Consider the following 56102-nt stretch of genomic DNA (forward strand, 5'->3'; position numbering starts at 1 on the left):
TCCTGCAGCGCCTTGAGCCGGCCGAATCTCTCCGTCACCACGGCCTTCGGCAGCTCGGGCATTTCGAATGCGGGCGTCCCCGGCCGCGGCGAGTACTGGAACGTGTACGCGCTCGAGAAGCGCGACTGCTCGACCACCCGGAGCGTGTCCTCGAAGTCCTCGTCCGTCTCGCCCGGGAAGCCGACGATGATGTCCGTCGTGATGGCCGCATCGGGCATCGCTGCGCGCACCTTGTCGAGGATGTCCAGGAACTTGGCTGACCGGTAGGAGCGGCGCATCGCTCGCAGCACCGCGTCGGAGCCCGACTGCAGCGGCATGTGCAGGCTCGGCATGACGTTCGGCGTCTCCGCCATCGCCTCGATGACGTCGTCGGTGAAGGCCGCGGGGTGTGGCGAGGTGAACCGCACTCTCTCGAGGCCCTCGATCTCCCCGCATGCGCGCAGCAGCTTTGCGAAGGCACCGCGGTCGCCGAACTCGATGCCGTAGGAGTTCACGTTCTGGCCTAACAAGGTGATCTCCACCACGCCCTGGGAGACCAGCGCCTGCACCTCGGCGAGCACGTCGCCGGGACGGCGGTCGCGCTCCTTGCCACGAAGGCTCGGCACGATGCAGAACGTGCACGTGTTGTTGCACCCGACCGAGATGGACACCCAGGCGGACGAGACGGAGTCGCGGCGGCTGGGAAGGGTCGAGGGGAAGACCTGAAGCGACTCCTCGATCTCGACCTGTGCCTCGGCGTTGTGACGGGCACGCTTCAGCATCGCCGGCAGCACGTCCAGGTTGTGGGTGCCGAACACGACGTCGACCCACGGCGCCTTCTCGACGATGGTGCCACGGTCCTTCTGTGCCAGACAGCCGCCCACCGCGATCTGCATGCCGGGACGTTCGGTCTTGGCGTGGGCGAGCTGCCCGAGGTTGCCGTAGAGCTTGTTCGCGGCGTTCTCGCGTACCGCACAGGTGTTGATCACGACCACGTCGGCGACGTCGTCGCCCTGGGGCGCGGCGGTGTAGCCCGCGCTCTCGAGCAGCCCGGCCATGTGCTCGGAGTCGTGGATGTTCATCTGACACCCAAGGGTGCGGACGACATACGTGGGGGCGAGCGTGGTGTGAGACATTCCTACCCTGCGACGGCGTCCGCACGAAGCTCGCGGATCACCGTCACCTTGATCTCTCCAGCGAAGCTGAAGTCTCGGCTGATGTGCTCCGCTATTGTACGCGCCAGGTCTCGAGTGCCGTCGTCGTCCACCGAGTCGGGCTCCACGACCACGCGCACCTCGCGGCCCGCGGCCATGGCCAGGACCTTGACTACGCCTTCGTGCTGGGCGACGAGTCGCTCGAGCCCCTCCATGCGGTCGACGTAGCCGTCCACGTCCTCGCGCCGCGCGCCCGGGCGGGACGCCGACACGGCATCCGCCACCTGCACAATGATGCCCTCCAGAGTGGTCTGTGGGACCTCGTCGTGGTGTGCCGCGATCGCGTTCACCACCATCTCGGACTCGCCGTGTTCGGCGGCGAACGCCGCGCCGATGGCCGCGTGTGTGCCCTCGCGCTCATGGGTGAAGGCCTTGCCGATGTCGTGCAGGAACGCCGCGCGACGAGCCAACTCGACGTCGGCGCCCAGCGATGTCGCGATGTCTGCGGCGATCTGACCTGACTCGACGAGGTGGGCGAGCACGTTCTGCCCGTACGAGCTGCGCATCCTGAGCCGCCCGAGCACCGCGATCATCTCTTGCGGGACACCCCGCACTCCAGCGGCGTCTATCGCGTCCAGGCCAGCGTCCAGGTGGCGCTGCTCGGTATCGGCGACCGCCCGCGCGTATGCGGCTTCGACTCGCTGGGGCTGAATCCGGCCGTCCTCCACGAGGTCGCGCAGCGTCACCTCGGCGATCTCGCGCCGCTCGACGTCGAAGGACGAGAGCTGGACGGCGTTCACGCCCTCCTCCACCATGACGTTCACGCCGGTGAGGGACTCGAAGGCGCGAATGTTGCGGCCCTCGCGGCCGATGATGCGGCCCTTCATCTCTTCGCTGGGCAGGTCAATCCAGGTGGTTGACGTGTCGGAGGCCGTGCGGGCCGCCTGGCGCTGCATCGCGAGGACGAGGATCTCCCTGGCCCGGCGCTCCGCCGACTCCTTCGTGGTGCGCTCGATGCGCCGGAGCTCATCGCTCGCGGCCTGCTTGGCCGCGGCCACCTGGGCCGCGACCAGCTCGTCGCGGGCTTCCTGGGCCGTCATGCCGGCCAACTCGGCCAGGCGCTGGTCTCGCAGGAGGCCGATCTCGGCGCGCTCGGCGTGCAGACGCTTCTCGTCGCGAGCGATGACCGCCGCGCGCTCCTCCAATGACCGTGCGTACTTCTGCGTGGCCCGGTGATCGGACGACAGGTCCTTCTCGCGCTGCGCCACGCGTTCCTCGCGCCGTTGCGCCTCACTCAGGAGGTCGCGGGCCTCTTCACGTATCGACTGAGTCTCTTCGCTGGTGGAACGGCGGATCTCGGCTGCCTCGCGCCGGGCGAAGTGCACGACGAGCACCGACGCGAGCAGGAGGAGGAGCGTCGCCACTGTGGCAATGACCTGAGCCATGCGGCCTCCTTCCTGACGAACGACATGCTACGTGTCCGAGTTATCGGCATCTTCGAACTCGCGCACGAGCGCGAATGCATCCGATGGAGCGTAACCCTTGCGGCCCAGCATGCCGACAACGCGGCGCACACGTTTGTCGCGGTCGACGCCCGCCAGTTGGTTCCAGCGCTTGACGGCCAGCGTGCGAGCCGCGTCTTGCTCGTCGTCGTCGGTGATCTGCTCCAGCGCAGAGTCGATGTCATCCTGACCGAAGCCCTTGCGGCGCAACTCACCGAGAATGGCGCGCCGCGACTTGCCCCGCTCCCGATGGCGAGTGCGCACGATCGCGGCCGACAGTGACGCGTCGTCGAGCAGGCCTACCTCCCGGTAGCGCTCGATAACCTCGTCGGCGATATCTGGCGCGACCTCGCGCGACACCATGCCCTCCCGCAGTTGCGCAGCCGAGCGCGGCGAGTGGTTGAGCAGCCGCAGCGCGATCTCTCGCGCGCGCTCGGCCGGGTCCTCCGCAGCCGGGGTGGACCCGGAGGTTCCTCGGGCGCTGGCAGACATCAGAAGGTGGCGCGCTCCTTCTTGGCGGCCTTGGCCGGAGCCTGCGGCTCGTCCTCGACAGCGACGGCGGGAGTCTGGTCGCCCTCTTCGGCGGCAACCTTGCCCACGCCCAACTTGGTCAGGATCTTCTTCTCGATCTCGGTGGCGAGCTCGGGGTTGTCCTTGAGGAAGTTGCGCGAGTTCTCCTTGCCCTGTCCGAGCTGGTCACCCTCGTACGTGTACCAGGCGCCCGACTTCTTGACGAAGCCGTGCTCCACACCGAGGTCGATGATGCCGCCCTCCTTGGAGATGCCGTGGCCGTAGAGGATGTCGAACTCCGCCTGCTTGAACGGAGGCGCCATCTTGTTCTTGACGACCTTGACGCGCGTGCGGTTACCGACAGGCTCCGTGCCCTCCTTGAGCGTCTCAATGCGACGGACGTCGAGGCGCACGGAGGCATAGAACTTGAGCGCCTTGCCGCCGGTGGTCGTCTCGGGCGAACCGAAGAACACACCGATCTTCTCGCGCAGCTGGTTGATGAAGATCGCGGTAGTTCCGGTCTGGGCGATGGCGCCGGTGATCTTGCGTAGCGCCTGCGACATCAGGCGTGCCTGCAGGCCTACGTGGCTGTCACCCATCTCGCCCTCGATCTCTGCCTTGGGCACGAGTGCCGCGACGGAGTCGATCACCAGGACGTCGACGCTGCCGGACCGGATCAGGATGTCTGCGATCTCGAGCGCCTGCTCACCGGTGTCGGGCTGCGAGATGATGAGGTTGTCGACATCGACGCCGAGCTTCTTGGCGTAGGCCGGGTCGAGGGCGTGCTCCGCGTCGATGAACGCCGCAGTGCCGCCCTGCTTCTGCATGTTCGCCACTGCGTGCAGCGCCACCGTGGTCTTTCCCGAGGACTCGGGGCCGTAGATCTCCACCACGCGTCCACGCGGGAGACCGCCAATGCCGAGCGCGATGTCGAGCGCCACCGATCCGGTCGGGATCGCCGGGACAGCCACCACCTGGCGGTCGCCCATGCGCATGGCTGAGCCCTTGCCGTACTGCCGATCGATCTGTCCGAGTGCCGCCTCGAGTGCCTTCGAGCGGTCCGCCGCCTGTGCCATGTCGGTATCCCATCGTCATCGGCATTGCTGCCGTGTCTGTCACTTCCACGAACGACGCTACGACGCGCCTCTGACATCGGCGCGACGAGCGTTCCCCCACCTGTGGAGGGACCACGTCACGCTGCGTCCTGTGCACCAGGGTAATCGAACGCATGTTCGAACGCAGGAGGCGCTCTCCGGCGTGTCGGGATCAGCGGGCGATGAAGGATCACCGCCGAGGCGGAATCATCCGTTCGCGAGCCCCGCCGTCGCGCCGTTCGAGCGGGACGTCCATCTGGTCGCACAACGCGTGCCACACATCGCGCGGGGGGACGCCGTCGGCGAGAGCCTCGGTCGAGGTGCGGGAGGAGAAGGAGTCGAGCGCCAGGTCGCGTGCCAGGCTGCGGGAGTAGTCGACTCCGAAGACGTCGTCCAGAAGACCCCAGAACTCGCTGTGTCGCACGGTCCGCGTGTCACGCAGTCCGTCGCGCTATCGCGCGCGGACTTCGCCCAGCAGCTCCGGCACGGTGTCGGGGATGGACGGCATCACGTGGACGCGGCCGAAGTCCTCGGCTGTCTCGAACCGACCGGATACCTCGCGCAGGATCGCGGACATGGGGACGTCGAGGGCCTCGCAGATCGACGCGAGCAACTCGGACGACGCCTCCTTCTGACCACGCTCAACCTCGGATAGATATCCGAGGGAGACGCGGGCACCGGACGAGATGTCGCGCAGCGTCTTGCCCTGCGTCAGGCGTGCGTCCCGCAGGACGTCGCCGATCTCGTTGCGCAGCACAGGCATGCGTTCCCTCCCGATGGTGACACTTCCCTTGTTCATGCCAGTCCCAACGCACATTACCGCACGGATGTTCCCCTCGTCGACGCCTGATTCTCGCCGTGGCGAGTCAGGTCCTCGCCACCGCGTCCGTGAGGACCTCCCGAGCGAGAGCCAGAGCGCCATCCACACTGCCGCGCGAGACGTCGCCGCGGTCCCCGTCGAGATGGAGCAGCCGCGCCGCGACCTCACCCTGGAGGTCGACCGCGACCCAGACGGTGCCCGGCGGCTTCCCCCCGTGAGGCTCGGGGCCCGCCACCCCCGTGGTGGCGATGCCCATGTCCGCTCCCATCGCTCGCCTCACGCCGGATGCCATCGCCTGCGCGACCTCGCGCGATACCGGCCCGGGGCCGTCGAGCAACGCTTGGCTCACCCCGAGCACGTCGTGCTTGGCCTCGACGACATACGACACCACTCCCCCGCGCAGCGACTCGGATGCGCCCGGCACCTCCACGAGCTCCGCACAGAGAGATCCACCCGTGAGCGACTCCGCGGTCGCGACGGTGACCCCCACCGCGCGCGCCAAGATCAGCACCGCGTCGGCGTCAGCTCTGGACATCGCGGCCCGGAGGATCGTCAAGTGCCGCGGTGTGCGGGTCAGCGTGGGCGGTCGTTCCATCGCCGCGGACCACGCGGAGGATGCGGATGGTGTAGTCAGCGCCGGTGACGACCGCGACGGCGACTGCCGCCAGGAGACTCCACCACGCCACCGCGTCGATCCACGCGGCCGGGTGGGGCACAAGGTACGCCGTGAGTGCCAGCAGCTGGAGCACCGTCTTGAGCTTGCCGCCCTGAGACGCGGGGATCACCACGTCGCGTGCGACCGCGAGCCGGCCGAGCGTCACGCCGATCTCACGAACCGCGAGCACGGCGAGCGGCCACCACGGAATCCCGTCGACCACCACCACGGCCGCCAGGGTGAACAGCACCAGCGCCTTGTCAGCGATCGGGTCCGCAAGCTTGCCGAACGGGCTGACCACCTCCCAGCGGCGTGCGAGGTAGCCGTCCCAGTAGTCGGTCGCAGCAGCGAACACGAACACGACCAGTGCCCAGGCGCGCATCGTGGTGTCCTCGCCGCCACCCGCGAACAGCAGCCACAGCACCACCGGCACCGCGACGAGTCGCGCGCCGGTGAGAAGGTTGGGGACGGTTGCGCTCACGCCCTCACCCTAGCCCGGGCACCCGCCTTGCTCCGCGATAATGGGCTCCATGCCCTCCCACTCGCGACGCTCGCCTTCCGCACTTCCCGCGCTCGCGATCTCGATCATCGCCGGAGTGATCCTGGTAGTCGCGGGCCTGGTGGCCACCGGAGCGCTGACATCCCCGTCTGGCGGCACGCCGGAGGCGAGCGCCGAGGCATCCGAGGCGCCGAGCGCCGCCCCCGCGGCCACCGCATCGGCCCTGCCCTCGCCCACACCCGCCGCACCCGAGCCGCCGCCCACCGTCGAGTTCACGCTGGTGACGGGCGGAGACATCCTCACTCACGGGCCCGTCCTCACCTCCGCGCGTGCGGCAGGAGACGGCGACTACGACTTCGCCCCCCTGATGCAAAACGTCCGCCCGTACGTCGAGGGCGCCGACCTTGCCTTGTGTCATCTCGAGGTGCCGGTCGCGCCACCCGGCTCCGAGCCGTCGGGCTACCCGGTCTTCGGAGCCCCAGCGGAGCTGATCCCCGCCTTGGCGGACGAGGGATGGGACGGGTGCTCGACGGCCTCGAACCACTCGATGGACCGCCGCTACGCCGGACTGGAGACCACTCTCGATGCTCTCGACGAGGCGCGGCTCGGCCATGCAGGGATGGCGCGCACGGAGGAGGAGGCGGCCAGCACCCAGATGTACTCCGTGCGAGTCGAGGACCGCCGCATCACCGTCGCCAACATCTCCTTCACGTACGGGCTCAACGGCCTGCCCAAGCCCGACGGGATGCCATGGGCCGTCGACACCTTCGACGCCGATGCTCAGGACGTGTCCCCGATCATCGCCGCGGCGCAGGCGGCGAGGGATGAGGGCGCCGACATCGTGATCGCCTCGACTCACTGCTGCGTCGAGTACCAGACCGAGCCCAATGCCGCTCAGCGGGACATCGCCCAGCAGATCGCCGAGTCAGGCGTCGTGGACCTGTATGTGGGACACCACGCGCACGTGCCCCAGCCGATCGAGAGGCTCGAGGGTGGCGTCGCCGACGACGGCATGTGGGCGTACTTCGGCCACGGGAACTACCTGTCGAACCAGGACACGCAGTGCTGCAGCGCCGATACCAACTCGGGCTATCTGGGCGTCACCACCTTCACCGTGGCGCCCGACGGCGACGTCGACGTCACGGCCGAGTGGGTGGCGACCACCGTCGATCGCACGAATCGCCACACGATGCACGTGCTGAAGGACATCGCCGATGCGGGCGCGGGCGACCTCAGCGCAGCCGAGGCCCAGGCGCGGCACAGTCGCGTCGCCGATGCGGCGGGAGACGAGGCGGCCGAGCGCACCGCTCCCCCGGAAGCCCTGGCTGACGCGGCGTTCCGGATCACGCGCTGGTGGGAGCCGAGCTCCTAAGCGCCGGCGAACGTCAGAACGCGCGGTCGTCGATCTCGAGCGGGCTGTCGTTCTCCTGCGGCCGCGGGTCGATCAGGCTCGTCGTGAAGTGCGGCACGGTCTCGTGCAACGCGCCGGCCGGCTGCGCGACGCCGAACAGCCATCCCTGGCCGTAGCGCCACCCGCAGCGGGCCAGGAACTCGGCCTGGGCCTCGGTCTCGATACCCTCGGCGATCGTCGCGAGGCCGAGCTCACGCGCGAGCGCGCCGAGCGCCCGCGAGACCCGCGCACCTGCCGGATCCTCCGGGATGCCCGCCACGAAGGACATGTCGAGCTTGACCCCGGACACGGGCAGGTCGCGCAAATACGACAGCGGCGAGACTCCGGTCCCAAAGTCATCGAGCAGGATGGGGACTCCCGCGTTGCGCAGCTCGGTCAACTCGTGACGGATGCGCGTGTTAGGCGCCACCAGCGACGCCTCGGTGAGCTCGACGACCATGCGCTGGGGGCTCAGGTGATAGCGCCCGATCGCGCTCAGCACCCGGTCCGCGAACTCCGAGTCGCCCAGTTGATCTGCGGAGACGTTGAGAGACACCCACATCGATGGGGACGGGCCGTTCGCGAGGAACTGCGCGGCCTGATCGACGAGCGCCATGCCGAGCGTCACCGACAGGTTCTTGTCCTCGATGAGCGGCAGGAAGCTCCCGGGGAGCAGCAGCCCGCGGGTCGGGTGCTGCCACCGCACGAGCGCCTCGTAGCCCACGACGGTGCGCGTCGACAGCTCGAGGATGGGCTGATAGTGCAGCACCAGCTGGCCCTCCTCGATCGCGGTGGCGAGCTCGGACGCGAGAGCGGAGTGAGTCTCCGAGGCGGTGCGCATCGAGGGCTCGTACACCTCGGTGCGGGACTTGCCGCTCGACTTGGCGCGATACATCGCAGCGTCGGCAGCGCTCATGAGGCTCGGCGCGCCTGCCTCTGTGGTGTCCTCGTCTGCCATCGCGATGCCGACGGAGGCGTGAAGGGTGATCTGGTGTCTCTTGACCTGGACCGGGCGCTTGAGCCCCTGGTGGATGGCCGCCGCGATCTCGAACAGCGCCTTCGAGCAGTCGCCGTCCTGCACCACGATGACGAACTCGTCGCCGCCGATCCGCGCCACCGTGCCGCGCCCGGCCGTGGCGGTGCGCAGCACGCCCGCGACATGGACCAGCGCGTTGTCGCCGATGGCGTGTCCGAACCGGTCGTTCAGGCCCTTGAATCCGTCCAGGTCGACGGCGATCACGCCCACCCGGGTCAGCGCATCGGGCTGCTCAAGGACCTGCTGGAGCACGTCCTGCAGGAGCGTGCGGTTCGCGAGCCCGGTCAGCGGGTCGTGCATGGCCCGGTGCGCCATGAGCTCGGAGTGCATGCGATCGTCGGTGCTGTCCCGCACCTGCACGACGTAGTGGTCGGGGGCACCGCCTGCGTAGCGGACGAGCCCCACGTCGAGCACGGCCCACACGACGTTGCCGTCGGCGCGCACGTACCGCTTCTCGCACGTGAACTGGCTCTGATGGCCGTCGTACAGGCGCTGCAGCTGGTCGCGCTCGGCGTTGATGTCGTGAGGGTGACTGAGTGCGGAGAAAGGTGTGCCGCGCAGGGCAGCGACCGTCGATCCCATCATCTCCGCGAAGGAGCGGTTGACCTCCATGAGTCGCCATTCGAGGTCGACCAGTGCCATGCCCACCGGGGCGTTCTCCATCGCCTTGCGGAACTGGGCGTCGGACCTGTTGAGCGCCTCGGCCGCCTCGCGCAGCCCGGAGGTGTCCATCATCGTGACCACCGTCACGGGCCCGTCGTCCAGGCCATCGGGAACCACCCGCGCCCGCACCTGGACCCAGCGCACGTCCTCAGCTCCGCGCCTGCCGGGCACACCCACGATGCGGGGCTTCACGTCGGTGCGGCCGATCCCGAAGGCCTCGCGCATGAGGATCGGGTGCATCTGCTCGTCGAAGGCGCGCAGGTTGAGGCGGGCGATCGGCAGCCCGACGGCGTCGCTGCGCGTCACGCCCAGCACGTTCGCGGCGACGTCGGAGATCAGCGCGATCTCGTCCGCTTGGGTGATGATGATCACCCCGTCGCGCGCCGATGACAGCACGGCATCGAACTGGCTGCGGAGGCGACGCTCTCGCTCCAGCGCCGTGTCACGGGCGGAGCGAGCCTTGTGGGATCGCCAGAAGAAGTAGAAGGTGAGACCGGCGAGCGCGAGCAGCAGAGCCGTGACCGTGACAGCCACGGTTGGCCTCTCGAACTGCTCTACGGCCCAGCCCATTCGTCTCCTTCAGCTTCGTCATCGACCGCCGGAGACCCCACGCTAGCGGGTGTCTGCCCTCGGAGAATAGCGAGAGTCGATGCCAATGCCTCAGGAGTGACCAACACCTCACGAGCCTTCGAGCCCTGCGAAGGACCCACCACCTCGCGGGTCTCCAACAGGTCCATGAGCCGGCCTGCCTTGGCGAAGCCCATCTTGAGCTTGCGCTGGAGCATCGAGGTCGAGCCGAGCTGGGTGGTGATGACGAGCTCGGCCGCCGCGAGCAGGTCGTTCAGGTCATCGCCGATGTCCTCGTCGACGACAGCCCCGGTGCCCTGCGGCTTGGTGACGTCCTCGCGGTACTCGGGGTTGGCCTGGTTCTTGACGTGGTCCACGGCGGCGTGGATCTCGGACTCGCTCACCCATGCGCCCTGCACCCGCATGGCCTTGGACTCACCCATGGGCACGAACAGCGCGTCCCCCTGGCCGATCAGCTTCTCCGCGCCGGGCATGTCGAGCACCACGCGCGAATCCGCGAGCGACGATGTCGCGAAGGCGAGCCGGCTCGGCACGTTGGCCTTGATGGTGCCGGTGATGATGTCCACCGACGGTCGCTGCGTGGCGAGCACCAGGTGGATGCCGGCCGCGCGGGCGAGCTGCGTGATGCGCTGGATCGAATCGTCCACGTCGCGGGGCGCGACCATCATCAGGTCTGCGAGCTCGTCGACGATCACCAGCAGGTATGGGTAGGTGTGGATCTTGCGTTCCGAGCCGGGCAGCGGCTTGACCTTGCCAGCGCGCACGGCCTTGTTGAAATCGTCGATGTGCTTGTATCCGAACAGCGCGAGGTCGTCGTACCGCATGTCCATCTCCTTCACCACCCACTCGAGGGCCTGCGCGGCCTTCTTGGGGTCGGTGATGATGGGCGTGATGAGGTGCGGGATGCCCTCGTACATGGTGAGCTCGACGCGCTTGGGGTCGACGAGCACCATGCGCACCTCCTGAGGGGTGGCGCGCATCAGGATCGAGGTGATCATCGCGTTGACGAACGACGACTTTCCGGCACCCGTCGCACCTGCGACCAGCAGGTGCGGCATCTTCGCGAGGTTGGCGAGGACGAATCCGCCCTCGACGTCCTTGCCGATGCCGATCGCCATGGGGTGGTCGTTCTTGATGGCGGCCTGCGAGCGCAGCACGTCGCCGAGCGAAACCGTCTCACGGTCCACGTTGGGAATCTCGATGCCGATCGCGGACTTTCCAGGGATAGGCGACAGAATGCGGATGTCGGGGCTCGCCACCGCGTAGGCGATGTTCTTGCTCAGTTGCGTGATCTTCTCGACCTTCACACCCTGGCCGAGCTCCACCTCGTAGCGCGTGACGGTGGGCCCGCGGGTGAAGCCGGTGACGTGCGCGTCCACGGCGAAGTCGGTGAGCACCTTGGTGAGCGACTCGACCACGCGGTCGTTGGCCGCCGAGCGGGTCTTGTGAGGCGCGCCCTTCACGAGCACGTCGAGGTCGGGCAGCACGTAGGGAGAGGAGTTCTCCAACTGACCTTGCTCGCCCTGAGGGACGATGCGGGTGGTGCGGGGGGCCTCCCGCTCGCCGGCCGGCGCGGGTTCCGCGGGCTCGTCGTCCGGCATGTAGGGCGACACAGGTCCGTCATGGACGCGAGTGGTCGCCACCGGGTCGAGCACCTCGGTCGGATCGGCACGCTGCGCGCCGGGGTCGAGCAGCTCGTCGAACTCGGTGCGCTCGACGCTCGCGGCGGCGGCGAACGCCTCGTCCGCCTCGTACGCGTCGATCCGCTGCTGATCCGTGAGCGACTGCTCCTTGCCGCGGCCGAGCCTGCGCAGCTTGCTCTTGGCCGACGAACGGCCGCCCGACGGCTCGCGGCCGCTCGCCGGCTTCAGCGTGCCGTGCTCGGGCAGGTCCATGTCGTCGTCGTCATCGGTGCGGTCCCGGCCTATGACGCGGCGCGCGCCTTGTCGGACCAGAGCCACGACCTCCCGCAGCGGGATGCCCAGGATGATGAGGATCGCCAGCAGCCCCAGCAGCACGAGCACGGTGCTAGCCAGCGGAGCGGTGAACGCGGCGGCCAGCGGCGTGCCGATGAGGAATCCGAGGATCCCACCAGCGGCCTGCACCGGCTCGAGCCCCTCGCTCGGGCTCGGCCGTCCTTCGGCGATGTGAATGAGCCCATCGATCATCAGCACCAGCATCAGCGCACCGAGGCCGATGCGGTGGTTGGCTGCCTCCTCCTGTGGCGCGCGCATCAGGCGTAACGCAAGAGCCACCAGCACGATCGGGATGGCGACGGCAAGGATGCCGAAGGTGCCGGCGATCACCCAGTGGATGGCCGTGCCGGCCCACGAGGACAGTCCCCACCACTCGCGCGCCGCGATGAGGATCGCGGCGATGATCAGCACGATCGCGAGCCCGTCACGGCGCACGTCGGGACTCACCTCACGGGCGCCGTGCCCGATGCGGCGCACTCCCCCGCCGACGGCGTGAGAGGTGCCGCGACCGATGGCGGCCAGGCCACGCAGCAGCGCGGGCGGGCGCTTCTTCTGAGGCGTCTTCGCGCGCGACGCCGGGGACTTGGGGCGCGTGCTCGTAGAGCGTGACTGAGCCATGCTTCCAGACGTTACCCGCGCATCGGCCCCAAGGGACGCTGCCACCCCGGATCGGCGACCGATCTGCGCCGATCCTGGCGGGGCCTCGGGCCGCGCTCGCGCGGGACCGCGCGAGCGCTTGCCCGTCAGGACTCGATGACGATGGGAATGATCATGGGGCGGCGGCGCAGCTTGTTGCCCACGTAGCGTCCGAGGACCCGGCGCATCACCTGCTGGAGCTGGCGCTGGTCCGTGGAGCCGGTGCGAGCGGCCTCCTCGAGCGCCTGCTTGATGCTCGGCAGGACGGCATCGAACACGTCGTCGCCCTCGGCGATACCGCGAGCGTGAACCTCGGGGCCGGACACAACCTTGCCGTTCGATGAGTCGATGACCGCAAACACGGACACGAACCCCTCCTCCGACAGGATGCGGCGGTCCTTCAGCTCCGCATCGGTGATCTCGCCCACCGACGAGCCGTCGACGTAGACGTTGTGCGTCTCGACCGCTCCGACCACGCGCGCCTGCCCGTCCCTCAGGTCCACGACCACGCCGTTCTCCGCGAACATCACGTTCTTCTCGGGGACGCCGGTCTTCATGGCCAGCTTGCCGTTGGCGAGCAGGTGGCGCACCTCGCCATGGACGGGCATGACGTTCTTGGGGCGCACGATGTTGTAGCAGTACAGCAGCTCACCGGAGCTGGCGTGGCCGGACACGTGCACGCGGGCACTGCCCTGGTGCACGACGGTCGCGCCCAGGCGCATCAGGCCATTGATGACGCGATAGACGGCGTTCTCGTTGCCGGGGATCAGCGACGAGGCGAGGATCACCAGGTCTCCGGGACCCACGCGGAGCTTGTGGTCGAGGCTCGCGATGCGGCTCAGCGCGGCCATCGGCTCGCCCTGCGAGCCCGTGCACATGTACACGACCTTCTCGGGCGGCATGTCATCCGCCTTCTTGGCATCGACCAGGATGTTCGCGGGGACGGTGAGGTAGCCCAGCTCGGCGGCGATGGTCATGTTGCGCACCATGGAGCGACCCACGAAGGCCACCCGCCGACCGTGAGCGTGCGCGGCGTTGATGACCTGCTGTACGCGGTGCACGTGGCTCGAGAAACTGGCGACTACCACGCGGCCCTCGGCGTTCGCGAACATCTGGTCGAGAACTGGAGTGATCTCGACCTCCGAGGTGGTGAAGCCTGGTGCCTCGGCGTTGGTGGAGTCCGTCATGAACAGGTCCACGCCGCGCTCGCCGAACTTCGCGAATCCCCGCAGGTCCGTGATGCGGCCGTCGAGGGGCAGCTGGTCCATCTTGAAGTCGCCGGTGTGCAGCACGGTGCCGCCATCGGTGGTGATGAACACCGCGAGCGCGTCAGGAATCGAGTGGTTGACTGCCACGAACTCGAGCCCGAACTTGCCGAGCTGCTCGGACTGCCCCTCCTTGACCGCAAGCGTGATGGGGTTGATGCGGTGCTCCTTGAGCTTGGCCTCGATGAAGGCCAGCGTGAGCTGCGAGCCGATGATCGGGATGTCCTGGCGCAGGCGCAACAGGTACGGGACCGCACCGATGTGGTCCTCGTGGCCGTGGGTGAGGACGATCGCCTCGATGTCGTCCACGCGATCCGCGATGTAGCCGAAGTCGGGCAGGATCAGGTCGACGCCCGGCTGGTTCTCCTCCGGGAACAGCACGCCGCAGTCGACGATAAGCAGGCGGCCCTCAATCTCGAACACGGTCATGTTGCGGCCCACCTCCCCCAGTCCTCCGAGGGGCACCACACGCAGGGTGCCGTCCTGAAGCGGCTTCGGCAAGGTCAGTTCGGGGTGAAAATTCACGGGTCTCCTAGTGGGTCAGTGGCACGCCGACGGCGCGCAGTCGCGTGACGAACTCGCCGTACTCGGCGTCGTCGAAAGCGACATGGGGAAGGCGCATGTGGCGTGAGCTCGTCACGCCGAGCGCCTGCATCGCAGCCTTCGCGGTGACGGCGCCAAGGCCGCCTCCCATGAGAAGCTCGATGATGGGCAGTTGAGCGGCGAGCTCCGCGTCGGCAGTCGCGGCGTCGCCCACCTCATGGGCAGCGACCATCCGCGCGATCGATTCGCCGATGACGTGGCTCGCCACGGACACGACGCCGACGGCGCCTGCCCGGAGGAAGTCGAGAGTGAGGGGGTCGTCGCCGGAATACCAGGCGAGGCCCGTGCGCTCGATGCGTTCGCGGGCCTGGGTGACGTCCCCGGTGGCGTCCTTGACCGCCACGACGTTGTCGCGGCGGGCGATGGCGTCGAGAGCGTCGTCGCCGATCGGCATCGCGGTGCGACCCGGGATGTCATAGAGCATGATCGGCAGGCCAGTCGCTGAGGCGATGGCCTCGAAGTGAGCGAGCACGCCCAGCTGACTGGGCTTGGAGTAGTAGGGAGTGAGCGCAAGCACGCCGTCGGCGCCGCACTCCTCGGCCTGCTCGGCCATCATCACAGCGTGCGCGGTGTCGTTGGATCCTGCACCGGCGACGATGAACGCGCGCTCACCAACAGCCTCGACGAGCGCCTTCGTGAGCTCGAGCTTCTCGGGCGCGTGCGTGGTGGGAGCCTCGCCCGTCGTCCCCGACACCACCAGACCGTCGGATCCGTGGTCGAGAAGGTAGTTCGCCACGTCGATCGCGCCTGCGATGTCCAGGGTACCGTCTTGGTTCATGGGAGTGACCATGGCGGTCAGCACGGTCCCCATCGGGCGCGGTTGGGTCATGCGCCTAACCTACCGCGACCGGGCGCTCCGACAGTCTGAAGCAGGCCGTGCGGGCCTAGCGCTCGCCGCGGGTGGCGACGGTGAGGAGGACGGCGCAGTCGGTGATCGCCGTGAGGCCATGGCGTTCCAACGGGATCACCAGGTAGTCGCCCGCCCTCATCGTCAGCTCGGTGTTCCCCACCGTGAAGACGACCTCGCCGCGCAAAATCTGAAGCGTCGCCTCGCCCGGGCTGTCGTGCTCGTTCAGGCGGTTCCCGGCGGCGATGGCGATCAGCGTCTGGCGCAGGTCGTGCTCATGATCACCCATCAGCGTGATCGCGTGACGTCCTGCTGGTTGCTCGTGCGCGAGACTCAGGTGCTCGTCGACGAGACTTTCGAGATTGACGGTATCCACTGTGACTCCTTGGCTGAGGACTCCTCACTCAAGCACAACTCGGCCTCCGCGTCGCGCGCATGCCGGCCGGCCTCCCGCCCGTGGGCGGAAGCGGCGTAGGGTGATGCCGTGGCTGCGATACCGACCCCATATGAGGACCTGCTGCGCGACGTGCTCACCACGGGTACCCGCAAGGCCGACCGGACAGGCACCGGCACATTGTCGGTCTTCGGGCGCCAGCTGCGGTACGACCTCAGCAAGGGCTTCCCGCTCGTGACGACCAAGCGCGTGCACATGCGCTCCGTGGTCGGAGAGCTGCTCTGGTTCCTGCGAGGCGACACCAACGTGCGCTGGCTGCAGGAGCGTGGCATCTCCATCTGGGACGAGTGGGCGGATGAGAACGGCGAGTTGGGACCGGTGTACGGGTATCAGTGGCGCTCGTGGCCCGCCCCGGACGGCTCCCACGTGGACCAGATCGCGGCCGTCGTCGAGTCCATTCGCACGAACCCCGACTCGCGCCGCCACATCGTGAGTGCGTGGAATCCGGCCCTCATTGAGGACATGGCGCTGCCGCCGTGTCACGCCCTGTTCCAGTTCTACGTCGAAGACGGAAGGCTGAGTTGTCAGCTGTACCAGCGCAGCGCGGACCTCTTTCTCGGCGTGCCGTTCAACATCGCCTCGTACGCCCTGCTCACGCACATGATCGCGGCGCAGACGGACCTCGACGTGGGTGACTTCGTGTGGACCGGCGGCGACTGCCATATCTACTCCAACCACCTCGAGCAGGTGCGCACGCAGCTCTCGCGCGAACCGTATCCCTACCCCACGCTGCAGCTGTCCGCCAAGGCCTCGCTGACGGACTACGACATCGACGACATCGGCCTCGAGAACTACCAGCACCACCCGGGCATCAAGGCCCCGGTGGCCGTCTGAGGCGGGGTCTCGCACGATGCTGAAGGCCATCTGGGCGCAGGCGCGCGACCCGCACGGCCGGCCGGTGATCGGCTCACATGGCGACATGCCTTGGCACCTGCCGGAGGATCTGCGTCGGTTCAAGGACCTCACGTCCGGTGCGGCCGTGGTGATGGGCCGCCGTACCTGGGAGTCGTTTCCCGACAAGGCACGGCCTCTGCCTGGCCGTACCAACGTGGTCATCACCTCAGCCCCCAGCGTCGAGGGCGCCGATGCGGTGGCGGGCTCACTGGCCGCGGCGCTGGATGCCGCGTCAAGGTTGGCGCCCAGGACCGACACGTGGGTGATCGGCGGCGGACGGGTGTACGCGGAAGCCATGCCGATCATCGACCAGCTCGAGATCACGGAGATCGACCTTGAGGTCGCGGGCGACACGTTCGCGCCGGTTGTCGATGCCGCAGCGTGGACGGTCATCGCCGAAGGGCCCTGGCAGGAATCCCGCACCGAACTCCGCTACCGGTTCCTCACCTACGCACGCCGCTGACGCCGCGCCCCGGCAGTCACTCAGTGCCGAAGGCGCGGCCAGGTTCGGCACTGGAGGACTGCGAGCGCGCTCGGGGCTGGGGTGCGGTGGCAGGATGACTGCATGGCCTTTTCCGTGCCGCACCGGATCGAGACCGAGCGGCTGGTGCTGCGCCGGTACGTCGAGTCTGACGCGCAGCAGCTCGCGACGGTGATCACCCGCAACCTCGGCCACCTGCGCACCTACATGGAGTGGGCTGAGTTCGAGCCGCAGACCGTCCAGCAGCGGGAGCAACTGATTGCAGAGTTCGCGCGACAGTTCGACGAAGGCGAGGCGTTCACGCTGGGCATGTTCACCCGCGACGGCACGCTCGTGGGAGGCACGGGGTATCACGTGCGCACCGATCCCGACCGCCTGGCGCTCGGCTACTGGATCGACAGTGAGCACGAGGGCCGCGGCCTCGTGACGGAGGCTTGCGCTGCGCTCACCCGCGTGGCACTCGAGGTCGCTGGCGCGGAGATCGTCGACATATCGTGCGCGCCGAGCAACGTCCGCAGTGCCGCCGTGCCTGCGCGCCTGATGTTCGAGCGCCAAGAACGTCCCGGACAGCAGTGCTACGACAGCGGGGTCAAGCACGACTCGATCACGTGGTTCGCGACTCGGGCCACGCTCGCGACCGAGCCGCTGGCCTCGACTCCGCGCCCACGGGCCTTCGACAGCGACGGCGAGGTGGTGCCATGGCCGACCTAGACGCCTCCCCCGCTACGGGATCGTTGACGCCATGACGTCGCAGGAGCGATCCCCTCTGCGACGTGCACCCGCGCGCATCGAGACCCCGCGCCTGACCCTGCGCTCGTTCCGCGAGGACGACGCCCGCGCGCTCACGGCTCTCGTGACCGCCAGCATCGATCACCTCACTCCTTGGCAGCCGTGGGCCACGGACGAGCCCGTGTCCGTCGTTCAGCGGCGCAGCGCATTGTCGGCTCTTGCCGCTCAGTTCGACGCCGGGGAGGCCGCACACTACGCGGTGGTGCGGCGCGACGACGGCCGGCTGCTCGGCAGCGTCGCGCTCGTGCCCGGCAAGTCCGACGACCGCATCGAGATCGGCTACTGGGTCGGCTCGTCGCACGTACGCCGCGGCTACGCGAGCGAGGCCGCCGGTGCGCTCACCCAGGCCGCGCTGGGACCGATGGGCCTGACCCGCGTCGAGCTGTGGGCGGACGCGGACAACGACGCCTCCAACGCGGTGGCCCGCCGCATGGGCTTCACCTTCGTGGGCTCAGAGCCCTCGTATCGGCACCAGGCACACGCGCCGCTGATGCACGTGTGGGTCGCCGAGCAAGACCTGCTCGACGAGGAGGTGCTGCTCCCCACACAGCTATGGATGTTCGACGCGGACGGCGCCGAGCTGCCAACTCCTGGGCTACCCGGCCCCGAGTAGTGCCCTCGCCGGCACGGCGTCGCATGGCGCACCAGCGGTGCCACGCGCGTGAGCGGTGGCCCCGTGCGGCTCTGACAGGATTGCCGCATGCCCCGCGCCACCAGGTTTCGCCTGGATCCCGCCCGCCAGCAGGCGATCTCGGTCTCGCTCGCCACGGGCGCCTACGCGATCAGCTTCGGAGCGCTGTCGGTGGCCGCCGGGCTCGACATCTGGCAGACGATGGCGCTCAGCCTGCTGGTGTTTTCCGGTGGCTCCCAGTTCGCGTTCGTCGGCGTCATCGGCGCGGGAGGTACGGCAGCAGCAGCGGTCGCCACCAGCACCTTCCTGGGGCTACGCAACGGCTTCTACGGGGTCGGCCTCGCGCCGGTGCTGCGGCCGATCAAGGGGTGGCGGCGTGTGGCGGCGTCCCAGGTCACGATCGACGAGTCGACGGCCGTCGCCCTCGCGCAGCCCGCGGACGATGTGGGAGCCCGCCGCGCCGGGTTCTGGTGGACCGGCATCGGCGTCTTCATCGCATGGAACCTCATCACCATCGTGGGGGCGGCGCTTGGCGCCCGCATCGGCGATCCCGCCCAATGGGGCCTCGACGCCGCCGCGGCCGCCGCCTTTCTGGGCCTGCTGTGGCCGCGCCTGGCGACGCGCTTCGCTCAAGGCGTCGCCGCCGCATCGGCCGTCCTTGCGCTGGCGCTCACGCCCCTCCTGCCCTCGGGACTGCCGATCCTCGCCGCCGCGCTGATCGCGGTGATCGCAGGATGGCGCGCCCCGCGCTCGGAGGTGCCCGAGTGACCCCGTACGTGCTGATGTGGATCGCGATCGTCGCGGCCGGAGCCCTCGCCTGGGCGACCAAGTACGCGGGCCACGTGGTGCCCGAGGCCTGGCTCGAGAACCCGCGAGTGCACCGGATCGCCGCGTTCGTGACGGTGGCGCTCCTCGCCGCGCTGTTCGGCGTCCAGGCGTTCACCACCGGTTCCACGCTCGTGCTGGACGCCCGGGTGGCGGCCGTCGTCGTCGCGGCAGTGCTGCTGTGGCGGCGCGCGCCGTTCATCGTCGTGGTGTTCGCGGCCGCTGCGGTCGCCGCGGCGCTGCGGCTCGCCGGCTGGGCCTAGCCCTGGACCCTGCGAGCGCCTACAGCAGCTCGAAGGCGGCGAACGCTGTCAGGAAGCCCGACGACGTGATCAGCCCCGTCGCCCAGTGGTCGGTCGCCACCGCCTCCGGGATCATCGAGTTGACGACCATGCCCAGGAGGGCCCCGGCAGCCAGTGCAAGGGTGACGCCACGGACATCGCCCGACGCCCCCGACATGAGCTCGGCACCGACCACGGCAGCGATCACGGCGGCGAGGACGATGCCCGCCCACATCACGAACACTGCTCGCGCCGTCCGTCCCGTGTTCTTGAGAGGCACCGTGCCGGAGAGCCCTCCCGTCACGTTGCTCAGGCCGATCACCACCACCGCCGCCGTCGGGAACGCCCCGGCCCCGGCCGTGATCCCGATGATGAGCGCTTGAGGGACATTGTCGAGCACCGCCCCGACAGCGTGGGCTACTCCGCCTTCAGACGAGCCGCCTCGCTTTGCCGTGGGATTGCGAGATTCGGGTTCATGCTCAGGCTTGTTCTTCTTAACGGCCCGCAGCAGGGCCGCGTCTGCGGCCACATAGAGGACGGTACCGGCCGCGAACCCCCCGACGACCGGCCAGATCCCTCCCACATCGTTGGAGTGGCGCACCAACTCGTAGGCCAACGTAGCGAGAAGCGCCCCCGCTCCCCATGCCACCACGGACGCGACGACGCGCGTGCTCAGCCGCCACCTCCAGGCGATCGCCGCCCCGAGGAGCAGCGGACTCACGCCGAGGAGCGCGGCCAGCACTTCGGTCGCTATTGCCATGCCTCCACGGTAGGGGCAGATCTCCGCTCCTGCTGGCTCTCCCGTCGGTGCAGACCGGGCCCGCGACCTGACGCGAGCCGCGTAGCCTTGAGACCATGCCCACTGCCGACGTCTCCGCCCGCCCCGCCGTTCCAGGTGACGAGGAGGCCATCGCCGCGATCCAGCTCGCCGCGTGGCGCGACCGGATCGGTGCCGAGGCGGTCGATGCGCTGCCCCGGGACGAGGTGCTCGCAGGATGGGGCGCGGCGATCGAGTCGCCGCCGTCGCGAGAGCACCGCGTGTTCGTCGCCACCGACGGCCCCCATGTGGTCGGGTTCGCGGCGCTCGCCCAGGGTGGCGAGGTGATCGCGCTGGAGGTCGCGCCTGAGCACCGTCGCCACGGCCACGGCTCGCGGCTGCTGGCCGCGTGTGTCGACACGCTGCGCATCAAGGGCGGCACGAGCGTACGGGCCTGGGCCATGGAGGGCGACGATGCGCGCGAGGCCTTCCTCACCGGCGCTGGCCTGGGCGAGGGCGGAGTACGGCGCGGCATGGAAGGTCCCACTGGCGAGATGGCCGAGCGAATGTTCCGCGCGGACCTGGAGCAGTAGCGCCCGGCGGTCAGGCCCCTGGCCGTCACCTGCCGGTCGTCACAGGCCGTTCGCGCGCCGCTGATCCCTGCGTTCGGCACGGTACAGGTCCGCGGCGTAGCGCAGCGCCTTGCGGGCTGCAGCGCGATCCCGGTTCGCCTCGTAGGCATGGCCAACGTGGAACCACGCCGACCAATCCTCCGGCCGCTCCTCGACATCGCGCCGTGCAGTCTCGTACACCGCCTCCGCTGCCTCCTCGGTGAGCCGGCCGTTGGCGCTGCGCTCACCCGCGTGCACCGGAAGCCGGCCCTCGCGATCGAGCTGGTTGGCCATGCGCTGCACCGTAATTCCGAGCCGCCACTCCTGATAGAGCCACCACGCGCCCACGAGCGGGAGCACCAGCAGGGCAGCGCCGAGCCCGCGCGCCGCAAGCTCGTCGGCGCGGATGAAGGCGAAGGCGAAGTCCGCGACGAACGCGAAGTACAGCGCGACGATGACCGTGATGGCCACGGCCGCGAGGAACCCAGGGTTCCGGAAGAGGCCCATCTACAGTCCCATGTACCGGTCGAGTCCCACCGTGAGCCCGGGGTGCGCAGTGACCTCGCGAATCCCCAGCAGGACGCCAGGCATGAAGGAACTGCGGTCAAAGCTGTCGGTGCGGATCGTGAAGGCCTCTCCGGCATTGCCGAACAGCACCTCCTCGTGGGCAACCATGCCGCGCAGGCGGACGGCGTGCACGTGGACGCCGTCGATGTCGGCGCCGCGCGCGCCCTGCGGGTCATGGGTCGTGGCATCGGGGCTGGGCGCGATCCCGGCTTCCGCGCGCGCCGCAGCGATGCCCCGTGCGGTGTGGATCGCGGTGCCCGAGGGCGCGTCCACCTTGTCGGGGTGGTGAAGTTCGACGACCTCGGCGGATTCGAAGTACGGAGCCGCGACGGCGGCGAAGCGCATCGCCAGCACCGCGCCGATGGCGAAGTTCGGGGCGATGAGGACACCGAGGTCGGGGCGCTCCTTGAGGTGCTCCTCGACCCGCGCTAGCGCGTCGCTGGTCCAGCCGGTGGTGCCCACCACAGCATGCACACCGGCGTCGATGAGGGCATGCACGTTGGCCTCGGCGGCGTCCGGCACGGTGAAGTCGACGGCAATCTCCGCCTTCGCGTGAGCGACCTCAGCGATGTCGTCGTCGGTGTCGAGGGCCGCGACGAGCTCCAAGCCCTCGGCGGCCTCCACCGCCCGCACCACGTGAGAACCCATGCGCCCCGAGGCACCCAGCACTGCGACGTTGATCATGGCTCTACTCTAAGGCCGCCCCCGCCCCCAACTTCCAATGGCCGGTGTGACGGGAGTGAACCGTGAGGCGCCGACTTGCGAGTTCCGGATCTCATGCGACGCACGGGTCACATCGACCATTGGGAATCCCGGTGGCGGTGAGGTGGAGAGCGGCCAATGCGGGCGCTGGCTCAGGCGGCTGGGCCCACGCGCACCCGGCTGCGCGGGCGCGCAGCGAGGTCGGTGGCAAGGCCCATCACCTGGTCGGCAGTGACCGCGCGGACCTCGTCGAGAGCCTCGCCGATGCTCCACAGTTCGCCGAACACCAGCTCCGACTTGCCGAGCCGCGACATGCGCGAGTACGAGTCCTCGAGCCGCAGCACCGTGGTCCCCGCGATCTGACCCTTGGCCTTCACCAGCTCCTCCGCCGTGACGCCCTCCGTCATGCGCTCGAGCTCGGCGCCCAGCAGGCGTTCGACCTCGTCCGCCGCCTTGGGGTTGCACGCGGCATACATACCCCAGATCCCCGTCTCCGCGTTGGGAGCTCCGAACGAGTAGACGGCGTACGTGAGGCCGCGCTTCTCGCGAATCTCCTGGAACAGACGAGAGGACATGCCACCGCCGAGGATCGCGTTGAACACGCTGAGGGTGCTCCGCCGCTCGTCCGTGGCGCGGTACCCCCGTGAGCCGAGGAGCACGTGGGACTGCTCGAGATCGCGGGTCACGGTGACCTCGGGCACGAGCCCAGCGTCGAGCGGCGCCAGCGCGTCCCGCCTGCCGGCTGGGACCACGTCGCCCGTGACGTCCCAGCCGCCCTGGACGAGCGCATCGGTCACCAGGGCGCACACGGTCTCGTGATGGACGTTGCCCGCGGCGGTGACGATGAGCCCCTCGGGCACGTAATGCTGGCGATAGTGCTCCCACACTGCATCTCGCGTCACGGACCTGATGAGGTCCGGCGTGCCACCGATGGGCCGGCCGAGCGGGTGACCGGACAGCACGGCCTCGGTGAAGCGCTCGTGCGCGACGTCGCCCGGGTCGTCCTCGGCCATCGCGAGCTCTTCGAGGATGACGCCACGCTCCATCTCGAAGTCAGCCTCGTCGAGCCGTGCGGACGTGACCATGTCGAGGATCAGATCGATCGCGAGCGGCAGGTCCGTGTCGATGGTGCGGGCGTAGTAGCAGGTGTACTCCTTGCCCGTCATGGCGTTCGACTCGCCGCCCACTCGGTCGAAGGCCTCGGCGATGTCGAGTGCGCTGCGCCTGGCCGTGCCCTTGAACAGCAGGTGCTCGAGGAAGTGGGTGGATCCAGCGTGCTCGGGAGTCTCATCGCGAGATCCGACGCCGATCCAGGCGCCCATAGTCGCCGATCGCATGCCGGGGATGTGCTCGGTCAGGACGCGCACACCACCGGGTAGCACGCTGCGCTGGATGACGGCTCCGGCGTCCTGCTCGACGGTGAGGTGGGCTCCGAGGGATGAGGTGGGGACAAGAGGAAGTGCGTGAGGCATGGGAGCGAGCCTAACGCGCAGCCTGGGCGAACGCGCTCACCGGCTCTCCCCCGCATCGGCCGCCCTGCCTAAGCATCCGCAGCGGCCGATGCGTGGGGAAGGTCGCTCTCGCCCGTCGCCACTCATCCGGCGCAGTTGGCTACGCGGCGAGCAGGGACGGACCTGGCGCAAACGCCACGAAGGCGGCCCCGGCATCAGCCGGGACCGCCCTCGTGAGGTTCAGTGAGGTAGCGACTTAGTTGTCGTCGCCGCCCTCGTCGTTGGAGTCACCCTCGGAGCCGTCTTCGACGACGCCCAGCGACAGCTTGCCGCGCGGGTCGACCTCGGCGATCTGGACCTGAATCTTCTGGCCGATGGACAGCACGTCCTCGACGTTCTCGACACGGTTGCCACCCACAAGCTTGCGGATCTGCGAGATGTGCAGCAGTCCGTCCTTGCCCGGGGAGAGCGAGATGAACGCGCCGAACGCGACCGTCTTGACGACGGTGCCGACGAACCGCTCGCCGACCTCGGGCACGTGCGGGTTCGCGATCGCGTTGATCGCAGACCGCGCGGCCTCGGCCGACGGGCCGTCGACGGCGCCGATGAACACGGTGCCGTCGTCTTCGATGCTGATGTCCGCACCGGTGTCGTCCTGGATCTGGTTGATCATCTTGCCCTTCGGGCCGATGACCTCGCCGATCTTGTCAACGGGCACGCGCACCGTGATGATGCGGGGTGCGTACTCGCTCATCTCATCGGGCTCGGAGATCGCGGAGTTCATCACGCCGAGGATGTGCAGACGCGCATCCTTGGCCTGGCTCAGCGCGCCCACCAGCACCGACGTGGGAATACCGTCGAGCTTGGTGTCGAGCTGAATCGCCGTGATGAACTCGGACGTGCCGGCGACCTTGAAGTCCATGTCGCCAAAGGCGTCCTCGGCACCGAGGATGTCGGTGAGCGCCGCGTAGCGGGTCTCGCCGTCGACCGTGTCGGACACGAGGCCCATTGCGATGCCCGCGACCGGAGCCTTCAGCGGCACACCGGCGTTGAGCATGGCGAGCGTCGAGGCGCACACCGAACCCATCGAGGTGGAACCGTTGGAACCCAGGGCCTCGGAGACCTGACGGATCGCGTAGGGGAACTCCTCGCGGCTCGGGAGCACCGGCACGAGGGCACGCTCGGCGAGCGCACCGTGGCCGATCTCGCGACGCTTGGGTGAACCCACACGACCGGTCTCGCCCGTCGAGAACGGCGGGAAGTTGTAGTGGTGCATGTAGCGCTTCTTCGTCTCCGGGTTAAAGGAGTCGATCTGCTGCTCGAGCTTGAGCATGTTCAGCGTGGTGATACCCATGATCTGGGTCTCGCCGCGCTCGAAGATCGCCGAGCCGTGCACACGCGGGATGGGGCCGACCTCGGCGGACAGCGGACGGATGTCCGCGAGTCCACGACCGTCGATGCGAACGCCGTCCTTAAGGATGCGCTGGCGAATGGTCTGCTTGGTCACCGCGCGAATGGCAGCGGAGACCTCCTTCTCGCGGCCCTCGAACTGACCGGCGAAGTGATCAAGGGTGTTGGCCTTGATCTCGTCGAGGCGGTTCTCGCGGTCGTGCTTGTCAGCAATCTGCAGAGCAGACGTGAGGTCGCCGGAGACGTGCGGCTCGACTGCCGAGTAGACGTCGTCCTGGTAGTCGAGGAACCGCGGGAACTCCTGCGTCTCCTTGGCTGCCTTGCCGGCGAGCTCCATCTGAGCCTCGCACAGCAGCTTGAGGAACGGCTTGGCGGCCTCAAGGCCCTGCGCCACGACCTCTTCGGTGGGAGCCTGAGCGCCCTCGGAGATGAGGTTGAAGGAATCGGGGGTGGCCTCGGCCTCGACCATCATGATCGCGACGTCGTCACCGACGATGCGACCGGCAACGACCATGTCGAACACCGCGCGCTCCTTCTCGGAGTGCCGCGGGAACGCGATCCACTGGCCGTCGACGAGCGCGATGCGCACGCCGCCGATGGGGCCTGAGAACGGCAGGCCTGACAGCTGGGTGGCCATCGACGCCGCGTTGATCGCGAGCGTGTCGTAGCTGTCGTCGGGGTTGATCGCCAGGACGTCGATGACGACCTGAACCTCGTTGCGCAGACCCGACACGAAGGTGGGGCGCAGCGGCCGGTCGATCAGACGGCACGTGAGGATCGCGTCGGTCGAGGGACGGCCCTCGCGACGGAAGAACGAGCCGGGAATCTTGCCGGCTGCATACGAGCGCTCCTCGACGTCCACCGTCAGGGGGAAGAAGTCGAAGCCTTCGCGGGGGTGCTTGCCGGCCGTCGTGGCCGCCAGCAGCATCGTGTCGCCATCGAGGTAGGCGGCGGTGGAACCCGCAGCCTGCTTGGCCAGACGGCCAGTCTCGAAGCGGACGGTGCGGGTGCCGAACGAACCATTATCAATGGTCGCCTCGGCGAATTGGATCTCGGGACCTTCCATAGGGAAGTCGCTCCATTCTGTGGGAGCAGGCCAGGCGAACTCAAAGGGGCAACGATTGCCTCACTGATCGTCAGTCGACATGCTCAGACTCATTGCCGCGTAAGGCATACGCGGGGATTCTGCTCATCTCCACCGAGGATCAGCGTTCAGCCGGCCTGCCAGGTGTATGAAATTGGGCACCGCCACTGCTGGCGGGCCACGTCCATGCTATCAGCCGATGCGCCTGTCGCAGTGAGGTGCGGCGCCAGGGCAAGAGAAAGGCCCGGCCGCTCGACTCTCGGAAGAGAGGAGCAGCCGGGCCGAGCGCACCGGGCGCGCCTAGCGGCGCAGGCCCAGGCGCTCAATCAACGAGCGATAGCGCTCGATGTCGATGCGGGTGAGGTAGTTCAGCAGGTTGCGGCGCTGACCGACCATGAGGAGCAGACCACGACGCGAGTGGTGGTCGTGCTTGTGCTCCTTCAGGTGCTCATTGATGTCATTGATGCGCTGCGTCAGCAGTGCAACCTGGACCTCGGGGGAGCCGGTGTCGCCCTCGGTCGTGGCGTACTCGGTCATGATCTTCTTCTTGACAGCAGTATCGAGAGGCATCGACTAGCTCCTTGTAGACTCGTTGCGCGGCGCACCCGGGCTGGTTCTCCGGGGCACTGGGATCCGCGGCCGTTTCACGGCGACGTCCCAGCATACCGGAATCGCGCGATGCGCGCGACGTGCCACCTAGGGCCCCGGTGTGCCGCCAGTCCCGTACCCGGTGTTCGCTGTCCAGCGCGCAGTCTCGGCCCCACCCTCGTGCATGGGTGGGTTGCCGCTCGTGGTCCTCGCCATCTCGCCGGAACTCCGCATGCGCCCCTCCAGCCAGATCGCGAGCCGCGAGACCATCACGTTGATGACGATGTAGATCATGGCCCCCACGAGGAAGACCGGAATCATGTACCGGTCGCCAAAGTAGTCGCGCATCTGTCGGATCTGCCGCAGCAGTTCGGGGTAGGCGATGATGTAGCCGAGCGACGAGTCCTTGAGCAGCACCACGAGCTGGCTCACCAGCGCGGGAAGCATGATGCGCACGGCCTGCGGCATCTCGATGAGCACCGTGGTGCGCATGGTGGACAGGCCGATCGACAGGCCTGCCTCGCGCTGTCCGGCCGGCAGCGCCGCGAGACCGGCCCTCAGTATCTCGGCGACGACGGCCATGTTGTAGACGACGAGCCCGAACACCACCGAGGCGAGGCCCGACCAGCCGAAGCCCAGGCGCGCGAGCACCATCATCAGCAGCACGGGGAGTCCTCGGAAGATCTCGGTCACGATGGTGGCCGATGCGCTTCCCAGCCGGTTGCGCAGCCCACGCCGCAGCACGCTGAGTGCGCCGCCCAAGGCGAGCGCGAGCGGGGCCGAGATAGCGGTGGCGATCATGGTCGCCCCGAGCCCGCGCACGATCAACGCGTGCCACACATCTGCGGGCTCCTGGTTGCGTGGTGGATCCCACAGCACTTCCCACCGATCGTCGAAGATTCCGCGCTGATAGAACTCGTATACGAGGTAGCCCAGCAGGGCCACGAAGAACGCCGTGAAGACGATGTTGTAGACCACATCCCGGCGCTTGGCCTTGGGCCCAGGGATGTCGTAGAGGACGGAAGATGCGGCACTCATCGCGCGAACGCCACCCTTCGCTCGACCTGCTGAGCGGCGATCCCCAGCGGGATGGTGATCAGCAGATACATCAGGCCCACGCCCACGATGATCTCGATGACGTCGGCCGGATGGCGGTTCGCGAGGCGGAACGAGATGGCGACCAGCTCGGTGAAGGCGAAGCCCGCCGCCACGGAGGTGTTCTTGGTGAGAGCGATGAGCACCGAGATCAGCGGCGGGATGGCGGAGCGCCACGCCTGCGGCAGCACGACCCGCGTGAGCGTCTGCGAGAAGGTCATGCCCACCGAGCGCGCCGCCTCAGCCTGGCCGATTCCCACGGAGTTGACGCCAGACCGCAGTGCCTCGCACACGAAGGAGCTGGTGTACAAGCTGAGCGCGACGACGGAGGGCCAGAAGCCGAGTGGCAGCACGAATCCGAAGGACGGCGCGACGAACACCCAGAAGAAGAACATCAGGGTCAGCGGGGTATTGCGCACGAGCTCGACGTAGAGGGTGCCAAAGGTACGTAACGGCCCGATCGGCGACACCCGACACGCGGCGAGCACGGTCCCCCACACGAGCGCGAGCACTCCTGAGACCGCCGTCAGCGACAGCGTGGCGAGGAAGGCCCCCCAGATGAGGCCGAACTCCTCGATGAAGGTGATCACCGACGCTCCTTCACTCAGTGACGGACGTGGGGGGGCCGGANCCCCCAGATGAGGCCGAACTCCTCGATGAAGGTGATCACCGACGCTCCTTCACTCAGTGACGGACGTGGCCCCTCCGAGTTCGGAGGGGCCACGCCTCGTGTCGTCTACTCGGTCTCGTACCGGTCGACGGTGGGCACCTCAGGCTCGGGCAGGACCGTGCCAGCGGTCTCGTTCCAGGCCTCGAGCCAGCGGCCGTCCTCGAAGATCTCCTCTAGAACGTCATTGATCCAGTTGCGGAACTCGTCGTCCTCGCGAGCGACGCCGATGCCGTACGGCTCGTCGGTGAACTGCTCTCCCACGATCTTGAACGGCACGTCCGTGTCCTCGGACTCGGCAACGTAGCCCGCGAGAATCACGTTGTCGGTGGTCACGACGTCGACCTGACCGTTGCGCAGCGGCTCCAGGCAGTCCGTGTACGCCGCGAACAGCGACAACTCGGCGTCGGGGTAGTTCTCCGCGATGTTCGCGGCGGGCGTCGACCCTTCGACGGAGCACACGCTCATGCCGGCCAGGTCTTCCGGTCCCTCGATCTCGTCGTTGTCCGCAAGGGTCATCAGGGACTGGCCCGCGATGTAATACGGGCCGGCGAAGCTGATGACCTCTTTGCGCTCGTCGTTGATGGTGTACGTCGCGACCACCATGTCGACGGTGCCATCCACGATGAAGGGCTCGCGGTTGGCCGAGACGGTCTCGACCCACTCGATGCCGCCTTCGTCGATGCCGAGCTCCCCCGCGATGATCTTCGCGATCTCGACGTCGAAGCCCTCGGGTGCCCCGCTCGGTGCCTGAAGTCCGAACAGCGGCTGGTCGAACTTGGTGCCGATGGTGATCTCCCCCGCCTCCGCGAGCTCCGCCATCGTGGAGCCCTCAGGGAACTCCCCTGCCTCTACCTCTTCGACCTCGGCCGCGCCGTCGTCGGATCCGCACGCCGCGAGGGCGAGCACCGCGGCCGCGCCCAGCGCGGTCCACTTGGTTGGTGTGAGCATGTTCTCTTCCTCTCTCCCTCCCCGAGGGTTGCCCGGGGCCTCTGACACGCGCTGGCCTTCTGGATCAGTGCGTGAGAATCTTCGACAGGAAGTCCTGGGCGCGGCTGGTCTGCGGGTTCGTGAAGAACTCCTCCGGAGTCGCCTCTTCCATGATCTTTCCGTCAGCCATGAACACGACCCGGTTCGCGGCCTTGCGCGCGAAGCCCATCTCGTGAGTCACGACGATCATCGTCATGCCGTCCTTCGCGAGGTCGGTCATGACGTCCAGGACCTCGTTGATCATCTCGGGGTCGAGGGCGGAGGTGGGCTCGTCGAACAGCATCACCTTGGGCTGCATCGCGAGCGAACGTGCGATTGCGACGCGCTGCTGCTGACCGCCGGAGAGCTGCGCGGGCAGCTTGTCTGCCTGGTTCGCTACGCCCACGCGCTCGAGAAGCGCCATCGCCTCTTCACGTGCCTTGGCCTTGGGGGTGCCGCGCACCTTCATAGGCCCCAGAGTCACGTTCTCGAGAATGGTCTTGTGGGCGAAGAGATTGAACGACTGGAAGACCATGCCGACGTCGGCGCGCAGTTTCGCGAGCGGCTTGCCCTCGTCCGGCAGCTTCACGCCGTCCACGGAGATGGTGCCGCTGTCGATGGTCTCGAGCCGGTTGATCGCCCGGCAGAGCGTGGACTTCCCCGCACCCGAGGGGCCGATCACCACCACAACCTCGCCGCGGCGCACCGTCATGTTGATGTCTGCCAGCACGTGGAGCTCGCCGAAGTACTTGTTGACGCCATCGAGCACGACCAGTGGCTCGCCCCGCTCGACCTGCACCGATCCCGGGACTTTGTCCATCTTCAGACAATAGCCGCTGGAATCGCCAATTTGTCCGGCTTAATCGACTTGTAACACTTCGCGGCACCACTGGACATCAGCGGCTAGCGCATCCTTGAGCCCGTCGAGGGAGCCGAAGTCGAGCATGGGACGCCGCCACTCGACCAGATCGAAACTGACGAGGGCTCCATAGAGGTCAAGTCCCGTCCGGTCGAAGGCGAACCCCTCGATGCGTAGACCCCGAGCGCCGACGGTGTAGTTGATGCCGATGCTGATCGCTGTCGCGAGCGGTTCGCCGGTCAGCGTGGCGGCCCGCTCGTTGTCGCGCGGATCGAGCACGGTCATCCAGCCCGCATAGACGCCGTGCCGAGGGACCATGCCGCCCGTCACATCGAGGTTCGCCGTCGGGAAGCCGATCTCGCGGCCCAGCTTGTCTCCGTCGACCACCACTCCGCGCAGCCGATGCGGCCGGCCTAGAACATCGGCCGCCTCGCGCATGCGCCCGTCGTCCAGGAGCTCCCGCACCCAGGTCGACGACCATCGCCGCCCGCTCTCTGACACCGCGCACGCGTCGTCCACGACGTCGGTCTCGAAACCCATGCTGGCGCCGATGGCGCGCATCGTAGCGACGTCACCGGCGTTTCCACGCCCGAACTTGGTGTCCGCGCCCACCACCACGGTGGCCGCGCCGAGTCCATCGACGAGCCAGCGTCGCACGAACTCCTGCGGCGTCTGGCTCGCGAACTCGAGCGTGTACGGCACCACCAGGACGCCGTCGAGCCCCGTCTGCGCAAGTCGGTCGAGCTTGTCGTCGAGCCCAGTGATGAGCACGGGCGGGTGCTCGGGGTCGTGGACAGCCTTCGGGTGGGGCTCGAAAGTGACCGCGACGGCGCGGTGGTCCCTCGCGCGGGCGTCCGCCACCATCTGCTCCAGAACCGCCTGGTGACCGCGATGCACCCCGTCGAAGTTGCCCAGCGTCACGGCGGTGGGCCCCAGGTCGGAAGGGACCTCGTCGAGTGAGCGCCAGATCTGCATGGCGCTCATTGTGCCGCAGCCGCGGACGGCGCCGCTCCAGAAGGGCGGAACACGACCGCAGGGCGCAGGGAGGCCCCGCGGCGCTCGAGCACCGCCACCAGGTCTCCGTCGGGGGCGAGGCCCGCGATGGGGCCCTCCCCCGCGTGAGCCTCTTCAAGCGCCGATGCGGGGATCGACTGGCCATACCCGAGCGCCCGCGCATCGGGCTCGGTGAGGCGAAGCGTGGGCAGGAAGGCCGATGCGGCGGTGCCCATGTCCACGCGCGGCAGCTCGGCGCCCGAGTCGATCAGCGCCGCCAGCTCGTCAAGCGTGCGGGCATTGGCGAGCGTGAGCCCGCCCACCCGCGTGCGCCGCAGAGCGGTGAGGTGGCCGCCCACTCCGAGTGCGCTGCCGAGGTCGCGCGCGAGCGCACGAACGTAGGTGCCCGAGGAGACCTCGACGCGCACGTCGAGGTCGACATGCTCGCCCTCACGCCGGGTGTCGAGCACGTCGAAGGAGCTCACCGTGACCGGCCGCGCGGGGATCTCCACAGATTCTCCGTCGCGGGCGCGCTTGTAGGCGCGCTGTCCGTCGATCTTGATCGCGCTCACGCTGCTGGGCACCTGGGAGATGTCGCCGGTCAAGCCAGCCACCGCATCGGCGATTGCCGCATCGGTGACCGACGAGGCGTCGCGAGTCGCCGTGACGTCGCCCTCGGCGTCATCGGTCACCGTGGACTGCCCGAGCCTGATGGTCGCCTCGTACGCCTTGTCGTGGCCGACGATGTACGTCAGCAAGCGCGTGGCGCGGCCGATGCCGATCACGAGCACGCCCGTGGCCATCGGATCGAGCGTGCCGGCGTGGCCGACCTTGCGCGTACCCGCGAGCCGGCGCATGCGGCCCACGACGTCGTGCGACGTCCATCCCGCGGGCTTGTCGACGACCACGAGCCCCGGGACGGGCTCGGGCCTAGGAGCCTTCGCCATCCGGATCACGGCCGTCGGTTTCACGGCCGTCGGCATCACGGTCCTCGGGACGTCGGTAGGGGTCCTCGTCGCCGGCGTACTGCGCGTTCTCGCGCAACTTCGCCAGCTCCGCGTCGCGCTGCTGCGCCTCGTACAGCGCCTTGTTGAGCGTCGCAGCAGTCTCGGGCACCGCGTCGAGATGGAACTCGAGCGACGGCGTGAGTCTGATGCCGAGCTCCTTGCCCATCAGGGAGCGCAGGCGCCCCTTGGCAGAGGCGAGGGCGGCGGCCGTAGCCGCACGCTCCTCGTCCCCGCCGTACACGGTGTAGAACACGGACGCCTGCTGCAGGTCGCCGGTGACACGAACGTCGGTCACCGTAACGAACCCTAGGCGCGGGTCCTTGATCTCCTTCTCCAGCGCACGGGCCACCAATTTCTTGATGGTGCCCGCGAGCCGGAGTGCGCGTGCACTGTCTGCCATTACGTCCTCGGAATCTCAAACATCTCGAAGGTCTCGATCATGTCCCCGACACGGATGTCGTTGAACTTGCCCAGACCGATACCGCACTCGAATCCGTCCTTGACCTCGGTGACGTCGTCCTTGAAGCGACGCAGGGTGTCGATGGACGGCTCGCCGACCACCACGCCCTCGCGCACCACCCTGACCTTGGCGTTGCGACGGATGACTCCGTTGCGCACCAAGCAACCGGCGATGTTGCCGAACTTGGAGCTGCGGAAGATCTCCATGATCTCCGCACCACCAGTCTGGCGCTCCTCGTACTCGGGCTTGAGCATGCCGGTGAGCGACGCCTCGACGTCCTCGAGCACGCGGTAGATGACCGAGTAGAAGCGCATGTCCACGCCCTCGCGATCGGCGAGGTCCTGGACGCGCTCGGCGGGACGGACGTTGAACCCCAGGATGATCGCGTTGTCCACGGTCGCCAGGTTCACGTCGTTCTGCGTCACAGCGCCCACACCGCGGTGGATGATCCGCAGGTCGACCTGGTCGCCCACATCGATCTGCAGCAGCGCGTCCTCGAGTGCCTCGACGGCACCCGACACGTCTCCCTTGATGATGAGGTTGAGGGTGTCGACCTTGCCCTCCTCGATGGCCTTCGTGAAGTCCTCGAGGCTGATGCGCTTGCGACGCTTGGCCAACTGTGCGGCACGCTCGGCGGTCTCACGCTTCTCCGCGATCTGACGTGCCGTGCGGTCGTCGTCGGCCACCAGGAAGGTGTCGCCGGCGCCCGGAACGGAGGTCAGACCGATGACCAGCACCGGACGCGCGGGGAGCGCCTCCTGAACCGAGTTGTCGTGCTCGTCGAACATGGCACGCACGCGGCCATAGGCAGTGCCCGCAACAATCGAGTCGCCCACACGCAGCGTTCCGGAGTTGACCAGCACGGTCGCGACGGGACCGCGACCCTTGTCCAGGTGAGCCTCGACTGCCACACCGCGAGCGTCCTTGTCAGGATTCGCACGCAGGTCCAAGCCGGCATCTGCGGTCAGCAGTACGGCCTCGAGCAGAGCATCGATGTTCTTGTTCTGGAGAGCGGAGACCTCGACGAACATCGTGTCGCCGCCCCACTCCTCAGCCACGAGGTTGTACTCGGTGAGCTGCTGGCGGATCTTCTCTGGGTTCGCACCCTCGGAGTCGATCTTGTTGATCGCCACGACGATCGGCACGTTGGCCGCCTGCGCGTGGTTCAACGCCTCGATGGTCTGAGGCATCACGCCGTCGTCAGCCGCGACCACGAGGATCGCGATGTCGGTGACCTTGGCACCACGGGCACGCATGGCGGTGAACGCCTCGTGACCCGGGGTGTCGATGAACGTGATGGCACGAGTGATGCCTTCATGCTCGTGGTGGACCTGGTACGCACCGATGTGCTGGGTGATGCCGCCGGCCTCTCCCGAGATCACGTCCGCCTTGCGGATCGAGTCCAGGAGCCTGGTCTTACCGTGGTCGACGTGGCCCATGACGGTGACGACCGGGGGCCGCACCTCAAGGACATCGTCGCCCTCAGCCTCGAGCTCGGCCTCGATGTCGAGGCCGAAGTCCTCGAGCAGCTCGCGGTCCTCCTCCTCGGGCGAGACGATCTGGATCTTATAACCCAGCTCCTCTCCCAAGGTCTCGAACGTGGCCTCATCCAGGGACTGAGTGGCCGTGGCCATCTCGCCCAGGTGGAACAGGACAGTCACGAGCGAAGCGGGATTGACGTCGATCTTCTCGGCGAAGTCGCTGATGGTCGAGCCGCGACGCAGGCGAATCGGCGTGTTGCCGTCGCCCCGAGGGATCTGGACGCCGCCGATGGACGGCGCCTGCTGCTGCTCGTACTCGGCCCGCTTGGCCCGCTTCGACTTCCGCGAGCGTGCGGGGCGACCACCCTGGCGACCGAAGGCACCAGCGGTACCGCCGCCACGACCGCGACCACCGGCTGCGGGACGACCACCGGGGCCACCGCCTCCGGGACGACCGCCGGGACCGCCGCCGGGTGCACCGCGGCCACCGGGGCCGCCAGCGCCACCGGGACCGGGACGTCCGGGTGTGCGGTTGGGCATCTGCCCGGGCGAAGGACGCGGTCCGCGCCCACCGGGGCCGCCAGCACCAGCGGGACCACCCGGACCAGCAGGTCCTGCGGGTGCGCCGGGCGTGGGTGCTCCGGGACGCCCGCCGGGGCGGGCTCCAGGACGCTGCGTCTGGAACGGGTTGTTGCCGCCCGGGCGCGGACGGGGGCGGGGCCCCGGGGTGCGCTCGGAGAACGGGTTGTTGCCGCCGGGACGCGGGCGCGGCTTCGGCATGTCCGAAGGCGTCGGTGCGGCGGGCTTGCCCTCAGCGTCGGACGCCTGGTCCGCGGACGGTGCAGGCGCAGAGTCCTGCTGAGGAGCAGGGGTCGGCTCGGGCGCAGAGGCAGGAGCCTCGGCAGCCGGTGCCTCGGGTGCAGGCGGCTTGGGAGCCGCAGGCTTGGGCCCCGGCTTGGCCGCAGGCTTGGGCGCGTCCGTCGCGGGGGCGGCATCGGACTTCTCGGGAGCCGCGGGGAAGGCCTCACGGGCCTTGCGCACCACGGGTGCCTCGAGAGTCGACGACGGACCCTTGACGTATTCGCCGAGCTCGTTGAGCTTGGTGATCAGTTGCTTGCTCGGTACTCCGAGCTCTTTCGCGATCTCGTGAACGCGGGGCTTTGCCACAATTCTCCTGTCTCGGTTCGACCGAGGCAGGGTCGAACCATCGTTACCGGTAGGCACTCATTGCGAGGCACTCATCAGACGACCATGGGCTTTCGTCCCGTTCTGTCGATGGCTTGAATGGCGGGCGGTTCAGCTGCTCACGCGTCCGGAAGGACAACGCCCGATGCGTCTGCTGAGGGAGAGCGCAAAGCTCTCCCGAACTGACGTCGTCGGAAGGCGAGTGCAACGCAGTCGGGATCGGGATGCAGCCACGCTCCCCGACCCTGCTTGCTCCCGTGCTCGTCGACGACCACACGGCCGTCCTCGAGCGCGAGTCGCACCAGAACCGACCGAGAGGCCTTGCGTCGGCATCCGATGCACGTCCGCACGGGGACGTGCGGGAGCGCGCCGGAGTCCACAACAGGCTTTCTCGGCTCCATTAGTCTAGCGCGTTACCGCTCCGGCGCTGAACGGGGTGCCTCGGCGCGCCCCGGGGAGTCGGTGTCCTCGTCCGAGCGGATGTCGATGCGCCACCCTGTCAGACGTGCGGCGAGGCGGGCGTTCTGCCCTTCCTTGCCGATGGCGAGCGAGAGATGGAAGTCCGGCACGATGACGCGCGCGGCACGTGCCTCCTCGTCGACCACCGTGACCGACACGACCCGCGAGGGCGACAGCGCGTTACCCACGAAGGTCGCCGGATCCTCGTCCCAGTCCACAATGTCGATCTTCTCTCCGCGCAGCTCACTCATCACGGCGCGCACACGCGAGCCCATCGGACCGATGCAGGCGCCCTTGGCATTGACGCCGGACTCGAGAGCGCGCACCGCCATCTTGGTGCGGTGACCGGATTCGCGGGCAAGGCTCATGATCTCAACGGTGCCTTCGGCGATCTCGGGCACCTCCATCTCGAACAGCTGGCGCACGAGACCGGGGTGCGTGCGCGACAGCGTGATCGATGGGCCCTTCATGCCTCGTCCGACGCCAAGCACGTAGCCGCGCAGGCGCTGACCGTGCTCGTAGCGCTCAGTCGGAACCTGCTCGTGCGGCGGCAGGATCGCCTCGACGTCGCCGATGTCGACGTGCACGTTGCGCGGGTCGGCACTCTGCTGGATCACACCCGAGACCAGCTGCCCTTCCTTGCTCGCGTACTCGCCGAGCACCGCGTCGTCGCCAGCCTGGCGCATGCGCTGCACGATCACCTGGCGGGCCGTCGAGGTCGCGATGCGGCCAAAGTTGTCGGGAGTGTGATCGAACTCCGGCTGCGCTTCCACCGCGACGTCACCGTCGGGGTCCGGGTCCTCGCGAGCGTAGATCGACACCTTGCCGGTGTCGCGGTCCACGTGCGCCCTCGCGTGCCGGTAAGCGCCGGGCGTCTTGTGATACGCCGACACGAGTGCCTGCTCGATCGCGTCGACCAGAATGTCGAGGCGGATGTCGCGCTCTTTCTCAAGGCCCCTGAGGGCCTGCATGTCGATGTCCATGCCGCCTCCTTGCTGCTGTGATGTCAATGTACGGTGTCGTGCTGGGGCGAGTCAGTCGAGCCTGTTCAGCTCGACGATCACGCCTGCCTTCGTGACGTCCGCGATCGGAACTCGCTCGCTCACGTCCCCCGCGGTGATGACGAGGACGTCGCCGTCGACGTCCTCGAGCATGCCCGTCAGCGTGTCGCCCGACGCGAGCGTGAGCGCAACCTTGCGGGTGCGGGCACGCATGAAGTGGCGGCGTTCGGTGAGAGGCCGGTCGGCTCCGGGGGTGGACACCTCGAGCAGGTAGGGCGTTGACGGCACGTTCGCCTCGTCGAGAGCGGCCCCGATCGCGCGCGAGGCGGCCGCGACGGCGTCCAGATCAGCGGAGCCGACCTCGGTCTCGGGGAGGTCGACGGCGACGAGCACACGTGAACGCTTGCCGGCGGCGGTCACGGTCACGGAGTCGAGCTCCAGTCCGGCCTCGCGTGCGGCCGGCGCGGCGAGCTCGGTGATTCTGCTGGTGAGGTCCATGGGCTCAGCCTCCTGTGCGCTTAAGCAGCGGTCCGTTCCTGAAGTTCGTCGAAGGACAGTGTAGTCGCCCGCCATGAAAGGATGGCGGCCATGACGGCCCCTCTCCTGCGCGCATCGGCCGTCGCCGTTGCCGTGCTCTCGCTGGCGGCCTGCTCATGGCGGGTCGAGACGCCCCCGCCGGAGTGGCCCTCCCCCGGCCCGGTGACGCAGATGCGCGACGCCGCGGCGGAGCGGGAGCAGGCAGTCTTGGACGCGACGGGGCATGGAGCGGGCGCCGCGGGCGCTACCACCGCCCAGGCATCCGTGCTGAGCGAGATCGAGGCCGGTGCCACGCAGGAGCGGCTCGACGCCCTCGGCGGGCTCTATGTTCCGTACCCGGACCAGTCTCCATCGCCGTCTTCCAGCGGCGAGCCGCGAGACCTCATCGCCCTCGCCATGAGCGCCCGCGACGGACATCTGGCCGATGCGCGGGTCGCCGAGGACCCCGACCTCGCCTTCCTGCTGTCGTCGGCGGGGCTCTCGCACGCGCTGTCCTCGTGGTACGCGGGATGGGTGGCGGACGCGATCACCGAATCCACGCAGCCGATCGTCGCGGAGCGCACGATTCGCTCCGACGAGCTGGCGACGGATCAGCCGGCGCCCGCCACCACGAGCGTCGACCCCGATGTCGTGGCGGAGCTCGCCGTCATGCACGACCAGGCGGGCTACGCCTACGAGGTGCTCGCTGCGCGCTCAGCCGATGCCGAGCGTGACCAGTGGATCGCGCGGCGGGACATCCACCGCGACCGGGCGGCAGCCCTCACCCAGCTCCCAGGTGTCGAGGACCGCCGCGACGCCGTGTACTCGTTGCCCGGCGACGGCACCGCCGGCTCCGCTGCTCGTGCCGCCACAGCCGTGGACCTCGAGACTCACGCGGCGCAGACGTACGCGGGGATGCTGGACGGCGCAGCCGCAGCGGATCTTCCGTGGCTGCTCAACGCCGCGTTCGACGCGTACGCCCAGGCGGCCGCGTTCGGTGAGCCAACGGCGGAGTCCTTCGCGGTGCCCGCGCTTCCGGGCGCGGTTCCCACCGACTGACCGGGGCCGGCTACTCGCCGAGGGACTCGCGCACGCGAGCGCCGACAGCCGCCACCGCATCGGCCACTGGCAGCGCCTCGCTGCTGCCGGCGGCCCGCGCCTTCAGCTCGATCTCGCCGTCGGCGAGGCCGCGGCCCACGACCAGGATGAACGGAGCGCCGAGCAGCTCCGCATCCTTGAACTTCACTCCTGGCGACACCTTGGGACGGTCGTCAAGGAGCACCTCCACGCCGTCGGCGTCGAGTTCGACCGCGAGTCGCTCAGCCGTATCGAGAACTGCCTGGTCCTTGCCGGCCGCGACGACGTGCACGTGGAACGGCGCGACGTGAGCGGGCCACTTGAGACCGAGCTCGTCGTTGTTGAGCTCAGCGAGCAGCGCGAGTGCGCGCGTCACGCCGATGCCGTACGAGCCCATCGTCACGGTCACCTGCTTGCCGTTGACGTCGAGCACCTGGAGGCCCAGGGCCCGCGCATACTTGCGTCCCAACTGGAAGATGTGGCCGATCTCGACTCCCCGCGCGAGCTCGAGGGGTCCCGAGCCGTCGGGCGCGGGGTCACCGTCGCGCACCGTGGCGCCCTCCACGGTGCCGTCGGCGACGAAGTCGCGGCCTGCGGTCAGCTCGAACACGTGCCGTCCCGCCTCGTTCGCGCCCGTGATCCAGCGGGTGCCCGGAACCACGCGCGGGTCGAGCAGGTACGGGATGGCGGAGTCGCCCTCGTCGCCGCGCTCGACGCCCACGGGCCGGGCCTGGGGGCCGAGCGCACCCGGGCCGATGTAGCCCTTGACGAGCGCGGGGTGGAGGGCGAAGTCGGCCTCCGTCGCGGCTTCCACGACCGCTGGAGCCAAGGAGGCCTCGAGGCGCGACATGTCCGCGTCGCGGTCGCCGGGCAGGCCCACGACGAGCAGCGAACGCTCCCCCGCAGGCGACGTCAGCGCGAGGACCACGTTCTTGAGCGTGTCCGCCGCAGTCCAGTCGCGATCGGGCCGCGGGTGGTGCGCGTTGGCATGGGCGACCAGGGTGTCGATGGTCGGGGTGTCCGGGGTGTCCTCGATGTGCGCGGCAGGGGCGTCCTCGTACGGAACGGCATCGGGCACGGGGGTGGTGACGGCCTCGACGTTCGCCGCGTAGCCGCCGGGCGAGCGCACGTACGTGTCCTCGCCTATCTCGGTGGGTGCCAGGAACTCCTCGGACTTCGAGCCGCCCATCGCTCCCGACGTCGCCGAGACGATCACGTAGTCGATGCCAAGACGGTCGAAGACGCGGATGTACGCGGCGCGCTGCGCCTGGTACGAGGCCTCTAGCCCCACGTCATCGATGTCGAACGAGTACGCGTCCTTCATGATGAACTCGCGACCGCGGAGCAGGCCAGCCCGGGGGCGTGCCTCATCGCGGTACTTGTTCTGGATCTGGTACAGCGACAGCGGCAGGTCCTTGTATGACGAGTACAGGTCCTTCACCAGCAGCGTGAACATCTCCTCGTGCGTGGGCGCCAGCAGCATGTCGACGCCCTTGCGGTCCTTCAGCCGGAACAGGTTCGGTCCGTACTCCTCCCACCTGCCCGTGGCCTCGTAGGGCTCCTTGGGCAGCAGCGCCGGGAAGTGGACCTCCTGGCTGCCCGCGCGTGCCATCTCCTCGCGCACCACGGCCTCGACCTTCGCGAGCACGCGCAGGCCGAGCGGCATCCACGAGTAGATGCCGGGAGCGGCGCGCCGGATGTAGCCGGCCCGCAGCAGCAGACGGTGGGACGCGACCTCGGCATCGACCGGGTCCTCGCGGAGGGTGCGCAGGAAGAGTGTGGACATTCGGAGCATGCGCACCAGCCTAGTGGCGCAGCCGAGTAGCCCCGGGCGGCCAGAACGTCACGGCACCGTGAGATCACAGCTGTCAAAACACCACAGCTGTTAGAACATCACAGTCGCGAAGGTGCCCACTCGCGCGAAGCCCACCGCGTCGTAGGACGCGAGAGCGGGGGTGTTGAAGTCGTTCACGTACAGCGACACCGTGGGCGCGGTGCCAGTGTGGACCGCCGCCACGACGGCCGCGAGGCCTGCGCGGGCGAGCCCGCGCCCGCGCAACTCCGGGTGCACCCAGACCCCCTGCAGTTGTGCGACGCCGCCGGCGAGCGCGCCGACCTCGGCCTTGAACACCACCTGCCGGCGCCCCTCGGCCACGCCGTACTGAATGTATGCGCGGCCCGTGCGCACCAAGCGGTGCAGGCGGTCCTCGTAGGACGCGCGACCGTGGCGCATCGGGTCGTAGCCGACCTCGCCGATGAACATGTGCACGCATGCGGGCAGCAGCGCGTCGTAGTCATCCGCGCGCGCGAGCCGCACGGCCTCGAGCTCGAGCTCGGCCGCGTTCAGGGGCTCGACGTGCCGTGCCGGGCCGTCGATGCGCATGGACACCTGACGTGGGCGAACCTCGCGTGCGGGGCCCCACCACGGCTCGACGCGTCCCCACAGGTCCAGAGTGACGGGGGCTGGGCCTACGAGCGCGGCCGGCCGGCTGATCCGTCCGGCCACGGCCGCGGCGACGTCTGCCATTCGCTCCTCGGCAGCATCGGCGTCGATCTCAGGCAGCACGGCGCACACGTTCGCCCCGGCCCATACCGCTCCGGCCATCTCGCGTCCCCAGCCGGCGCGGCGCCTGACGACCCACAGGCCCGCGGGGACTGAGCCAGAGGAGAGCGCCGCCTCGACGTGAGCCATCGGCACCACATTCGCGACCGGGTCCTGCGCGCACAGGTCGCGGATCTCCTCCAGGTCGCGCCGCTGCGCCGGCGCCAGGCTGTGCTGTGCGCGCCGGAGCAGCGAATCGGTCATGAGCCTGCCATCACCTGCGGGGTCGCGCCCTCGACGGGTTCCATGGTCTCGGCGATGCGCATCGCCTCTTCGATCAGCGTCTCCACGATCATGTTCTCGGGCACGGTCTTGATGACCTCGCCCTTGACGAAGATCTGGCCCTTGCCATTGCCGGAGGCCACGCCGAGGTCCGCCTCACGGGCCTCGCCCGGCCCGTTGACCACGCAGCCCATGACGGCCACGCGCAGCGGCACCTCCATGCCCTCGAGCCCAGCGGTCACCTTCTCGGCGAGCTCGTACACGTCCACCTGTGCGCGACCGCACGAGGGGCACGACACGATCTCGAGCTTGCGCGGCCGCAGGTTGAGGCTCTGCAGGATCTGAATGCCGACCTTGACCTCCTCGACCGGAGGAGCGGACAGTGACACGCGGATGGTGTCGCCGATGCCCTCGCTGAGCAGCGCGCCGAACGCCGTCGCGGACTTGATGGTGCCCTGGAACGCCGGTCCGGCCTCGGTAACGCCGAGGTGCAACGGCCAGTCGCCACGCTCGGAGAGCTGGCGGTACGCCTCGACCATGATCACCGGGTCGTTGTGCTTGACCGAGATCTTGAAGTCGTGGAAGTCGTGCTCCTCAAACAGGCTCGCCTCCCACACCGCGGACTCGACGAGCGCCTCGGGAGTCGCCTTGCCGTACTTCTTCAACAGACGCGGGTCGAGCGACCCTGCGTTAACGCCGATGCGGATCGAGGTGCCGTGGTCCTTTGCGGCCTGCGCGATCTCCTTGATCTGATCGTCGAACTTCCTGATGTTGCCGGGGTTGACCCGGACGGCAGCACAGCCCGCCTCGATTGCCGCGAACACGTACTTGGGCTGGAAGTGGATGTCCGCGATCACGGGGATCTGCGACTTCTTGGCGATGATCGACAGCACGTCGGCGTCGTCCTGCGTGGGACATGCCACACGCACGATGTCGCAGCCGGACGCAGTGAGCTCCGCGATCTGCTGGAGCGTCGCGTTGATGTCCGTGGTCTTGGTGGTCGTCATCGACTGGACGCTCACGGGGGCGTCACCGCCCACGTCGACGGACCCCACCTTGATCTTTCGCGTCTTCTTGCGAGGCGCGAGCGTGGGCGGGGGCATCGCGGGCATTCCTAGTCCGATGGCAGTCACAGTGTCATTATCTCCTCATCCTCAGCGTTGCCGGTCTGCGGCATTTCACACGATCCTCACGGGCGCGACGATGTCCGCGTAGATGAGAACAACGCCCATCACCAGCAGCATTCCAAACACGGCGTAGGCCACAGGCATCATCCTCGCCACGTCGACCGGCGCGGGGGCCGGCAGCGATCTCAGCCGGGCCCAGCCATTCTTGATCCCCTGCCACACAGCGGAGGCGACGTGGCCACCATCGAGCGGCACCAGCGGGATCATGTTGAACGCGAACAGCGCGAGGTTGAGGCCACCCAGCAGCATCAGCATGTCGGCAATCCTGCCTGACATGCCGTAACCCTCGACCTCGGCTCCGGAGATCTCGCCCGCCACGCGGCCGACGCCGACCACACCCATGATCGAGTCCTGGCTGCGCTCCTCGAGTCCCAGCGCCGCGCGCGACACGTCGTACAGGTGCACGGGCAGCGTCGCGACGACCTCGGCTGTGCGGCCCAGGTAGTCCCAGGTCAGCACGGAGCCAGCCGTCAGCGGTTGGCGAACGGTCACGACATCCGAGTACATGCCGACGTAGCCGACCGTCTCGAGCACCGCCGCGCCGGAGTCATCCACCACCGCCTGGCCGTCGTCGTCGAGCACGACTCGGTCGCGAGCGCTCGGCGTCAACGTGAGAGCGACTGACCCGCCACCACGCTCGACATCGAGGGTCAGCGCGTCACCCGGCGAATCGGCGATGATCGCCGTCGCCTGCTCCCAGTCGTCGACGGGCGTGCCGTCCACGGCGGTGATCGTGTCCCCCGCCTGCAGGCCGGCTTCGCTCGCGGGCGAGGGCGGGTCGTCAGCAGCGCACTCAGTGGCGGCGGGAGCCGGCACGCATGGCACGACTGCACCCACGGTGAGCGACGCCGTGGGTGAGCCCACGGTCGACAGGACTGCCGTGAAGAGCAGCAAGGCGAGGACGAGATTCACGAGCGGGCCGCCGAGCATGACGATCGCCTTCTTCCACCACGCAAGGTGGTAGAAGGCCCGGGAGTCCTCGCCCGGCTGGATCTCCTCGACCGCGGCCTCACGCGCATCGGCGACCAGCCTGGATGCCCAGCCGGTGCCGCGCACCGGCTTGACCCGGTCCTCGGGGGGGATCATCCCGACCAGCTTCACGTAGCCGCCGAGCGGGATCGCCTTGATGCCGTACTCGGTCTCGCGACCGTGTCGCGACCACAGCCTGGGGCCAAAGCCCACGAAGTACTCGCTCACTCGCACGCCGAACTTCTTGGCGGGCACCATGTGCCCCACCTCGTGGAGCGCGATCGAGATCAACAGCCCGATCACCAGCACCACGATGCCGATCAGCGTATCCATGCCCCTACCCTACGTTTCAGTGCCCAGGCCAATGATCGCCGCGGCCCGCTCTCGCGCCCACCGCTCCGCCTCGTCGACGGCCTCGAGAGAGAGGTCCGCGGGGGCCTCGTACTGCTCCACAACGTCCCGCACGGTGTCGACGATCCCGAGGAAGGGAAGCCGTCCGTCCACGAACGCCCTCACGCACTCCTCGTTGGCAGCATTGAACACCGCGGGATGAAGGGCCGATGCGGCCACGGCCGCGCGCGCAACGCGCACGGCGGGGAAGGCCTCCTCGTCCAGCGGCTCGAAGGTCCAGGAGGTCGCCTGTGTCCAGTCGCACCCTGGCGCGGCATCTGCCAGGCGATCGGGCCACGACAGCCCCAGCGCGATCGGCAGGCGCATGTCCGGGGGCGATGCCTGCGCCAGAGTGCTGCCGTCGATGAACTCGACCATGGAGTGCACCACGGACTGGGCGTGCACCACGACGTCGATGTGTTCCATCGGGATGTCAAACAGTAGGTGCGCCTCGATCACCTCGAGCGCCTTGTTCACCATGGACGCCGAGTTGATCGTGACCACGGGCCCCATGGACCAGGTGGGGTGGCGGAGCGCATCGGCAGAGGTCACGCCCACGAGATCGGCACGGCTGCGGCCGCGGAACGCTCCGCCAGAGGCGGTGACGACGAGCCTGCGCACCTCATGCGCGCGCCCCCCGCGCAGCGCCTGGGCCAGCGCGGAGTGCTCCGAGTCGACGGGCACGATCTGACCCTCGCGGCGGACCGCGGCCTTGACCAGCGCGCCGCCCGCGATCAGGGACTCCTTGTTGGCGAGCGCGAGAGTGCTGCCGGCCTCGAGCGCGGCGAGCGTGGGGCGCAGCCCCACCGAGCCGGTGATGCCGTTGAGCACCACGTCGGCGCCGCAGCCTGCCGCGGTGACGACCGCATCGGCCCCTGCTACTACCTCGATGCCAGGCAGCTCACGCGCTATCGCAGTCGCCGCATCGGCCGAGGCGACGGCCACCAGGGAAGGACGGACGGCCCTGGCCTGGGCGACAACCGCGTCCGGGTCTGCGCCGCCTGCCGCGAGCGCGACGACGTCAAAGCGCTCGGGGTTGCGCGCGATGACGTCGAGCGCCTGGGTACCGATCGACCCCGTGGACCCCAGCAGCGAGACGGTGCGGGGCTGGCTCACGCGATCCCGAGGAGAATGTCGACGGTGCGCGCCAGATACGCGTCGACCACCCGCTCCTCGTAGGCGGACCACGAGCGCCGACGCGTGAAGGTCAGCGCGCGGACATCCTCCGCGGTGAGCGGCCTGCCCTGGTCGAAGAACGCAGTCAGCCGGTTCAGCACCGCATCGACCTCCGAACGGTCGTAGCCGGTGCGAAAGGTCGGCGGCGCGGCGAAGCGTTCGCCCGCGGGCCGGCGCAGCCGGGGATACAGCGCCTGGGCGCGCTCTGCAAGCTCCGCCATCCACGCGTCCTGACCATGCTGCTTGACGTACCTCTCACGCACCCGCACGGCGAAAGCGACCTCGAGTCGATCGAGGGCCGAATCCACCGCAGCCGTCGAGTAGCCGCCCCGCTTGAGGTCGAAGCTTGCCCGCCGCACGTCGATCGCCGCCAGCTCGTCGGCACGGCCCGGCTGCTCATAGGCGTCGCGCGCGCGGCCAAAGTACTCGTCCACCTCAGGCGTGCGGTACCCGAGCGTGAACGCGCCCACGCGGGGAAACAGTTCCGCCATCAGTCCTCCTTGATCGCAAGCTGCCCGCAGGCGCCATCGATGTCACTGCCACGAGTATCCCGGATAGTCGTCGGAATCCCGTGATCGCGCAGCGTGTGGACGAACTCTCGCTCGACCTCGGGGTCGGACGCGGTCCACTTGGAGCCTGGCGTGGGGTTGAGCGGGATCGGGTTGACGTGCACCCAGCCGTCGCCCCGCTCGCGCAACTTGCGTGCCAGCATGGCCGCCCGATGCGCCTGGTCGTTCATGTCGCGGATCAACGCGTACTCGATCGACACGCGCCTGCCCGTCGCCTCGTAGAACCGGTACGCGGCGTCGAGTGCCTCATCCACCGTCCACCGTGTGTTGACGGGAACGATCTCGTTGCGCAGCTCGTCGTCCGGCGCGTGCAGCGAGAGCGCGAGCGTGACCGGGATGCCTTCCTTGGTGAGCTTGTCCATCGCCGGCACCAGCCCGACGGTCGAGACGGTCACGTGGCGTGCCGACAGGCCGAAGCCGTGGGGCTCGGGCGCGACCAGCGCCCGCACCGTCTGCATCACGGCCTTGTAGTTCGCGAGCGGCTCGCCCATCCCCATGAACACCACGTTGGAAAGCCGCACCGGCTCGCCCAGCTCGCCGTCGCGGGAGGCGCGCGCGGCGAGGCGCACCTGCTCGATGATCTCTGCCGCGGACAAGTTGCGCGTGAGGCCCATCTGCCCAGTGGCGCAGAACGGGCAGGCCATGCCGCAGCCGGCCTGGCTCGTCACGCACAGCGTCGCCCGCTCCGGATACTTCATGAGCACGGACTCGACCTTGACGCCGTCGTGCAGGGTCCACAGGGTCTTGCGGGTCGCTCCCCCGTCCGCGACGAGCGACGTCAGCGGAGACATCAGGGGTGGGAACATCTGCGCAGCGAGATCATCCCGGCCGCCCGCGGGCAGGTCCGTCATCTCCTTGGGATCCACCGTGAGGTGCGTGTAGTAGTGGGTCTCGAGCTGCTTGGCGCGGAACGCCGGCAGACCCATCTCGCGCACGGTGTCGATGCGCTCATCGTGCGTGAGGTCGGCGAAGTGGCGAGGCGGCTTGCCGCGACGCGGCGCCGACATCTGGATGAGTGGGCGGTCGGTCATGAGGTCCCTAACAGAAGTCCGAATGCGACGTAGGCCGCGGGCGCGGCGAAGAGCAACGAGTCGATACGATCCATGATCCCGCCGTGGCCAGGGATCACGCTGGACATGTCTTTGACCTGAATGTCTCGCTTGAGAGCGGACTCGGCCAGGTCGCCGAGGACGGCGGCTACGGCGGCCGCAAGGCCCACGAGGGCGCCGACCCACCAGCGGCCATCGAAGAAGAAGTACGCCGCGATCGACGCAGTGAGGGTGCCGAGCACGAGTCCACCTGCGAAGCCCTCCCAGGTCTTCTTGGGGCTCACGCGCGGCGCCATGGGGTGTTTGCCGAACAGCATCCCGGCGAATAGCCCCCCGGTGTCCGAACCGACCGCGGCGAGGATCACGACGACCACGCGCTGCCAGCCGTCTGGAGCGAGCTCCATCAGCAGCAGGAACGATCCCAGGAACGGAATCCACAGCAGCGTGAGCATGGACGCAAGAGAGTCCGCCAGCGTGTTCTCGATCCGTTCGTCGACGACCCGCCACGCGACAGTTCCCGCGCACCCGACCATGAGAGCGACCGCGAGGCCCTCTGGCCCGCCGTACCAGGTCGCCACCAGCAGCCCCACCGAGGCGAGACCGATCGGCGTCATGGGGATGCGGCGGTCGCTGCGGGCGAGCACCCGCCGCCACTCGACCACCGCGGCCAGGCACGCGAAACACATGAGCACCGCGAGGGCCGCAGGGTGCCACCACGCGGCGGCGATGACTCCGCCCAGCAGGGTCAGGCCCACGGCGGCGGCGATGGGCATGTTGCGGCCGGACCTCGACACGGGTGCCACCTGTGGCACGGGATCCTCCACGCCACGCGGCGCCGACGGGTCCACCCGGGGATCGTCGACGCCGTCGTGCTCGACAGCGATGCCGAACTGGGCCGCTGGCGCGGCCTCGGGGTGGGCGTCGGCTTCGCGACGGCGTCGGAGGATGCTCATGTGTGGGCCCCGGAGAGGCGGCGCGAGGTCAGACCTCGAGCAGCTCGCTCTCCTTGTGCGCGAGCAGGCCGTCGATCGCGTCGACGTGGCGCTTGGTGAGGCTGTCGAGCTCCTTCTCGGCCCGAGAGCCCTCGTCCTCGCCGATGTCGCCGTCCTTGACCGCGGCGTCGATGAGGTCCTTCGCCTTGCGACGCATGTTGCGCACGGTGACGCGGGAGTCCTCGGCCTTGGCCTTCGCGAGCTTCACGTAAGAGCGGCGGCGCTCCTCGGTGAGCTGCGGCATGGTGATGCGCAGCACGTTGCCGTCGTCCGACGGGTTCACTCCCAGGTCGGACTTGCGCAGCGCGGTGTCGATGTCCTTCTTCACCGATGCGTCGTACGGCGAGATCAGCACCATCCGAGCCTCGGGCACCGTGATCGACGCCAGCTGCTGCAGCGGCGTGGGCGCTCCGTAGTAGTCCACCGTGATGTTCGCGAACATCGAAGCTGATGCCTGCCCGCTGCGGATGCCAGCGAAGTTCTCCTTCGCAACCGTTACGGCGTTATCCATGTTCTCCTCGGCTTCGAGAAGGATGTCGTCAATCACGTGTGCTCCCTATTCCGCACGGCTCACGCCGTGACCAGCGTGCCGATTCTCTCACCCACGAGTGCGCGAGTCACATTGCCTGGCGCCTCGAGCCCGAACACCCGCATGGGCATGCCGTTGTCCTTGGCCAGCGAGAAGGCTGCGGCGTCCATGACGTCGAGTCCCTGCCGGAGGGCGTCGGTGTACGTGACGTGGTCCAGGCGAGTCGCGCTCGGGTCGCGGCGCGGATCGGCCGTGTAGACACCGTCGACGCCATTCTTGCCCATCAGCACCTCGTTGCAGCCCACCTCGAGCGCGCGTTGCAGCGACACCGTGTCAGTGGAGAAGTAGGGCATCCCAGCGCCCGCTCCGAAGATCACGACGCGGCCCTTCTCCATGTGGCGGACAGCGCGCAGCGGGATGTAGGGCTCCGCGACCTGCCCCATAGTGATGGCGGTCTGCACGCGGGTGGCCACGCCAGCCTGCTCGAGGAAGTCCTGGAGAGCGAGGGCGTTCATGACCGTGCCCAACATGCCCATGTAGTCGGCCCGCGCGCGCTCCATGCCGCGTTCCGACAGGTCCGCGCCGCGGAAGAAGTTGCCGCCGCCCACGACGATGCAGACCTGCACGCCTTCCCTGACTGCGACGGCGATCTCTCCCGCGATGCGGTTGATGACATCGGCGTCGAGTCCGACGGACCCACCACCGAACATCTCTCCCGACAGCTTCAGCAGAACGCGCCGCGAACCTGGGGCCCCGGTGTCCGGTCTCACAGTGGTGGGCTCGGGCATCGGGGCCTCCTAGGTTCGCGGCGCGTGGTGCGGTGGGGGTGTCTCCTGCGGGGAAGACTACGCTCCCACGCGGAACCGTGCGAAGGCGGTCACCTGGCCACCGGCGTTCTCGATGACCTTGCCGACCGTGGTCTTGGGGTCCTTCGCGAATGCCTGGTCCACCAGGGTGTTCTCCTTGAAGAAGCCGTTCATGCGGCCCTCCGTGATCTTCGGCAGAGCAGCTTCCGGCTTGCCCTCGGCCTTGGCCGTCTCCTCGGCGACGCGGCGCTCGTTGGCGACCACGTCCTCCGGGACGTCCTCGCGCACGAGGTACGAAGGCGAGTAGGCGGCGATGTGCATGGCGATGTCGCGTGCGACCTCGCCAGCCTTCGCGTCCGAACCGACGAGGACGCCCACCTGGGCGGGCAGGTCCTTGTTGGTGCGGTGCAGGTACTCGGTGACGACCGGCGCCTCGACGCGAGCGACGCGCCGTAGCACGATCTTCTCGCCCAGGATGCCCGCCTCAGCGTCGATGACGTCCTGGAGCGACTTGCCGTCAACCTGCGCGGCAAGCGCAGCGTCGGCGGAGTCCGCGCCGGAGGCGACGACCGCGTCCAGCACGGCGGCCGCCAGAGCGACGAACTTGTCGCTCTTCGCCACGAAGTCGGTCTCGGAGTTGAGCTCGATCAGCGTGCCGACCTGGCCACCGTCGGTGTCCTGGATGGAGGCAGCCACGAGGCCCTCGGAGGCCGAGCGGCCCTCGCGCTTCGTGACGCCCTTCAGGCCCTTGACGCGCAGGATGTCCACGGCCTTGTCGAGGTCACCCTCGGCCTCGTCCAGCGCCTTCTTGACGTCGAGCATGCCGGCACCAGTGCGCTCACGCAGCACCTGGATGTCGGCGACGGTGTAGTTCGCCATAGGGATTCCTTACTTCTCGTCGGCCTTGGCCGCGGCAGGCTTCTTCGCTGCCGGCTTCTTGGCAGGCGCCTTCTTGTTGGTGTCCGGCACGTTCTCGTCCGCGGGCTTCTCGTCCGCGTCCGTGCTCGCTGCCTCGTCGGTGGTCGGGTTCTTGGCAGCCTTGTCGGCGGCGGCGGAGGCCTTCTTCTCGCCCTCGCCCACCTCGGCGCCCTCGGCTGCCTTGCGCGTGGCCGGCTTGACGACCTGAGCGGTCGTGTCGTCGCCGTCCTGCTCTGCCAACACGTCGTCGGTCTCGACCTCGTCCATGATGGGAGCGGCGGTCTTGGCGATCGGCTCCTCGTCCTTGTCAGCCTTGTCCTCGGCCTTCTCGACCTTGTCGGCGTTCGACTCGGACTCGTCAGACTTGGCGTCGGCGGCCTTGGCGTCCTCAGCCTTGACCTCGGAAGCGGCTTCCTTCGCCTCGTCCTTGTCGCCGCCCAGGAGCTCCTGCTCCCACTCGGCGAGAGGCTCGGCGGTGCCCTCGGCCTCAGCCTCGTCACCCTTGGGGGTGTGACGGATGCGCACGCCCTCGGCGACCGCATCGGCGATCACACGCGTGAGCAGGCCCACCGCACGAATCGCGTCGTCGTTACCGGGGATGCCGTAGGCAACGTCGTCCGGGTCGCAGTTGGAGTCGAGGATGCCGACAACGGGGATGCCCAGCTTGCGCGCCTCGTCGACGGCAAGGTGCTCCTTGTTGGTGTCGACGATCCACACGACGGACGGCGTCTTCGCCATGTCGCGGATGCCGCCGAGGGTCTTGGCCAGCTTGTCCTTCTCGCGGCGCATCCCAAGAAGTTCCTTCTTGGTGCGGCCGGAGCCGGCGACGTCGTCGAAGTCGACCTCTTCGAGCTCCTTGAGGCGCTGGACACGCTTGCTCACGGTCTGGAAGTTGGTGAGCATGCCGCCCAGCCAGCGCTCGTTCACGTAGGGCATGCCCACACGAACGGCCTGCTCGGCGATCTGCTCCTGTGCCTGGCGCTTGGTGCCGACGAACAGCACCGTTCCACCGTGGGCGACCGTGTCGCGCACGAAGCCGTAGGCGTTGTCGATCAACGCGAGCGACTGCTGCAGGTCGATGATGTAGATGCCATTGCGCTCGGTGAAGATGAAGCGCTTCATCTTGGGGTTCCAGCGGCTGGTCTGGTGTCCGAAGTGGACACCGGAGTCAAGCAGCTGTCGCATGGTCACGACGGCCATGGTGATTCCTGTTCCGCACGCGCGAGGCGTACATGTTCGTGTGCGGAGTCGCTGACCCCGCCTGTTCGGTTGACGATCCGACCCTGGTGGGTCGGATCCCTGGCACCAACGCGGGTCAGCACCGAGCTGAGCTCGGACCTCGCCTTCCCGGCGCGCTCCCTGCCGAGTCAACGGTGGGCGGCGCGAATGGCGCGCGATGTCATCCGGGCATGCCGGATGCACTGCCGATCATACCCGACGAGGATGCAGGGGGCGTACTCTCCCGGTTTCGCCGCAGGCGCGTCCCGAGCATCGGCCGCCCACGCGCTGTCCACCGACCGTGACCGCCGTCTCGGCCGCTCGCCCGCCGGTACGGTGAGATCACAGCATGAGGGCACCTGCGCGAAGGCACGCCGCCGCGACGGCCCTGCTCCTGGCCGCGGCCGTGCTGACAGCGCCCGCTCCAGCGAGCACGGCGTGGGCGCCCGCGGCCCCGTACCAGTCGCCCGTGGAGCCGATGCGCGCGGTCGAGCTCGCGCGTCTCCCACCCGAGCCGTGGCTAGCCGGGCATCGAGGCATCGATCTCGCCACCACGGTCGGGGCCGAGGTAGCGGCGCCCTCGTCCGGCGTCGTCGTGTTCGTGGGCAGGGTGGTGGATCGTGGCGTGGTCGCCGTGGAGCACGCGGATGGCGCGCTCACCAGCGTCGAGCCGGTCGATGCTGTGGTCACCAGCGGAGAACGAGTCGGCCGCGGCGACGCGCTCGGCAGGGTCGGAGAGGAGCCTGGGCACTGTGCGCCGGCCACGTGCGTGCACTGGGGCGTGCGCGTGGACGGCGAGTACATCGACCCGCTCGATGCGCTGGCCGGCTACGGTCCGGTGCGGCTGCTGCCACGCGGTGCCGCGTCGTTCAGGCGACCGCCACGCTCAGGCGAAGGCACCCGTGCGCATCAGCGACTCCCGCAGCTTCTTCACGGCGCCCGAGTGGATCTGCGATACGCGCGACTCCGTGACGCCGAGGATCTGTCCGATCTGCGCAAGGGTCAGGTTCTCGAAGTAGTACAGCTGCAGCACCTGCTGCTCGCGGTCGCGCACCCCCTGAATCGCGGTGGCGAGGAGGGCGCGCGTCTCGGATGCCTCGAACGAGGTCGATGCCTCGGGAGCCGAGTGAGCGAGAGCCGAGTCGAGGGACTGCGTGTCCCCTCCCGAAACCATGCCGTCGAGAGCGCCCACGTGCGACAGTGCGACCTGCGCACGAACCGTGCGCACCTCCGAGGTCTGCCACCCGAGGTGATCGGCGACGTCCTCGTCGGTGACGGGTCGCATCAGCGACTGCTCCATCGCCCGGGTGGCCTGCTCGACGGTGCGAGCCTTGGACCGCACCGAACGGGGCACCCAGTCGGCGGCGCGCAGCTCGTCGATGATCGCGCCGCGCACGCGCTGTGCGGCGTAGGTCTCGAACTTGTAGCCGCGGGCGGGCTCGAACTTCGCCACCGCGTCGATGAGGCCGAACATGCCGTACGACACGAGGTCCGCCAGTTCGACGGTGTCGGGGAGGCGAACGATCATCCGGCTCGCGACCTGGGTCACGAGCGGTGCATGGAGCGTGATGAGCGCGTCCCGCGCCGCGAGACGCTCGTCCTCACCCTCGGCTCCGAGGAGCTCCCACCATGCGGCGATCTGGCCCGCGTCGGGGCGCTGAGGGGCCGCGGTCCACGGCTCCTCCGTGTCGTGCGACAGCACAGCGTTGACGCTTGCCATGTCTCTCCCTAGGCGCGCGGGTGCGCAAGTTGGTAGGTGGCCCGCAGTCGTTCCGCGGACACGTGGGTATATCTCTGGGTGGTGTTGAGGCTCGCGTGTCCCAGCACCTCCTGGACGGAGCGCAGGTCGGAGCCGCCCGTCAGCAGATGAGTCGCCGCACTGTGCCGCAAGGCGTGGGGCGCGATCTCCGGCAGTCCGGCCGCCCGGCACAGGTCGTGGATAGCCTCGCGGACCTGGCGTTGGCCGGCTCGTCCCCCACGGCGTCCGAGCAGCAGCGCCGAGGTGGTCTCGGAGCTCACAAGCGCGGGGCGACCGTCCGCGATCCACGCCCGCATCGCGTTGGCTGCGGGAACTCCGAACGGAATCACCCGCTCCTTGTTGCCCTTGCCCACCACGCGCACCAGACGCTCGTCGAGGTCCACATCCCTGAGGTTCACGCCCGCGAGCTCACCGACGCGCATGCCGGTGGCGTACAGCAGCTCGGCCGCAGCCCAGTCGCGCAGGTGCACGGGATCGCCATCGTCGCACCGGGACTGCGCGACGCTCAGAAGCGTCATCACATCGGCGGGGCTCATCACCGTAGGAAGAGTGGAGGCCGCTCGGGCCGACGCGAGCCTCAGAGCAGGATTGTGGTCGACGTGGCCGGCCTTGTGGGCCCACGCATAGAAAGCGCGCACTGCCGCGCCGCGCCGGGCGAGCGTGGTGCGGCTGAGACCGGCACCTGCCATGTGGGCGAGCCATGAGCGCAGATCCCGCAGCTCGATGCTCTCGAGCGCGGCGTCCGCGTCGAGCGAGTCAGCGTGGTCCGCGCCCCCTGCCGCGTCGGCGTCCACGTCGTCGAGGTCGTGCGTGTCGTCACGATCCAAGGTGCCGCGAGGCTCGAGGTCATATCCGTCATCGGCCGACCCGCCGGAATCGACAGCCCCATCCGTGACGAAGGCCGTGAGATGCATGAGGTCGCCCCGGTAGGCGCGCACGGTGTTCTCCGACAGTCCCCGCTGATGGCGCAGGTAGACCTCGAACTGGGCGATCAGCCCGGTTCGTGCCCTCACACCCCTCGTTGACATGGAGTCACTGTGGCATCGTCACATCAGTCAAATCAACCCCTCGTGTCACATTTGTCACATCAATCTCATCAGTACCTGCCCTTCTGTGGTGTTTTGTCCCTTTTTGGCGCTTCACCTGGCCCTTCACCGGCACCGCGGCGTGCCCGCTTGGACGCTCGCGACCGCCTCCACCGTTGTGCGTCTCGGACGACCGTGCCCGCGAGTTCGAGCCTTCCGAGTGCCGCTCGCACCTCCGCCACCGTCAGCCCCGACGTGGCCGCGAGCGCCTCGATGTCCTTGGCGCGGTGACCGATGGCATCGAAGACGGCCCGATCCTCAGGCCGGTCGAACTCGGGCCCGCTCTCACTTTCGGGCTGTGCACTACCGTCAACCGCCGCGACCACCTCGATCGGCCCGGCCAGCTCGACGACGTCCGCTCCCCCGGTGACGAGCACGGCGAGCCCATCCCGGATCAGCGTGTGGCAACCAGCGGACGCGGCACTCGTCACTGGGCCCGGGACGGCACCGACGGGGCGTGCCAGCTCCGCCGCGCGGTTGGCGGTGCTCAGCGCCCCCGACCGGAGTGCGGCTTCGACCACCACGGTGGCGTCCGCGCAGGCGATCAGGCGGTTGCGCGTGAGGAACCGCGACCGATGGGGCGCCCAGCCCGGAGGCACCTCGCTGACGACCGCGCCCTGATCAAGCACCCGCGTCAGCAGATCCTCGTTTCCCGCGGGGTACAGCCGATCCACGCCCCCTGCCATGACAGCAAGGGTGAGACCTCCGGCGACCAAGGCGCCGCGATGAGCCGCGGCGTCGATGCCGTAGGCGCCCCCGGAGATCACGGACCAGCCACGGTCGGCCGCATGCGCCGCGATGTCACTCGCCACGAGGTCGCCGTACGACGTCGACGACCGTGCACCCACGACCGCCACCGATCTCTCGTACAGCGACGCGATCGAGCTCGCCCCGCGTGCCCACAGCGCAAAGGGTGCCCGCTCCCCTAGCGCGTCGAGCGCAGTTGGCCATTCGGGGCCGCCCCGCACCACCGCTCGCGCACCGCACTGCTCGGCGCGCGCCCGCAAGGCCGAGGCCTCGGCGGCCTCTCGCCGGCGCGCCCACCGCTCGCTCGCGCGGACCACCTCGTCGATCGTCTTCTCGGGCGCCGCGCCCGCCAGCATGACCGTCGCGGTGACCACGTCCGCCGCCGCAACATCCAGCCACTGCCGCGCGCCGTCAGGGCCAAGGGCACCCACGAGCCAACCCGCCGCCTCATCCGCCGGCTCCGCGAGCGCGCTCCACTCGATCCACGCATCGGCGCTCATGCCGCGCTCCCCCGTGAGCGCAGCGTCATCGCCTGCGCGACGTCGTCCTCGCCCGGCTCGTTCGCCCCGCGCAGGTCAGCAAGCGTCCAGGCGAGCCTGAGCGCGCGGTCCGCGCCCCGCGCGGAGAGCACCCCCGTGTCCAGCGCGCGCCACACGGGCTTCACGGCCCCCGCGGCCGTATGGCGGCGCAGCCACGACCCCGACGCTTGCGAGTTGAGCGTCCACCCGTGTGCGGCGAGCCGGGAGCGCGCCCGGGCACGGGCGTTCGCGACCCGCGCGGCCACTGCCGCCGAGGCCTCGCCTGGCTCGTCCGCTCCACGGCGCACGGGCTGCACGTCGACCTGGATGTCCACGCGGTCGAGCAGTGGACCGGACAGGCGCGAGAAGTACCTTCGCCGGGTGATCGCGCTGCACGTGCAGCGCTGCCCGTTGCCATAGAAGTGCCCGCACGGGCACGGGTTCGCGGCGAGCACGAGCTGGAAACGGGCGGGATACCGCGTGGCGCCGCTGGAGCGGTGCAGGACGATCTCGCCACTCTCGAGGGGCTGTCGAAGCGTCTGCAGCACCCGGGCGGGAAACTCGGGAGCCTCATCGAGAAAAAGCACGCCCGCGTGTGCACGCGAGATCGCACCCGGCCGCGCCAGCCCGCTGCCGCCCCCGACGATGGCGGCCGCGGACGCGGAGTGGTGTGGTGCCTCGAACGGTGCGCGGCGCATCAGGCCGCCCGAGACGTCGAGCGAACCCGCCAAGGAGTGGATCGAGGTGGCGGCCACAGCGTCTGCGTCATCGAGAGGAGGCAGCACGCCGGGCAGCCGGCACGCGAGCATGGTCTTGCCAGTCCCCGGCGGGCCGGTCATGAGCAGGTGGTGCCCT

The 56102-nt window shown here is 68.8% G+C and carries 54 protein-coding genes and 2 pseudogenes (2 of these 56 only partly in view); 10 read left to right on the forward strand and 46 right to left on the reverse strand.

Annotated features, from left to right (window positions below):
- The 8 genes from miaB to pgsA all read right to left on the reverse strand — a co-directional run.
- Nucleotides 1–1115, reverse strand: the 5' portion of a protein-coding gene (miaB, locus tag ACNI3K_RS07270) for a tRNA (N6-isopentenyl adenosine(37)-C2)-methylthiotransferase MiaB (RefSeq protein WP_419391218.1). The gene continues 415 nt to the left of window position 1, outside the view; 1115 of the gene's 1530 nt are visible here — the first part of the coding sequence; the start codon lies at nucleotides 1113–1115; its stop codon lies beyond the left edge, outside the window.
- 2 nt (nucleotides 1116–1117) lie between these two features.
- On the reverse strand, nucleotides 1118–2578 hold the full coding sequence (gene rny / locus ACNI3K_RS07275; RefSeq protein WP_419391219.1) for a ribonuclease Y: 1461 nt from the start codon (nucleotides 2576–2578) through the stop codon (nucleotides 1118–1120).
- Between the two features lie 27 nt (nucleotides 2579–2605).
- Nucleotides 2606–3127: a regulatory protein RecX gene (locus ACNI3K_RS07280; RefSeq protein ID WP_419391220.1), complete on the reverse strand. Its 522-nt coding sequence runs from the start codon at nucleotides 3125–3127 to the stop codon at nucleotides 2606–2608.
- Nucleotides 3127–4221 (reverse strand): recombinase RecA, encoded by a 1095-nt coding sequence (gene recA / locus ACNI3K_RS07285; RefSeq protein WP_419391221.1) that lies wholly within the window; start codon nucleotides 4219–4221, stop codon nucleotides 3127–3129. Before recA ends, ACNI3K_RS07280 begins: the two co-directional genes overlap by 1 nt.
- Nucleotides 4222–4429: 208 nt before the next feature.
- The gene (locus ACNI3K_RS07290; protein ID WP_419391222.1) at nucleotides 4430–4663 is read right to left on the reverse strand and encodes a DUF3046 domain-containing protein; all 234 of its coding nucleotides are present in this window, start codon (nucleotides 4661–4663) and stop codon (nucleotides 4430–4432) included.
- A 27-nt stretch (nucleotides 4664–4690) separates the two neighbouring features.
- Nucleotides 4691–5002 carry a helix-turn-helix domain-containing protein gene (locus ACNI3K_RS07295; RefSeq protein WP_419391627.1) on the reverse strand — a complete coding sequence of 104 codons (312 nt, stop codon included), beginning with the start codon at nucleotides 5000–5002 and terminating at the stop codon, nucleotides 4691–4693.
- 103 nt (nucleotides 5003–5105) lie between these two features.
- Entirely contained in the window at nucleotides 5106–5594 is a 489-nt protein-coding gene (locus tag ACNI3K_RS07300) for a CinA family protein (protein WP_419391223.1), read from the reverse strand.
- Entirely contained in the window at nucleotides 5581–6195 is a 615-nt protein-coding gene (pgsA, locus tag ACNI3K_RS07305) for a CDP-diacylglycerol--glycerol-3-phosphate 3-phosphatidyltransferase (RefSeq protein WP_419391224.1), read from the reverse strand. The genes ACNI3K_RS07300 and pgsA overlap by 14 nt, the downstream gene beginning before the upstream one ends.
- Nucleotides 6196–6244: 49 nt before the next feature.
- Between pgsA and ACNI3K_RS07310 the strand changes: the two genes are divergently transcribed.
- Nucleotides 6245–7585, forward strand: coding sequence for a CapA family protein (locus ACNI3K_RS07310; protein WP_419391225.1), 1341 nt, complete (start codon nucleotides 6245–6247; stop codon nucleotides 7583–7585).
- A 13-nt stretch (nucleotides 7586–7598) separates the two neighbouring features.
- On the opposite strand, the gene ACNI3K_RS07315 is transcribed toward ACNI3K_RS07310, so the two are convergent.
- The 5 genes from ACNI3K_RS07315 to ACNI3K_RS07335 form a co-directional block, all read right to left on the reverse strand.
- Nucleotides 7599–9872 carry a putative bifunctional diguanylate cyclase/phosphodiesterase gene (locus ACNI3K_RS07315; RefSeq protein ID WP_419391226.1) on the reverse strand — a complete coding sequence of 758 codons (2274 nt, stop codon included), beginning with the start codon at nucleotides 9870–9872 and terminating at the stop codon, nucleotides 7599–7601.
- Complete coding sequence (locus ACNI3K_RS07320) at nucleotides 9857–12484, reverse strand: FtsK/SpoIIIE family DNA translocase (RefSeq protein ID WP_419391227.1); 2628 nt, start codon at nucleotides 12482–12484, stop codon at nucleotides 9857–9859. Before ACNI3K_RS07320 ends, ACNI3K_RS07315 begins: the two co-directional genes overlap by 16 nt.
- A 125-nt stretch (nucleotides 12485–12609) precedes the next feature.
- Complete coding sequence (locus ACNI3K_RS07325) at nucleotides 12610–14196, reverse strand: ribonuclease J (RefSeq protein ID WP_419391628.1); 1587 nt, start codon at nucleotides 14194–14196, stop codon at nucleotides 12610–12612.
- Between the two features lie 103 nt (nucleotides 14197–14299).
- On the reverse strand, nucleotides 14300–15199 hold the full coding sequence (gene dapA, locus ACNI3K_RS07330; protein ID WP_419391228.1) for a 4-hydroxy-tetrahydrodipicolinate synthase: 900 nt from the start codon (nucleotides 15197–15199) through the stop codon (nucleotides 14300–14302).
- Nucleotides 15200–15254: 55 nt separating this feature from the next.
- Nucleotides 15255–15593 carry a cupin domain-containing protein gene (locus tag ACNI3K_RS07335; protein ID WP_419391229.1) on the reverse strand — a complete coding sequence of 113 codons (339 nt, stop codon included), beginning with the start codon at nucleotides 15591–15593 and terminating at the stop codon, nucleotides 15255–15257.
- 108 nt (nucleotides 15594–15701) lie between these two features.
- On the opposite strand from ACNI3K_RS07335, the gene ACNI3K_RS07340 reads away from it, so the two are divergent.
- From ACNI3K_RS07340 to ACNI3K_RS07365, 6 genes are all read left to right on the forward strand, one after another.
- Nucleotides 15702–16505: a thymidylate synthase gene (locus tag ACNI3K_RS07340; protein ID WP_419391230.1), complete on the forward strand. Its 804-nt coding sequence runs from the start codon at nucleotides 15702–15704 to the stop codon at nucleotides 16503–16505.
- A 16-nt stretch (nucleotides 16506–16521) separates the two neighbouring features.
- Nucleotides 16522–17028 (forward strand): dihydrofolate reductase, encoded by a 507-nt coding sequence (locus ACNI3K_RS07345; RefSeq protein ID WP_419391231.1) that lies wholly within the window; start codon nucleotides 16522–16524, stop codon nucleotides 17026–17028.
- A gap of 102 nt (nucleotides 17029–17130) precedes the next feature.
- Nucleotides 17131–17757, forward strand: a complete 627-nt coding sequence (locus tag ACNI3K_RS07350) for a GNAT family N-acetyltransferase (protein ID WP_419391232.1) — start codon at nucleotides 17131–17133, stop codon at nucleotides 17755–17757.
- 31 nt (nucleotides 17758–17788) lie between these two features.
- Nucleotides 17789–18448, forward strand: a complete 660-nt coding sequence (locus tag ACNI3K_RS07355; RefSeq protein WP_419391233.1) for a GNAT family N-acetyltransferase — start codon at nucleotides 17789–17791, stop codon at nucleotides 18446–18448.
- 87 nt (nucleotides 18449–18535) lie between these two features.
- Nucleotides 18536–19234: an AzlC family ABC transporter permease gene (locus ACNI3K_RS07360; RefSeq protein WP_419391234.1), complete on the forward strand. Its 699-nt coding sequence runs from the start codon at nucleotides 18536–18538 to the stop codon at nucleotides 19232–19234.
- Complete coding sequence (locus ACNI3K_RS07365) at nucleotides 19231–19554, forward strand: AzlD domain-containing protein (RefSeq protein ID WP_419391235.1); 324 nt, start codon at nucleotides 19231–19233, stop codon at nucleotides 19552–19554. Before ACNI3K_RS07360 ends, ACNI3K_RS07365 begins: the two co-directional genes overlap by 4 nt.
- Before the next feature lie 19 nt (nucleotides 19555–19573).
- Here the strand turns inward: ACNI3K_RS07365 and ACNI3K_RS07370 are convergent, their stop codons facing one another.
- Nucleotides 19574–20332, reverse strand: coding sequence for a ZIP family metal transporter (locus ACNI3K_RS07370; RefSeq protein ID WP_419391236.1), 759 nt, complete (start codon nucleotides 20330–20332; stop codon nucleotides 19574–19576).
- 95 nt (nucleotides 20333–20427) lie between these two features.
- On the opposite strand from ACNI3K_RS07370, the gene ACNI3K_RS07375 reads away from it, so the two are divergent.
- Nucleotides 20428–20922, forward strand: a complete 495-nt coding sequence (locus tag ACNI3K_RS07375; protein WP_419391237.1) for a GNAT family N-acetyltransferase — start codon at nucleotides 20428–20430, stop codon at nucleotides 20920–20922.
- A 39-nt stretch (nucleotides 20923–20961) separates the two neighbouring features.
- Here the strand turns inward: ACNI3K_RS07375 and ACNI3K_RS07380 are convergent, their stop codons facing one another.
- From ACNI3K_RS07380 to rimP, 16 genes are all read right to left on the reverse strand, one after another.
- Nucleotides 20962–21447 (reverse strand): hypothetical protein, encoded by a 486-nt coding sequence (locus ACNI3K_RS07380; protein ID WP_419391238.1) that lies wholly within the window; start codon nucleotides 21445–21447, stop codon nucleotides 20962–20964.
- Entirely contained in the window at nucleotides 21448–22191 is a 744-nt protein-coding gene (gene dapB, locus ACNI3K_RS07385; RefSeq protein WP_419391239.1) for a 4-hydroxy-tetrahydrodipicolinate reductase, read from the reverse strand.
- A gap of 170 nt (nucleotides 22192–22361) precedes the next feature.
- Nucleotides 22362–23681 (reverse strand): M16 family metallopeptidase, encoded by a 1320-nt coding sequence (locus ACNI3K_RS07390; RefSeq protein ID WP_419391240.1) that lies wholly within the window; start codon nucleotides 23679–23681, stop codon nucleotides 22362–22364.
- A gap of 235 nt (nucleotides 23682–23916) precedes the next feature.
- Complete coding sequence (locus ACNI3K_RS07395; protein ID WP_419391241.1) at nucleotides 23917–26136, reverse strand: polyribonucleotide nucleotidyltransferase; 2220 nt, start codon at nucleotides 26134–26136, stop codon at nucleotides 23917–23919.
- Between the two features lie 318 nt (nucleotides 26137–26454).
- Nucleotides 26455–26724 carry a 30S ribosomal protein S15 gene (gene rpsO, locus ACNI3K_RS07400; RefSeq protein ID WP_419391242.1) on the reverse strand — a complete coding sequence of 90 codons (270 nt, stop codon included), beginning with the start codon at nucleotides 26722–26724 and terminating at the stop codon, nucleotides 26455–26457.
- Between the two features lie 126 nt (nucleotides 26725–26850).
- A complete protein-coding gene (locus ACNI3K_RS07405; RefSeq protein ID WP_419391243.1) occupies nucleotides 26851–27780 on the reverse strand; it encodes an amino acid ABC transporter permease in 930 nt (309 codons plus the stop codon).
- Nucleotides 27777–28427 (reverse strand): amino acid ABC transporter permease, encoded by a 651-nt coding sequence (locus tag ACNI3K_RS07410; RefSeq protein ID WP_419391244.1) that lies wholly within the window; start codon nucleotides 28425–28427, stop codon nucleotides 27777–27779. The genes ACNI3K_RS07405 and ACNI3K_RS07410 overlap by 4 nt, the downstream gene beginning before the upstream one ends.
- A gap of 146 nt (nucleotides 28428–28573) precedes the next feature.
- Nucleotides 28574–29455, reverse strand: a complete 882-nt coding sequence (locus ACNI3K_RS07415) for a glutamate ABC transporter substrate-binding protein (RefSeq protein WP_419391245.1) — start codon at nucleotides 29453–29455, stop codon at nucleotides 28574–28576.
- A 64-nt stretch (nucleotides 29456–29519) separates the two neighbouring features.
- Entirely contained in the window at nucleotides 29520–30293 is a 774-nt protein-coding gene (locus tag ACNI3K_RS07420; RefSeq protein ID WP_419391246.1) for an amino acid ABC transporter ATP-binding protein, read from the reverse strand.
- Between the two features lie 39 nt (nucleotides 30294–30332).
- Nucleotides 30333–31307 (reverse strand): bifunctional riboflavin kinase/FAD synthetase, encoded by a 975-nt coding sequence (locus ACNI3K_RS07425; protein WP_419391247.1) that lies wholly within the window; start codon nucleotides 31305–31307, stop codon nucleotides 30333–30335.
- A gap of 5 nt (nucleotides 31308–31312) precedes the next feature.
- On the reverse strand, nucleotides 31313–32272 hold the full coding sequence (gene truB, locus ACNI3K_RS07430) for a tRNA pseudouridine(55) synthase TruB (protein WP_419391629.1): 960 nt from the start codon (nucleotides 32270–32272) through the stop codon (nucleotides 31313–31315).
- Nucleotides 32256–32732 (reverse strand): 30S ribosome-binding factor RbfA, encoded by a 477-nt coding sequence (rbfA, locus tag ACNI3K_RS07435; protein ID WP_419391248.1) that lies wholly within the window; start codon nucleotides 32730–32732, stop codon nucleotides 32256–32258. Before rbfA ends, truB begins: the two co-directional genes overlap by 17 nt.
- Complete coding sequence (gene infB, locus ACNI3K_RS07440; protein ID WP_419391249.1) at nucleotides 32732–35440, reverse strand: translation initiation factor IF-2; 2709 nt, start codon at nucleotides 35438–35440, stop codon at nucleotides 32732–32734. Before infB ends, rbfA begins: the two co-directional genes overlap by 1 nt.
- A gap of 137 nt (nucleotides 35441–35577) precedes the next feature.
- On the reverse strand, nucleotides 35578–35859 hold the full coding sequence (locus ACNI3K_RS07445) for a YlxR family protein (RefSeq protein WP_419391250.1): 282 nt from the start codon (nucleotides 35857–35859) through the stop codon (nucleotides 35578–35580).
- A gap of 12 nt (nucleotides 35860–35871) precedes the next feature.
- Complete coding sequence (nusA, locus tag ACNI3K_RS07450) at nucleotides 35872–36900, reverse strand: transcription termination factor NusA (protein WP_419391251.1); 1029 nt, start codon at nucleotides 36898–36900, stop codon at nucleotides 35872–35874.
- A 51-nt stretch (nucleotides 36901–36951) separates the two neighbouring features.
- The gene (rimP, locus tag ACNI3K_RS07455) at nucleotides 36952–37416 is read right to left on the reverse strand and encodes a ribosome maturation factor RimP (protein ID WP_419391252.1); all 465 of its coding nucleotides are present in this window, start codon (nucleotides 37414–37416) and stop codon (nucleotides 36952–36954) included.
- A gap of 90 nt (nucleotides 37417–37506) precedes the next feature.
- Here rimP and ACNI3K_RS07460 point away from each other — a divergent pair, with 90 nt between their 5' ends.
- The gene (locus ACNI3K_RS07460) at nucleotides 37507–38493 is read left to right on the forward strand and encodes a hypothetical protein (RefSeq protein WP_419391253.1); all 987 of its coding nucleotides are present in this window, start codon (nucleotides 37507–37509) and stop codon (nucleotides 38491–38493) included.
- 10 nt (nucleotides 38494–38503) lie between these two features.
- On the opposite strand, the gene ACNI3K_RS07465 is transcribed toward ACNI3K_RS07460, so the two are convergent.
- The 12 genes and pseudogenes from ACNI3K_RS07465 to rpsB form a co-directional block, all read right to left on the reverse strand.
- Nucleotides 38504–40297, reverse strand: a complete 1794-nt coding sequence (locus ACNI3K_RS07465) for a proline--tRNA ligase (RefSeq protein ID WP_419391630.1) — start codon at nucleotides 40295–40297, stop codon at nucleotides 38504–38506.
- Between the two features lie 99 nt (nucleotides 40298–40396).
- Complete coding sequence (locus ACNI3K_RS07470; RefSeq protein ID WP_419391254.1) at nucleotides 40397–41317, reverse strand: GNAT family N-acetyltransferase; 921 nt, start codon at nucleotides 41315–41317, stop codon at nucleotides 40397–40399.
- Nucleotides 41314–42468, reverse strand: a complete 1155-nt coding sequence (gene ispG / locus ACNI3K_RS07475; RefSeq protein WP_419391255.1) for a flavodoxin-dependent (E)-4-hydroxy-3-methylbut-2-enyl-diphosphate synthase — start codon at nucleotides 42466–42468, stop codon at nucleotides 41314–41316. The genes ACNI3K_RS07470 and ispG overlap by 4 nt, the downstream gene beginning before the upstream one ends.
- Nucleotides 42469–42513: 45 nt before the next feature.
- The gene (locus tag ACNI3K_RS07480; protein WP_419391256.1) at nucleotides 42514–43824 is read right to left on the reverse strand and encodes a M50 family metallopeptidase; all 1311 of its coding nucleotides are present in this window, start codon (nucleotides 43822–43824) and stop codon (nucleotides 42514–42516) included.
- 9 nt (nucleotides 43825–43833) lie between these two features.
- Nucleotides 43834–44997 (reverse strand): 1-deoxy-D-xylulose-5-phosphate reductoisomerase, encoded by a 1164-nt coding sequence (gene dxr / locus ACNI3K_RS07485; RefSeq protein ID WP_419391257.1) that lies wholly within the window; start codon nucleotides 44995–44997, stop codon nucleotides 43834–43836.
- Nucleotides 44994–45548, reverse strand: coding sequence for a DivIVA domain-containing protein (locus ACNI3K_RS07490; protein ID WP_419391258.1), 555 nt, complete (start codon nucleotides 45546–45548; stop codon nucleotides 44994–44996). Before ACNI3K_RS07490 ends, dxr begins: the two co-directional genes overlap by 4 nt.
- Complete coding sequence (gene rlmN, locus ACNI3K_RS07495; RefSeq protein WP_419391259.1) at nucleotides 45548–46657, reverse strand: dual-specificity RNA methyltransferase RlmN; 1110 nt, start codon at nucleotides 46655–46657, stop codon at nucleotides 45548–45550. The genes ACNI3K_RS07490 and rlmN overlap by 1 nt, the downstream gene beginning before the upstream one ends.
- Nucleotides 46654–47628, reverse strand: a complete 975-nt coding sequence (locus ACNI3K_RS07500; RefSeq protein WP_419391260.1) for a phosphatidate cytidylyltransferase — start codon at nucleotides 47626–47628, stop codon at nucleotides 46654–46656. Before ACNI3K_RS07500 ends, rlmN begins: the two co-directional genes overlap by 4 nt.
- Nucleotides 47629–47656: 28 nt before the next feature.
- Nucleotides 47657–48214 (reverse strand): ribosome recycling factor, encoded by a 558-nt coding sequence (frr, locus tag ACNI3K_RS07505; protein ID WP_419391261.1) that lies wholly within the window; start codon nucleotides 48212–48214, stop codon nucleotides 47657–47659.
- A 23-nt stretch (nucleotides 48215–48237) separates the two neighbouring features.
- Nucleotides 48238–48984, reverse strand: coding sequence for a UMP kinase (gene pyrH, locus ACNI3K_RS07510; protein ID WP_419391262.1), 747 nt, complete (start codon nucleotides 48982–48984; stop codon nucleotides 48238–48240).
- Nucleotides 48985–49041: 57 nt separating this feature from the next.
- Nucleotides 49042–49881 (reverse strand): translation elongation factor Ts, encoded by an 840-nt coding sequence (gene tsf, locus ACNI3K_RS07515; RefSeq protein ID WP_419391263.1) that lies wholly within the window; start codon nucleotides 49879–49881, stop codon nucleotides 49042–49044.
- Nucleotides 49882–50351: 470 nt separating this feature from the next.
- Nucleotides 50352–51120: pseudogene (gene rpsB, locus ACNI3K_RS07520) on the reverse strand (30S ribosomal protein S2); the annotation flags it as partial.
- A gap of 496 nt (nucleotides 51121–51616) precedes the next feature.
- On the opposite strand from rpsB, the pseudogene ACNI3K_RS07525 reads away from it, so the two are divergent.
- Nucleotides 51617–51889 (forward strand): annotated as a pseudogene (locus ACNI3K_RS07525) (peptidoglycan DD-metalloendopeptidase family protein); the annotation flags it as partial.
- A 135-nt stretch (nucleotides 51890–52024) separates the two neighbouring features.
- On the opposite strand, the gene ACNI3K_RS07530 reads toward ACNI3K_RS07525, so the two are convergent.
- The 4 genes from ACNI3K_RS07530 to ACNI3K_RS07545 form a co-directional block, all read right to left on the reverse strand.
- Nucleotides 52025–52858, reverse strand: a complete 834-nt coding sequence (locus tag ACNI3K_RS07530) for a sigma-70 family RNA polymerase sigma factor (RefSeq protein WP_419391264.1) — start codon at nucleotides 52856–52858, stop codon at nucleotides 52025–52027.
- A gap of 8 nt (nucleotides 52859–52866) precedes the next feature.
- Nucleotides 52867–53910, reverse strand: a complete 1044-nt coding sequence (locus ACNI3K_RS07535) for a tyrosine-type recombinase/integrase (RefSeq protein WP_419391265.1) — start codon at nucleotides 53908–53910, stop codon at nucleotides 52867–52869.
- Nucleotides 53911–53993: 83 nt separating this feature from the next.
- Nucleotides 53994–55229 (reverse strand): DNA-processing protein DprA, encoded by a 1236-nt coding sequence (gene dprA, locus ACNI3K_RS07540; RefSeq protein ID WP_419391266.1) that lies wholly within the window; start codon nucleotides 55227–55229, stop codon nucleotides 53994–53996.
- Nucleotides 55226–56102: the 3' portion of a YifB family Mg chelatase-like AAA ATPase gene (locus ACNI3K_RS07545; RefSeq protein WP_419391267.1), read on the reverse strand. 641 nt of this gene lie beyond the right edge of the window; only the last 877 of its 1518 coding nucleotides appear in the window; its start codon lies beyond the right edge, outside the window; its stop codon occupies nucleotides 55226–55228. The genes dprA and ACNI3K_RS07545 overlap by 4 nt, the downstream gene beginning before the upstream one ends.

Origin of the sequence: Demequina ureilytica, assembly GCF_048553575.1 — a bacterium.
Lineage (GTDB): Bacteria > Actinomycetota > Actinomycetes > Actinomycetales > Demequinaceae > Demequina.

What these genes read in the sequence shown, in the direction of transcription:
- ACNI3K_RS07500 (WP_419391260.1), bottom strand. Translation starts at nt 47,628, where the DNA reads ATGAGCATCCTCCGACGCCGTCGCGAAGCCGACGCCCACCCCGAGGCC.
- dapB (WP_419391239.1), bottom strand. Translation starts at nt 22,191, where the DNA reads ATGATCAACGTCGCAGTGCTGGGTGCCTCGGGGCGCATGGGTTCTCAC.
- ACNI3K_RS07310 (WP_419391225.1), top strand. Translation starts at nt 6,245, where the DNA reads ATGCCCTCCCACTCGCGACGCTCGCCTTCCGCACTTCCCGCGCTCGCG.
- ACNI3K_RS07300 (WP_419391223.1), bottom strand. Translation starts at nt 5,594, where the DNA reads ATGTCCAGAGCTGACGCCGACGCGGTGCTGATCTTGGCGCGCGCGGTG.
- dapA (WP_419391228.1), bottom strand. Translation starts at nt 15,199, where the DNA reads ATGACCCAACCGCGCCCGATGGGGACCGTGCTGACCGCCATGGTCACT.
- ACNI3K_RS07320 (WP_419391227.1), bottom strand. Translation starts at nt 12,484, where the DNA reads ATGGCTCAGTCACGCTCTACGAGCACGCGCCCCAAGTCCCCGGCGTCG.
- ACNI3K_RS07490 (WP_419391258.1), bottom strand. Translation starts at nt 45,548, where the DNA reads ATGGCGGAACTGTTTCCCCGCGTGGGCGCGTTCACGCTCGGGTACCGC.
- ACNI3K_RS07355 (WP_419391233.1), top strand. Translation starts at nt 17,789, where the DNA reads ATGACGTCGCAGGAGCGATCCCCTCTGCGACGTGCACCCGCGCGCATC.
- rbfA (WP_419391248.1), bottom strand. Translation starts at nt 32,732, where the DNA reads ATGGCAGACAGTGCACGCGCACTCCGGCTCGCGGGCACCATCAAGAAA.
- rimP (WP_419391252.1), bottom strand. Translation starts at nt 37,416, where the DNA reads ATGGACCTCACCAGCAGAATCACCGAGCTCGCCGCGCCGGCCGCACGC.
- ACNI3K_RS07370 (WP_419391236.1), bottom strand. Translation starts at nt 20,332, where the DNA reads ATGGCAATAGCGACCGAAGTGCTGGCCGCGCTCCTCGGCGTGAGTCCG.
- ACNI3K_RS07425 (WP_419391247.1), bottom strand. Translation starts at nt 31,307, where the DNA reads ATGCAGATCTGGCGCTCACTCGACGAGGTCCCTTCCGACCTGGGGCCC.
- nusA (WP_419391251.1), bottom strand. Translation starts at nt 36,900, where the DNA reads ATGGACATCGACATGCAGGCCCTCAGGGGCCTTGAGAAAGAGCGCGAC.
- recA (WP_419391221.1), bottom strand. Translation starts at nt 4,221, where the DNA reads ATGGCACAGGCGGCGGACCGCTCGAAGGCACTCGAGGCGGCACTCGGA.
- ACNI3K_RS07280 (WP_419391220.1), bottom strand. Translation starts at nt 3,127, where the DNA reads ATGTCTGCCAGCGCCCGAGGAACCTCCGGGTCCACCCCGGCTGCGGAG.
- ACNI3K_RS07445 (WP_419391250.1), bottom strand. Translation starts at nt 35,859, where the DNA reads ATGGAGCCGAGAAAGCCTGTTGTGGACTCCGGCGCGCTCCCGCACGTC.
- ACNI3K_RS07325 (WP_419391628.1), bottom strand. Translation starts at nt 14,196, where the DNA reads ATGACCGTGTTCGAGATTGAGGGCCGCCTGCTTATCGTCGACTGCGGC.
- ACNI3K_RS07470 (WP_419391254.1), bottom strand. Translation starts at nt 41,317, where the DNA reads ATGACCGATTCGCTGCTCCGGCGCGCACAGCACAGCCTGGCGCCGGCG.
- ACNI3K_RS07415 (WP_419391245.1), bottom strand. Translation starts at nt 29,455, where the DNA reads ATGCTCACACCAACCAAGTGGACCGCGCTGGGCGCGGCCGCGGTGCTC.
- rlmN (WP_419391259.1), bottom strand. Translation starts at nt 46,657, where the DNA reads ATGACCGACCGCCCACTCATCCAGATGTCGGCGCCGCGTCGCGGCAAG.
- ACNI3K_RS07345 (WP_419391231.1), top strand. Translation starts at nt 16,522, where the DNA reads ATGCTGAAGGCCATCTGGGCGCAGGCGCGCGACCCGCACGGCCGGCCG.
- rny (WP_419391219.1), bottom strand. Translation starts at nt 2,578, where the DNA reads ATGGCTCAGGTCATTGCCACAGTGGCGACGCTCCTCCTCCTGCTCGCG.
- ACNI3K_RS07390 (WP_419391240.1), bottom strand. Translation starts at nt 23,681, where the DNA reads ATGCCTCACGCACTTCCTCTTGTCCCCACCTCATCCCTCGGAGCCCAC.
- dprA (WP_419391266.1), bottom strand. Translation starts at nt 55,229, where the DNA reads ATGAGCGCCGATGCGTGGATCGAGTGGAGCGCGCTCGCGGAGCCGGCG.
- ACNI3K_RS07315 (WP_419391226.1), bottom strand. Translation starts at nt 9,872, where the DNA reads ATGGGCTGGGCCGTAGAGCAGTTCGAGAGGCCAACCGTGGCTGTCACG.
- ACNI3K_RS07380 (WP_419391238.1), bottom strand. Translation starts at nt 21,447, where the DNA reads ATGGGCCTCTTCCGGAACCCTGGGTTCCTCGCGGCCGTGGCCATCACG.
- ACNI3K_RS07395 (WP_419391241.1), bottom strand. Translation starts at nt 26,136, where the DNA reads ATGGAAGGTCCCGAGATCCAATTCGCCGAGGCGACCATTGATAATGGT.
- ACNI3K_RS07295 (WP_419391627.1), bottom strand. Translation starts at nt 5,002, where the DNA reads ATGCCTGTGCTGCGCAACGAGATCGGCGACGTCCTGCGGGACGCACGC.
- ACNI3K_RS07350 (WP_419391232.1), top strand. Translation starts at nt 17,131, where the DNA reads ATGGCCTTTTCCGTGCCGCACCGGATCGAGACCGAGCGGCTGGTGCTG.
- ACNI3K_RS07420 (WP_419391246.1), bottom strand. Translation starts at nt 30,293, where the DNA reads ATGGACAAAGTCCCGGGATCGGTGCAGGTCGAGCGGGGCGAGCCACTG.
- rpsO (WP_419391242.1), bottom strand. Translation starts at nt 26,724, where the DNA reads ATGCCTCTCGATACTGCTGTCAAGAAGAAGATCATGACCGAGTACGCC.
- ACNI3K_RS07460 (WP_419391253.1), top strand. Translation starts at nt 37,507, where the DNA reads ATGACGGCCCCTCTCCTGCGCGCATCGGCCGTCGCCGTTGCCGTGCTC.
- tsf (WP_419391263.1), bottom strand. Translation starts at nt 49,881, where the DNA reads ATGGCGAACTACACCGTCGCCGACATCCAGGTGCTGCGTGAGCGCACT.
- ACNI3K_RS07375 (WP_419391237.1), top strand. Translation starts at nt 20,428, where the DNA reads ATGCCCACTGCCGACGTCTCCGCCCGCCCCGCCGTTCCAGGTGACGAG.
- ACNI3K_RS07405 (WP_419391243.1), bottom strand. Translation starts at nt 27,780, where the DNA reads ATGAGTGCCGCATCTTCCGTCCTCTACGACATCCCTGGGCCCAAGGCC.
- pyrH (WP_419391262.1), bottom strand. Translation starts at nt 48,984, where the DNA reads ATGCCCGAGCCCACCACTGTGAGACCGGACACCGGGGCCCCAGGTTCG.
- ACNI3K_RS07480 (WP_419391256.1), bottom strand. Translation starts at nt 43,824, where the DNA reads ATGGATACGCTGATCGGCATCGTGGTGCTGGTGATCGGGCTGTTGATC.
- ACNI3K_RS07360 (WP_419391234.1), top strand. Translation starts at nt 18,536, where the DNA reads ATGCCCCGCGCCACCAGGTTTCGCCTGGATCCCGCCCGCCAGCAGGCG.
- truB (WP_419391629.1), bottom strand. Translation starts at nt 32,272, where the DNA reads ATGGCGAAGGCTCCTAGGCCCGAGCCCGTCCCGGGGCTCGTGGTCGTC.
- ACNI3K_RS07465 (WP_419391630.1), bottom strand. Translation starts at nt 40,297, where the DNA reads ATGTCCACACTCTTCCTGCGCACCCTCCGCGAGGACCCGGTCGATGCC.
- ACNI3K_RS07530 (WP_419391264.1), bottom strand. Translation starts at nt 52,858, where the DNA reads ATGGCAAGCGTCAACGCTGTGCTGTCGCACGACACGGAGGAGCCGTGG.